The organism is Limisalsivibrio acetivorans (assembly GCF_000421105.1).
Taxonomy (GTDB): Bacteria; Chrysiogenota; Deferribacteres; order Deferribacterales; family Geovibrionaceae; genus Limisalsivibrio; species Limisalsivibrio acetivorans.
This window is the reverse complement of the sequence record NZ_ATWF01000002.1, coordinates 403,700-461,370: the sequence shown is the minus strand read 5'-3', so window position 1 is coordinate 461,370 and position 57,671 is coordinate 403,700. Positions and strand designations below refer to the sequence as shown.

Sequence of the window (57,671 nt, the reverse complement as noted above, 5' to 3'; positions counted from 1 at the left end):
CAGCGTAAAGGTAAGCGGTAATGTAACCGGCGATGTATCTGGTATGAGCACCCTTGCTTACTACGAGCAGCCCGGTTCATCCTTCCTCGTGAACGCCACAAACGTATCCGCTTCCGGCGGTGCGAGCGGCTATCTTGAGGTTGAATTTGCCGAGAACTTCTCCGCAAGCAGCTCCAAGAACGGAAGCGTAAACGTACGCTTCGTAGACGCAAAAACCGGCTCCATAAGCGACTGGGTAACTGTTAGTGCGGCGGCGAATGCGGGTAACTCCACGTTCCTTGTCGATACCACCACAGCAGGGCTTACAAACACAGCCGGAAACTCCATCGCCATCGACTTCACCGTAACCCTTTCCTCAAACGGTGCGGTTCAGGCGGGCGACAAGGTTCTCTTCTCCCTTACAGGCGGCGTCGCAACGGGCAACTTCTCCTCCTCCGGAGGCGGTAGTGTGCAGATAACCGGCGGGCCCGAAGGGCAGGATGGCCCCACAATCTACTTCACAGGCGCAAGCTCCCTTACCACTGCGGATAACGGCGACACAGTTGTGGACTACAACGAAGTCAAGCTCTACTACGCCCAGCTCAACGACAGCACAGGTAACCTTGACATCGGTAATATGACCCTCAACTTCAAGGAGCAGAGTAACGACTCCAGCCCCGCAGCAGGAAGAACATCTTCAGATGCCTTTGACCTCGAAATCAGAGGGTCCGGAGATGCCGCAACATCCACAACAAAGATGAAGGATATCGCCAGATTCGTGGATGCGGATGGAAACAACGTCTTCGACAACAAGCAGGAGCTTACCATTTGGGGTAACGGAAAGAGCGCTACGATCTTCCTTGAGGGTGATGACACCATCGCCGATGTTGAGAAGAAGATCGAAGAGGCTATAGTGGATGGCCTTGATATGGGCTCAGAGAGCAGTAACGTAAACAGCCACCTTGTGGACTACGTTTCTGTTCCCGATTCCGATGGCGAAAGAAGCGTTAAGGGTACCTTTATAATCCAGACTGCTCTCACAGGCGAGCAGGGAGAACTTGCATTCAGCGGTGATCAGAGGCTCATCGACGGATTCTCCCTTGCTGAGATTCAGGAACCCACAAACAATACTACCCACGTAACTGTTAAAGATGCCCACACAGGCGAACTCATCGGTACTGATGAAACAGGAAACGACAGAGTTTACGGCATTGTGGACGGTATCGAGATTATCATCGATTCCAGAGCAGGCGTAAACGAGTCCTGGGATACTATCAATCAGGAGATATCATTCTCCGAGAATACGGATGAATCCTCCAAGGAGCTTTTCCTCCACGTTGTGGACAACTCCACGGATCTCCAGATAGGGCCCAACGAAGGACAGCAGCTCTCCGTTTCCATACCTCAGCTCGATGTTGAAGGTCTGGGTATAGAGAATACAACCCTGGTATCGCAGGATCTCGCTCAAAGAGCGATCCCCGATATTGATGCAGCCCTTGATAAGGTTGTTACCATCAGAGCAACTATCGGTTCTCAGATTAACAGGCTCGAGTACACCATCAACAACCTCGAAACTGCCAGAGAGAACATGACAGCTAGTGAGTCAAGGATCCGTGATCTTGATGTTGCTTCTGAGATGGCAACCTTTACCAGGTATCAGATTCTTAATCAGTCCGGCATAGCGATGCTTAGCCAGGCGAATCAGATACCGCAGATGGCTCTCCAGCTCATTCAGGGCTAACGGGTCATTCGGACAGGGACGTTACAGAATGATACAGGGAGGTAAACAATGGCTGCAATGAGTGTACGTAATAATAAACCGGAAAATTCCCAGCTTGATCAGCTTCAGGAGATTCTGCGGGAAATGTTTCAAAGCAATTTCTACGGCTCCGTAGAGGTTAAATTTGAAAACGGCAAGGTTACTATAGTCAGAAAGACTCAGTCACTTAAAATCTAAATACCATTCAAAGGGGGCCTTTAAAGGCCCCCTTCTTTTTTCCTCCAAAATCCTTTAATAAGAGTTCAATAGAGTGTAAAATACGAAGTATGCATATCAGAAGGGAGGCGTTATCTTATGTCCGGCAGAGAGAAGATACCCTACGGCAGGCAGTGGATAGATAAGGACGATATTGATTCGGTTATTCAATCTCTGAAGGGGGATATGATAACAGGAGGCCCCTTTGTGGAGCTTTTCGAGAAGGAGCTGGCGTCAAGGTTCGATGCGGACTACGCCGTGGTCTTCAATAGCGGAACCTCCGCACTGCACGCCGCATACCACGCCGCATGGCTCGATGCGGGACACACTTTCATCACAAGCGCAATGACCTTCGCCGCCACAGTCAATGCCGGCCTGTATCTAGGCGCATCCCCCCGATTTGCAGATATAGAGCCGGATACGGGGAATATTAACCCAGATAATATCGAAGCACTCATAGATGAGACCACAACCCTGATCGTTCCCGTGCACTATGCTGGCCAGCCTGCTGATATGGAGCGTATCGCCGGGATAGCCTCCGATAAGGGGCTTAAGGTTATCGAGGATGCATCCCACGCCCCGGGTGCTGTATACAAGGATACAAAGACAGGCTCCTGTGCCTATTCGGATATGACAGTTTTCAGCTTCCATCCGGTAAAGCATTTCACCACAGGGGAGGGGGGAGCTGTGCTCACCAACGATACGGACACCGCCGAACGCCTCTGCCGATTCCGCAATCATGGCATTACCAGAACGGATTTCGAGAAGGAGTCCCATGGCGGCTGGTATATGGAGATGCAGGAGCTCGGGTTCAACTACCGCATGTGCGATATACAGGCAGCTCTCGGCGTAAGCCAGCTTAAGAAGCTCGACATGTTCATCGAGAAACGCCGGGATATCTCCATAAAGTACGACGAAGCGTTCATGGAGAACCAGCTTATCGAAACCCCGCCGTACAGACCTCGAACCATGCACAGCTACCATCTTTACCCCGTCAGGGTGAGTGTCGACAGGAAGGAGTTCTACGAAAGGCTCCATGCGGAGGGTATCCTCGCCCAGGTGCACTATGTTCCTGTTTACCAGCATCCCTTTTACAGGGAGAACGGCTTTGAGGATTTCAGCCTTCCGGAGACCGAGGAGTTCTACAAGAAGGTGATAAGCCTGCCGATGTTTCCTCTGATGAGCGAGAAGGAGACGGATAGAGTTATAGATGTTGTAAACAAAACACTGGAGGAGCTTGGATGAGAACCGGAATTGTCATACAGGCGAGAACGGGTTCCTCAAGGCTCCCTGCCAAGATCCTGAAACCGCTCCCCTACGGCGGCGACACCACCGTACTCGGGCAGGTTGTTAAAAGATGCAGAGCATCCTCTGCGAACGATGTTGTCGTTGCAACTACAACAAACAGTGTGGACGATGCGGTTATACCTGTTGCAGAGAGATCCGGTGCGGAGCTTTTCAGGGGGAGCGAGGATGATGTTCTTGCCAGATACTACGGAGCGGCCGCCGCTTCCAGCCTTGATATAATCGTCCGCATCACGGCGGACTGCCCATGCATCGACCCCGTTGTTATCGATATGATGCTGGAGGAGTTCAGAAGAAGCGGGCGTGACTATATGTCAAATACCGCCGAGAGGACCTTCCCCCACGGCATGGATACGGAGATTTTCACCTTCGAAGCTCTGGATAGGGCTTACAAAGAGACCGAAAGGGATGACTACCGTGAGCATGTCACCCCTTATATATATAAGAGCGGAGCGTTCACAACCGCCTCCTACCGTTGTCCGGACCACAGCCTTATCGCACCGGACATCCGCATAACTCTGGATACTCCCGAGGATTACAACCTCATATGCACCGTGTACGACTATCTGGGTGAGGATTTCGGGCTTAAGGATATCGTGGAGCTATTCAATGATAAGCCGTGGTTGAGGGATATAAACGCCTCCGTTATGCAGAAGCGTGTTTTTTCCGATGAAAAAGAGGAGCTGGAGGAAGCGGTCAAGCTCCTTGAGAGGCAGGATATGAAGTACTCGGCATCCTTACTCAAACGTGAGCTTGGATGAGGATCGGTATCTTCACCGCTGCGGGTGGTAAAACAGGTTTCGGTCACCTCGGCAGATGTCTGGCTCTCAGGGATGCCCTGCGTGAGCGTGGTGAGGATCCTGTGGTTTATGTGGACGGAACATACGGTGCGGGATGCGGCATAAAAGCGGAGCAGTGGCAGGAGGATACGCCTCCGTCCGGCTTTGATATATGTGTAATAGACTCCTATGAACCGGATGCCTTATACCTTAAGGGTCTTGATAACGGTCTGGATGTTTTTTTGGATGACTATATGCGTTTGGAGTACCCTCCGGGCGTTGTTATAAACGGTGCACTTTATGCCGAAGAGCTCCCCTATAACCGGGATGATACCCTCCTCGGCGTTGAATACGCTCTGCTCAGGAAACCCTTCTGGGATCTCACCCCCATGGAGGGGGAGCAGGGGATCTTTGTGAGTGCTGGGGGGAGTACGCCGGGGAATGTGTTGGAAAAGATCTGCCGGGTGCTCCTTGAGCAGACGGATGAGACGCTGAACGTCCTTTCGGTGAAGCCTCCGGTGAGCTCGGTGAGGGTGAATACCTTCTTTGATCTGGACGCAGAGGAGATGCTTAAGCTTATGCAGATCTCATCCTGCGCCTTCTCCGCCGCCGGCCAGACAACATATGAGCTGGCCAGAGCGGGGCTTACGGGATGCATCTTCTCCGTTGCGGAGAATCAGGAGAACAACCTTAGGGCATGGGAGCGCAGCGGGGTTTTCAAAAGTGCCGGAAGGGCTTATGATGAAGGATTCGAAGGGCTTCTAAGGAAGCATGCGGCGGTCCTGGGCAGGGGTGTGAATACCTCCGCAAGGGAGCTGGTCGATGGCCAGGGTGCCAGAAGGGCCGCTGAATTTATTCTGGAGAGAGTGCGATGAATATACTGCTGCTGACAGACAGCACACAGGCAAACCCTCTTGCCGAATGGCTTGAGGAGCGGGAACGAAAGGTTACCGTCCACACAGGGGGTATAACCCTTGCCGAGGCTTTGGAATCTGACCCCGGATTTATAATATCCGTATTCTATGAGCATTCCATCCCCGGTAATCTTCTGGATGAATTCAGGAACAGGATAATAAACCTCCAGCCCTCCTACCTCCCGTGGAACAGGGGTTACGATCCCATGCTGTGGAGCTGTATAGAGGGTACGCCAAAGGGTGTGAGCATGCACAGGGTAGTGGACAGTGAATTGCGCAACGGCGATATACTTGTGCAGGAACGCATTGAGCCCGATGAGGATAGGGAGACCCTCGCCACTCTCAAGGAGATGCTGGTTGAACGTCTGCTGGATATGTTCCATTTCAACTGGAGCTACATACGTGAACGGAGGCTGAAGGCTATCCCCAGAGAGGATGAGGGGAGCTACCATGCGCCTGACGAACTGGTAGAGTTAAAGAAAAGGGTAAAAGAGACGGGTGAGGATATAACCATAACAGAGCTGAGGAAGCTATGGAAAGAGATAAGCGGGAAGTAAGAATAGGCGGAAGGATTCTGGACGATGAATCCCCCGCACTGATCATTGCGGAGCTCTCCTGCAACCACGGCGGGGATTACACTGTGGCGGAATCCACCATCCGTGCCATGGCTGAGGCGGGGGCGGATGCCGTTAAGCTTCAAACCTATACCCCGGATACTATCACCATAGACTGCGACAATGACCTTTTCACCATAAACCATGGAACCCTTTGGGACTCAAGAACTTTATACGACCTGTACAAAGAGGCCTACACACCTTGGGAGTGGCAGCCGAAACTGAAAAAACTGGCCGGTGAACTGGGTATGCTCTGTTTCTCGAGCCCGTTTGATTTCACAGCGGTGGACTTTTTAGAGGGTATGGATGTACCCGCATACAAGATAGCCAGCTTCGAGATAAATGATATACCGCTCATAGAGTACACAGCCTCCAAGGGTAAGCCTGTAATAATCTCCACCGGCATTGCAGAGCTTGAGGATATCGAGCTAGCGGTGGAGACGGTGCGCAGTACGGGTAATGACCAGATAATCCTACTCAAATGCACCAGCGCATACCCCGCACCAGTGGAGGATGCGAAGTTGAGCACCATGGCGGATATGCGTAAGCGTTTCGGAGTGCTTACCGGTGTCTCTGATCATACAGAGGGGCACACGGTCCCCGTTGCTGCCGCTGCACTCGGGGCAAAGGTTATCGAGAAGCATTTCATAATAGATCGAAGCATGGGCGGACCCGATGCCCCTTTCTCCATGGAGCCTGCGAAGTTTGCGGAGATGGTGCGTCAGGTACGAATGGCGGAGGCGAGCATTGGTAAGCCCGACTATCAGCTCACCGAAAAGGCCAAAGGTAGCAGAGCCTTCTCCCGATCACTCTTCATCGTTGAAGACGTTAAGAAGGGTGAGCTTATCACAGAGAAGAACCTGCGCTCCATACGGCCGGCTGGTGGTCTGCATACAAAGCATTACAGGGAGCTGCTTGGGAAAACAGCGGCTCAGGATATAGACAGAGGAACTCCTGCTTCCTTTGAACTCTTTGAAGATGAAGGGGAATGATATGATAGAAAGAAGGGATTTAGGTTTCTGCGAGCTGATTAATTTTGTTGTGTTGAAGAAGGAAGAATCCGAGCTGGTTCGAAGATGGAGAAACGATCCTGAGATACGCCACTGGATGTATACGGATCATGAGATAGGTGAGGATGAGCATTACTGCTTCGTGGGGAGCCTTGAGGGACAGTCCTGCGAACAGCACTTCCTCGTTAAGAGGCATGATGAGCCCATTGGTGTCGTAAATATCGGGTGTATTAGTGAAAAGCACAGAAGCGCAAAGCTCGGTATATACTCCGCCCCCGATGCCAGAGGTGCAGGGGAGACACTGATAAATGCGCTCTTCTTCCTTGCGTTCAAGGAGTTTGGTTTGCATACCCTTAAGCTTGAGGTCATAGAGGGGAACGATAAGGCTGTGGAGTTCTATGAGAAGCACGGTTTCAGGCATGAGGGTAAACTTCGAGAATATATACATAAAAACGGCGAATGGCTCGATGTCCTCCTTATGGGGATAACAGAGCAGGAGGCCGAAGGGCGGGGTTAGAGCCTCTGCACGGCATGGAATATGCTAAAACTTAAACGGGAAAGTTTTTCACCCTTCGGGGCATTGTCTTTATAATACATTGCTCCACATGAAGTTTTTGCATAAAAGAGCAGAGGTGACACAGCGATGTTCAGCGATAAAACCATTCTGGTAACTGGGGGCACAGGCTCCTTCGGCAAAGTTTTCACCCGTTATATCCTTGAAAACTGCAATCCTAAGAAGGTAATTATTTACTCCCGTGATGAGTACAAGCAGTATGTGATGCAGGAGGAGTTCAGCTCCTTCAGCGGGCGTATGCGATTCTTCATCGGGGATGTGCGTGACAGGGAGCGGATGTACAGGGCGCTGGACGGCGTTGATGTGGTGGTTCACGCCGCTGCGTTGAAGCAGGTTCCCGCCGCTGAATATAACCCCCTCGAAGCGATAAAGACCAACATCTACGGAGCGCAGAACATCATAGATGCCGCCATAGACCGCAATGTGGACAAGGTTATCGCACTCTCCACAGATAAGGCGGTTCATCCTGTTAACCTCTATGGTGCCACCAAGCTTGTTTCCGATAAGCTGTTCACCTCCGCAAACGCCTATTCCGGCTCAAAGAGGACCACATTCAGTGTTGTGCGCTACGGCAATGTGGCCGGAAGCAGGGGTTCTGTGATCCCATTCTTCCGCAGGCTAGTGGATAGCGGCGCAAGGGAGCTCCCCATCACCGATTTCCGTATGACACGCTTCTGGATCACCCTTGAGCAGGGGGTTCAGATGGTTATCCGTGCTATAAACGAATCGAAGGGGGGGGAGATATACGTTGCCAAGATACCCTCCTTCCGTGTCACCGACCTCGCAGAGGCGATGCTTCCGGAGGCAGAGCAGAAGGAGATTGGAATAAGGGAGGGGGAGAAGCTCCATGAGGAGATGATAACCATGGAGGATTCCCGCACAACCTATGAGTACGACAACTATTTTATCATATATCCCAACTTCAACTGGTGGGACAACGCCAAACACTTCACCCCGGGCGGAGCGCTGGTTGACCCCGAATTCCACTATAAATCAGACACCAATGAGCACTTCCTCACCATAGAGGAGCTTCGAAGCTGGTCCGGTAGGGTATAGGGGGTTGTTTTGGGCTATATACTTGTAAGAAATGAAAGAATCGAATTCGATAACGAAACCCCGCAGGACCTTCATATACCCGAGTTCAACATAATAGTGAAGAACTGCATCCTCGGTGAGGGTGTAAACCTGTGGGCGAACGTGAATATTTACGGGTGCAGGATCGGTGCGGAGTGTAAGATAGGCAACTTTGTGGAGATCCGCCCCGGCGTTACCCTCGGAGAGCGGTGCAAGCTCGAGCCCTTTGTTTTCATACCCGAAGGGGTCAGCCTCGGCAAGGGGGTTTTCATAGGCCCCAACGTAACCTTCACAAACGATCTGTACCCCCGTTCATGCACCAACAGCGGGGAGCTGATACAGGAATATGAAATAACCGAAACCGTTGTAAAGGACTATGCAAGCATCGGCGCAGGGAGTGTTGTTCTCTGCGGTGTAACCATCGGCGAGAGAGCGATGGCTGGAGCCGGAAGCCTTGTTGCAAAGGATATGGCGGATGATGAGCTTGTGTATGGCCAGAGGGCGGTTTCAAGGGGAGCAGTGAAATGAAAACGGCATTGATAGGATACGGCTACTGGGGGCGCAACGTTGCCAGAACGCTCGACTCTGTGGGTTCATCCCCCGAGTATATCATCGACACAACGCCTGAAAGGGCAAAGGCTGGACAGGAGGATTACGGAACCGATCCGGATAAGACGCTGGACGATGTTCTTAAATCCGACTGCGAGGCGGTTTTCATAGCCACTCCCCCCCAGACACACCACAGGATTGCCATGGAGTGCCTTGAGCACGGCAAACATATCTTCGTGGAAAAACCCTTCACCACAGATATACGCCACGCCTACGAGATAATCGTTAAGGCGCAGGACAGAGGACTGATCTCATTTGTGGATCATGTATTCCTCTATTCCGACCCCGTCAAGAAGCTTAAGAACCTCCTCGATGAGGGTAAGTTCGGGGATGTGGTATACGTGAACAGCAGGCGGATCAACCTCGGGTTATTTCAGCACAGTGTTGACGTTGTATGGGATCTTGCGGTGCATGATCTCTCGATCATCGACTACCTCTTCGGCCTCGATATCCGTAACGTAACAGTGACAAGGCGCAAATACAGGGATTTCCCCAACGATGCCCTTGCAAATATAAACTTCGACATTCAGGACGGCCCCATCATTAACATAGCCGTATCCTGGCTCAGCCCAGTAAAGGTGCGAGAGATGATCATCGGCGGCGAGGACATGATGGCGGTCTATGATGATACAGCCCCCGACAAGCTCAAGGTATACGACCGTGGTGTTATCATGGAGGAGGATCTGGACGCAAACGCCCTGCATAAGCACCTTGTTCAGTACCGCTACGGTGAGGAACGGGTTATCGATATCCCTGTATCCCAGCCCCTTGAGAACGCCATAAACTCCTTCATCAGATGTGTTGAAACCGGTGAGGAGCCGGAGCATGGCAAGGGCTCGATTATCAACGTTATGAACGCTCTGGAGGTTATATCAAGATGCGGCAAGTAAAGTTTTTGGACCTTCCGGGGCAGTACCGGAAGATGAAGCACGAGATGGATCAGAAGCTCCATGAAATAATAGATAAGGGGGCCTTTGTGGGGGGAGCATACCCTGCGGAGTTTGAGGCCGCCTTTGCCGAATATACAATGACGAAGGCCTGTGTGGGAACCGGAAACGGAACCGACGCCCTTGAGGCCGCCCTTTGGGGCATGAACCTCCCCGAGGGGAGTGAGGTTGTTATCCCTGCGAATACTTTCATTGCAACGGCCGAGGCTGTGGTCCGCAACGGGCTCAAGGTTGTGTTCTGCGACTGTCTGGAGGACTACACCATCTCCCCGGAAAGCCTGGAATCGGTTATAACCCCGAACACATCCTGCGTCATCCCCGTCCACCTCTACGGCCAGCCCGCATGGATGGACAAGATCATGGAGATCGCCTGCAAGCATGGCCTTAAGGTTCTGGAGGATTCCGCCCAGAGCCATGGTGCGGAGTATAACGGAGAAAGAACCGGCTCTATGGGTGATGCGGGAGCGTTCAGCTTCTATCCGGGGAAAAATCTCGGAGCCTACGGAGACGGTGGAGCTGTGGTGACTAAGGATGAGGATATGGCCTCAAGGATACGGCAATACATAGATCACGGCCGCACCAGCAAGTTTTATCATGACTTTCAGGGGCGCAACAGCCGCCTGGACGGTCTGCAAGCGGGGGTGCTCTCCGTTAAGCTGAAGTATCTGGATGAATGGATCGGTGCGAGAAACCGTATTGCAGGGATATATCTGGACAAGCTCAAAGGAACGGATGCTGTCCTCCCCGTTGTGCGTGAAGGTGTTCGCCATGTGTGGCACCTGTTTGTTATCCGCCACGAAAGGCGTGATGTACTTCGTGAATACCTCACAGAGAAGGGGATCCAGACCGGCATACACTACCCCGTGGCTCTGCCTAAACAGCCCGCCTTTAAGGCGGACGGGTGTGAAGATTTCTTCGCATGCAGAACGGATAAGGAGCTCCTTTCACTCCCCATGGGTGAGCACCTTACAGCGGAAGAGGCGGAATACGTAGCTGATTGTATAAAGAGTTTTGGAGGGTAGGATGTCATTACTCAGATTTGCAGTAGTTGGGTGCGGCAGGATAGCCCAGCGGTACGCATCTCTTTTGACCGGAGATGTAAAAGGGGCACAGCTCTGCGCAGTGTGCGATACTGTCGAAGAACGCAGGAATGAAGTTGCAGAACGCTACGGTCTGCCCGCCTATGCGGATATGCATGAGATGGCGGAGAAGGAGGAGCCGGATGTCTTCTGCATACTCACCCCGTCCGGCCTCCATGCAGAACACTTTATGGAGCTCACCGGTTATGGAAAAGATATTATAGTAGAAAAACCTATGGCCCTCACAGTGGAGGATGCCGAGGTTATGATAGATGCGGCGGAGAGAAATGGTCACCGCCTTTTTGTGGTTAAGCAGAACCGCTACAACCTCCCCGTAATGAAGCTTCGGGAGGCTGTGGAGGCTGGACGCTTCGGGCGGAAGGTGCTCGGCACCGTGCGTGTGCGCTGGTGCAGAACCCAGGAGTATTACGACATGGCTGAATGGCGTGGTACATGGGCGCTGGACGGCGGAGTTCTTGCCAACCAGTCCAGTCATCATCTGGATCTGCTCGAGTGGATGATGGGCGATGTGGTTAAGGTTTCCGCCAGGGGGAAGGCCTTTCTGGTGGACACCGAGACCGAGGACACAGCCGTTGCCACGGTGGAGTTCGAGGACGGCTCCTTCGGCGTGGTGGAGGTTACCACGGCGGCAAGGCCCAAGGATCAGGAGGGGAGTATCTCCATCCTTGGCGAAACAGGCCTTGTGGAGATAGGTGGTTTCGCAGTTAACAGTATGCGCCTATGGCAGTTTACCGAGCCCTCCGAAGGGGACGCAGAGGTGCTTATGAACTATAGTGAGAATCCCCCCAACGTATACGGCTTTGGCCATAAGCGATACCTTGAGGATGTCGTTAGATGTATAAATGAGGGGAAGGAGCCGGTAATTGACGGCCATGAAGGACTTAAGTCTTTACGCTTTATAAACGCTTTGTATGAATCGATGGAAACAGGTGAGGAGGTTGTTCTGAACGGCAACCACTTCACCCATTCGAGACTGGGAAGGAAATGAGCAAATTCATCTGGATCGATGCCGCAACGCCGAAATACGCACTCTTTTTCAGCTACCTTATGCCCCATCTGCACGATGCGGGGCTTGATACTCTGGTAACCACCAGATACTCGGAGAACTATACCGAGGCAAAGTCGGTGCTCGATATGCGGGGTTTGGATTATCATCTCACAGGAAACTACGGCGGTGAAACGGTGGCGGGTAAGTTCCGGGCTAGGACCAGCCGTCAGCTCGAATTCCTCGAACTCTTCGATAAAACAGGCATGCCCGATGCGGTTTTGTGCGGAAGCGTCGTGGACAGCATCCAGACGGGGTTCGGGCTTGGAATGGAGGTCATCAATTTCTGCGATACCCCCATACGTGGGAGCGAGTTCCGCTACGAGGACATAACCATCGTGACAAAGCTCACCGTCATGCTCTCCTCCCTGCTGTTCCACCCCTTTGTTATCCCCCGTGATGTTTTCTCAAGGATGGGTGTGGATCCGGCCAGGGTTATAACCCACGACTTCATAGATGTGTGCCTTTGGATGAATTCCCTGGAAAAGAATGAGGAGAACGACTTCCGCAGGCGCTACGGACTGGACATCTCAAAGCCCACCATAATGATACGGGAGGAGGAGTTCAAGGCGCATTATGTACATGAAAAACTGAGCGTTCTGTATGAGCTTATCCCCCGCATAGCGGATGAGGTGGATGCAAACATCGTCATCCTGCCGAGATATGAAATAGAGCCCCTCAAGGAGCGTTTTGGGGAATACGCCGTTGTGCTTGAGGAGAAGCTCCCCATCGAAAGCTTTTATCCGTTTATCGACTTCCTTGTCGGCGGAGGTGGAACTATGAACCTTGAGGCGGCGTGCTACGGTATTCCCGTGCTCAGTCTCCGTTCACTCCTCCTCTTCCACGATGTTTATCTCATAGAGAACGGAATGATGAGCTGGACAAATGATGCCGATGAGGCTCTTGATATAGTTAAGCGGAACCTCGGTGTTAAGCGTGACAACAGGGATTATTTCAGCAGAGGGGAATGCTCTGCGGCGAAGCTTGCGGAGAAGATTGGCCGATATATGGAAGGCGGACTTCAGGCTCTTTCGTAGAAACGCCGCAACTCATCAAGGAGAGCAAGACGGAATTCGGCCAGTTCTGTAACTGCACCGAAACCTATCCTTTTCATCCATAGGCTCTGGGGAGCCTCAAATCCCTTCTTATCCGTTCTGGAGGTTATCTCCTCCGGCAGGAACCTTGCCGCATACTTTCTCAGGAAAAGCTTGCTGAGTCCGTTACCGAAGCGAAGATGTTCGGGGATGGAATGGACAAACTCTACTATCCGGTAATCGGTGAACGGGGTTCTGTTCTCCACGGAGCTTGCCATGGCGTTTCTGTCCTCGTATCGAAGAAGGGCAGGAAGGTTCAGGCTGTCCGTTTCCCTGCGTAGGGCACGGAGGATGTCGCTATCGAATTTTTCAAGCAGGAGGTTCCATTCCGGCTCGAAGCTGAGGTGTCTTTGAACCTTGTTCAGCCGCTGTTCATTGTCCTTGCGGAACACCTCAAGCTTAAGATCATCGGGGAGCAGAAATTTTCTGCCAAGCTCCATCTCCTTCTCCGCATAGGTGGCTCCGTAGAGCTTTTTCCGGTTTTCAAACTCCTCCGGCCTTCGGGCGAGGAATCTGGCACAGTGGTGGTAGTACCCTCCGAAAAGCTCATCCGCCCCCTGCCCGCCGAGGACAACGGTTACCTCCTCGGAGGCTCTGCGGATGGTTTCATACTGGGCGAAGATGGAAAAGCTTCGGAAGAGATCCCCCTGAATCTCCGCTATACGCCGGAAATCCTGTCTGCCGGAAACATCGGGGTGTATAAAGGTGATATTAAGCCCGAGACTCTCCCCCAGCTTTGTCACATATCTTTTTTCGTCTATCTCGGGATGATTGTCGTACACCGAGCTGAAGCATTTTATGTTCCCGCCGAGGTTTGCTATGTGCATGGCGATTACGGAGCTGTCAAGCCCGCCGGAAACCAGGCACCCCACAGGAACATCCGCGATTAGCCTAAGCCTTACGGCATCCTCCAGCAGCTCGTGGAACTCATCAAGCAGGTCGGTTTCATCCTCATTCCGTATCTCCTCTTCCAGCTCCCAGTAGCTCATACTGCTTAACGCGCCGGATTCGATGCTGTACTCCATGAAATGACCTGGGGGTAGGTTGTAAACACCTTTGAGTAATGTTCTTTCATCGTTGTCGTTTATGGAGAAGACAATTATGTTCCCTGCCTTCTGTTCGTCTATTATGGTGGGGACAACGCCTCTGAACGCCTGAAGCTCCGAGGCGAAGAAGAATTCACCATTCTGGGTTTTGGTGTAGTAGAGGGGCTTGTTGCCAAGGCGGTCTCTGGCGAGGAACAGCTTTCTTCTCTCCCTGTCCAGGATGCAGAAGGCGAAATCCCCGTTCAGCAGGTTCAGGGATGCGCTCCCCCATTTGCGGTATGCCTCTAAGATAACCTCGGTGTCGGAGAGGGTTTCGAATACTGCTCCATACCCCTCAAGCTTTCTGCGAAGTTCCTGAAAGTTGAAGATCTCGCCGTTGAATATGATGCTGTAGTTGTCCTTGGTCATAGGCTGGTTCGCCTTTTCTGATAGATCTATAACGGAGAGACGGCGGTGGGCAAGGGTTACATCGGAAAACTGGATATAGCCGGAGGCATCGGGTCCTCTATGGCGAAGTCTGGAAGACCCGGAAAGGATTTTTTCAGGTGGGACATTGCCTCCGATTATTCCGCACATATATCACTTCTTCAGCTGCTTAAGGTGTGTGTAGGTCTCTGAGATACCGTATTCTTTATAGTATTCCACTGCCCTGCGTACACCCTCTTCTAGGGGGGTATTTATTATGTATGCGAAATCATTCTGCATCCTTGAAGGGTCCAGAAGGATTGTGAATGCATCGTCTGCGTGTCTGGGGCGAACCTCCACATCCTCCTCAAGTTTAATGTCGAGAGCTTTTACAACCTCGTCAAAGAGCTGCTTGATGGAGTAGTCCGAACCGGAGGATATATGATATGCCCCCGTCCCCCCCTCTCCGTTTACGGATTTCATAACAACATCGGCGAGGTCTTCGATGAAGATGAAGTCCCTGCGGGTATCCATAACGAAGCAGGGTTTGCCCGTTGATAGCCTGTGGAAGAATGTAGGCAGGGGGCCGCTCATGTTGCGGGGGCCGTATGCGTTTGCGAGGCGGAATATCACATGGTTAAGCCCGGAGAGTGCAACATACTGCTCCCCTGCGGTTTTGCTGATGGCGTAGCTGCTGTTTCCGCTTTCTATATGGTGGTCTAGGGTTATTGGCTGTTCCTCGGGGTTAAGGCCGTAGCAGAGGGCTGTCTGGAAGTAGATTATCTTTTTCACCTGCGCCGCCTGGGAGGCCTGCACGATGTTTGCGGTTCCGGCTACATTGGTGAGGGAATCCTCCAGCCAGTTTTCCGGGTCCTTGTAGGATGCGGCGGCGTGGATTACGACATCGGGGGTGAAATCGTCGAAGGCTTTGAAAACCTTGTCACGTTCCGCTATGCTGAACTCCCTCAGCTCGAGGCTGTTGTGCTCCTTAAGGTTGTCACGCCGCCCTGTGAGGAAGTTGTCTATTACGAGAACCTCATCACCCTGAGCCAGAATCCTTTCCGCCAGATGAGAGCCGATGAAGCCCGCTCCTCCGGTTATGAGTACCTTCATTGAAATACCTCCGTGTATTCGCAATCTAGAAGCCGAACTGTCTGCACCATTCCTCGAAGCAGATGAACGACCAGATAAGCAGACGGTGGTTCTCACCCCCTGCATGTTCTTCTATTATACGATTTATATACCCTCTTTCTATGTACCTGTCTATATGCGCATTACTGCTGAGGAGCGTTTCCCTTACGTATTCGAAGTTCTCACCCCTGTACCAGCTCTCGTCAGGGGCGGAGAAGCCCTGTTTGTTCCTGTTTACTATCTTTTCGGGTAGGAAGCTTTTCATGGCGGCACGAAGAACGTTCTTGCCGTCGTTGTATTTTCGCATGTACTTCATATTTCGTCTGGTCTCGTTTTCGTCAATGCGGTGGACGTTTGCTAGATCCTTTAGCTTGTAGCGTACGGGTATCTTCATGGCGAAATCCACCAGCTCGTTGTCGAGGAATGGGAAGCGTTCCTCCAGAGAGTTTGCCATGCTCAGTTTGTCGCCAAGAATTAGGAGGCCGTGGAGGAAGGTTTTCACCTCGAAGTAGAGGGAGTTTGCCACGTGATCCTCTGGCGTGATGTACTCTGCGTTCCCGTTTTTGCCGAAGACCTCTCTGAACAGAGGGTAGCAGTCCGTTCTATCGATCCTTGAATACAGTTCCGGGCGGAAGAAGTCCTTCTTCTCGTTGTCGGGTACGAGCCTCTGCCAGAAGTTGTAGTAGTTTTTGAAGAACTCCTCCTTGTTTACAGAGTTGCACACCCTGTAGTAGCGCCACGGGTACCCGCCGAAGAGTTCATCCCCCCCTGCGCCGGAGAGGCAGACCTTTACGAACTTGGATGCAAGGCGGCTTATGTAGTAGTTCGGATAGCTCATGCCGAGGCGGATATCCTCAAGGTGGCGCACAAGGCGGGGCATGACCCAGGGCATATCCCCTGCGTTTATGACCTGCTCGTAATGTTCTGTAAGAAAGGTGTTTGCGATAACCTCCGCATCCCTCCTCTCATCAAATGTGGCCTCTACCCCGGTTACTCTGGATAGTTCAAACCCTGCGGTGAAGGTGGTTATACGGTCAATATGGCGGCTTGCCAGAGCTGTTATGGAACCGCTGTCCATTCCACCGCTGAGATAGCTCCCTACGGGAACATCGGCGACGATCTGTCTTTGAACAGCCTTCTCCATAAGCTCGCGTGTTTTGTCCCTCGCCTCTTCAAAGCTCATGGAGTCATCCGGCTCGCTGAAGGAATAGTCCCAGTATTTTGTGCTTTTGCGGACACCATCACGGTTAATGGTTATGTATGTTCCAGGCTCCATTAGGGTTATGCCTGAGAAGATGGAGCGGCCGTCCAGGTTGTTTTGAAAGGTGAAATACTCATTCAGACCGGCGGGATCGATCTCTGCTTTGCATTCCGGATGTTCAAGGAGCGCCTTGATCTCGCTGGCGAAGAGGAAGGTGGAGCCCGTATCTGTGTAGTACAGGGGTTTTATACCGTACCGGTCTCTTGCTATGAAGAGGGAGCCCTCGGAGCTGTCGTATACAACGAAGGCAAACATGCCGTTGAGCTTGTTGAGAACCTCTGCACCCCACCGGATATACCCTTTCAGGACAACCTCGGTATCCGATGTGCTGAAGAAGCTCTCACCCATGGCCTCAAGCTCGTTCCTCAATTCACGGTAGTTGTATGTCTCACCGTTGTAGGCTATCCAGTATCTTCCGTTCCCCTCATTCATCGGTTGGTGAGCGTTGGGGGAGAGATCGATAATCCTAAGCCTGCGGTGACCGATGGCAAGATTCCACGGCTTTGTCTCCTCGGGGAGGAGGTCCGCATCAATACGCATATCACGTAGATTCGGATCGAGGTAATGCTTTAATCCCTCTGAACCTGCCACGAGGTAGCCCGCATCGTCAGGCCCCCTGTGGGCGATGCTGTCTGTCATCCTTTTTATTATTCCGCTGCCTTTGCTCCCCCGGGGGGTGAAGATTCCGGCTATGCCGCACATTATCCGCAAAGCTCCTTTACGCTGTTTATTACGTACTCGATCGCCCTGTCCGTCATTCCCGCATACAGTGGAAGGGCGATACTGAGCTTCTCCGCCATATCCGCACCGGGGAAATGCTCCCTTTTGAACCTGTAATGCTCTTTGTAGAAGTTGAGGTTATGAACTGCATGGCTCCCCTGCCTTGTGGAGATACCCTTCTCCTGCAATGATCGCATGAGAAGGTTGCGCCTTCCGTTCAGCCTGTCCACATCCTCCAGCTCGAGGGAGTATGGCTCCTCCCCTTCGGTGTATAGAAATACGCAGGACTGCCAGCCGTGGGTGTAACCGTCTGGAATAGAGGCGGAGCTGAGCGCAGTACCCTTAAGCTCTGCTCTGTATATATCAGCAATCCTCGTCCGTTCCCCCAGAATGTATTGAGCCTTTTTCATCTGACAGATTCCGATGGAGGCCTGAATATCGGTCATACGGTAGTTGAACCCTTTCTCCGAGAATTCTGGCAGGGTGCTTATACCCTCCATGTGTCTTTGGAGGTCCGAGCCGGCGGTTCCGTGGTTGCGCATGGAGGCAGCCTTGGCGGCAATATCGGGATCTTCCGTGACCAGCATCCCCCCTTCGCCGGTGGTTATCGCTTTGCGTGGGTGGAAGGAGAAGCAGCCAGCATCGCCGAAGGTGCCTGAATGCTTATCACCTATGAATGCGCCGAAGCCGCAGGCGGAATCCTCCACAACCTTTATGCGCTCCTTTGCGCAGATCTCGGCAATCTCCGGCAGTGGAGCGCAGAGGCCGAACATATTCACCGGCATAACAGCTGCGGGCTTCATATAAAGCTGTAGAGCCTTCTTAAGTGACGCCACAGTCATATTGAATGAATACACATCTATATCGCAGAATACAGGCTCTGCACCGCACTGTAGTACGGCGTTGGCGGAGGCGGCATAGGTAAATGCGGGGACTAGTACACGGTCCCCCGGACCGACACCCATCGCCTCGAGGGAGAGGTGCAGAGCGGTAGTACAGCTTGTTGTGGCTACAGCATATTTTGAGCCTGTGAATTCACGGAAGAGGTTTTCGAACTCCTCCACCTTCGGACCCTGTACAAGCCAGCCAGACTCAATAGGTTCCAGAACTCCCTTCTTCTCACAGTTGTCGAAATACGGCTTTGTTATCGGTATCTTCATTATTCGAACCCGCGTCCGTCTCTTTCAAGTCGCCACTGGACAACCCTTCTGAGCCCCTCTTCCAGATCTATATCAGCGGTGAAGTTCAGCTCCTTTTCCGCCTTTCGGGTGGAGCCTACTCTGCTGGTCACAAAGACCCTGTCCGCAGGCTGGTACTCTATCTCGTGCTTTGAGTCGGTTATCTTTAATATGGTTTCGGCCAGTTCCTTTATGGTTGTTTTGACCCCTCTGCCCACGTTGTAGAAATCGTCCGTGGCGTCGGAGATTGCGGCGCAGACGTTTGCCTTTGCCACATCGGAGACGTATATGAAATCATAGGACTGCTTACCGTCCCCGTGGACAACGGGGGGCATACCCTCCTGCAGACGGTCGAGTATCTTCATGATAACGGCGATGTATGCACCCTTGTAGTCCTGCCTTGCGCCGTACACGTTCATATAGCGGAGCCCGACATAGTCGAGGCCGTAGCGGTGATGGAACGCCCTGCAGAACTGCTCGCAGGCTATCTTTGTTGCGCCGTAGAAGTTGTTGTTGTTAAAGGGGTGGTCCTCCTTCATGGGGGATTTGATGGCATCGCCGTAAACCGATGCGGAGGAGGAATATATAAGCTTCTCAACGTTGTGCTTAACGCAGAGCTCAAGTACATTGAAGGTCCCCTCCACGTTCACATGGAAGGCGCTTCGGGGGTAGTCGTAGCAGTGCAGAAGCCAGAGGGCGGCCAGGTGGAAAACGAGATCCGCATCCTTGATCGCCTCCTCAAGTATATCCGAGTGTAATATATCACCACCCAGATGGAAAACCCTCACACGGGGGTCGTTCAGGGCTGTGGCTATGTTGTCCTCTGAGCCCCTTGTAAAGTTGTCGTATATAATGACTTCGGCTACATCATGCTTTAGAAGCTCCTCCACAACATGGGAACCTATAAAACCTGCCCCGCCGATAACCAGTGCCTTCTTTCCTCTGATATCCATCGATGACTCCTTAAATAAAGATTCGTCTATAATAGTATCGGAAGTGATCGCCGTTACAATGACTTTTTTTATATTTTTCTTTATATAATTTTTGCAGGGGCTAATCTTAGGCTAATCAAGCGGGGGGATTGAACGATTTAATGGATATGGAAAAAAACTACCACATTGAAGATTTTACCGAAGTTCACTATAAGGAGCTCCTGTATAAAGCAAAGCACAGGTTCCGTTTCGCCTTCTACCGTGAGGAGCCCTCGGACAACAAGGCGTTCTGGCGTCATGACGTGGACTATTCACCCGAACGTGCCCTCAGAATTGCTGAGATAGAGAGGGATGCGGGTGTGCGTTCTACATTCTTCTTCCAGACAGGCTCATTGTTCTACAGCATCCTTGAGGATCCCACTGCGGAGCTTATCAGGAGCATAGCAGGTATGGGGCATGATATAGGGCTTCATTTTGATCCCGCCGCCGGAAGGGGGCTTGCGCTGGAAAAAGGGATTCTGGAAGTGATTGCCGGTAGAAAGGTTGAGGCGTTCTCACTCCACAACCCCGATAAAACAAGCATCGATAACCATACGGAGCATGTTATCGAAGGTATGGTGAATGCCTACTCCGAAATATTTCGTAAATCGTGTGCGTATTGCTCCGACAGCAACGGTTATTGGCGGCACAGGAGGCTTGCCGATTTCCTGTATGAGGAGTCCGGAAGCATACAGGTGCTTACACACCCCGTCTGGTGGCAGGATAAGCCGATGATGCCGAGGGAGCGGATAGTGAGATGTGCCGAGCTACGGAGGATAAAGTGTATGGAGTGGTACGACTCATTCCTGTATGAGTGCGGGAGGGAGAATGTCCGCTGAGGTTTGCGCCGTTCATCAGCCGAACTTCTTTCCGTGGCTTGGATATTTCGAGAAGATAAGCCGGGCGGACAGGTTCGTTATCTTCGATGATGCCCAGTTTCCCAGAACCTCCAGAGGGTGCTGGTCTAATCGGGTTTATTTACGGCTGAATAATGACAAAAACTGGCTCACGGCGCCCGTTGAGCGTGACGGAGTCAAAGATATAAACGAGACATATTTTAAGGATACCAGCTGGCGTGAAAGCCTCAGGGGGAAGATAAGCTCCGCCTACGCAAAGGCTTCGTACTACAAGGAGCACAGGGATTTCGTATTCGCACTCCTCGATTATCCGGAAAATAATCTTGCTCTGTATAATACTTATGTCATTAAAGAGATCTGCACATTTCTCGGTATAGATACCTCCGGTATCCTCATATCATCAAAGCTCGATGTGTCGGGGGAATCCAATGAAAAGCTTGCCCGGCTTACCCTAGCCTCCGGATGCTCGGTTTACATGAGCGGTGACGGTGCGGAGGAGTATCTCGATAGCGATATTTACGAAAAGCTCGGCGTGGAGCTGATACGGCAGAATTTCGTTCATCCCGTTTACGAGCAAAGGGGGGAAGGCTTCCTTAAGGGATTGAGCATCATAGACTGGATATTCAATATGGGCGCAAAGAACCCCTTCGGTAACGACGATGAAGTATAATGTACTGATAGTTTACGCCTATACTCGCTATCTGGAGCGCACGGCCGTTTATCGTCATCTTTATGCTTTCAGGGAGTATTCAGAGCACAACGCCTTCTACCTAAATATTGAGGATATGCCTGCACCGGAATATCTGAGGGATGCGGGAATCGATCTTATCCTTTTCCACAACACCCTCCTCGCAACACGCTGGAACAGCGACCGTTTCCACAGGCTAATGGAGCGGTGCTCGGTGTTCAGGGATTACGATGCGGTTAAGGGGATCATGCCTCAGGATGAGTATTTCAGGGCAAAACAGCTCTGCCGCTTCATGAAGAATACAGGCACTACTAAAGTGTTTACCCTCGCTAAGCCGGAAACGGCCATGGGGATATACAGGGATATGCATCTACCCATAGAAGCTTACCATCAGGTGCTTACCGGGTACGTGGATCCCGAGCTAAAGGATAAGGCACATAAAAAGGACATCAAAAGGGACATCGATATCGGATACCGTGCATGGAAGCCGGAGTATTGGCTGGGGAGTCATGCACAGCTCAAGTATCAGGCAGGAGAGGTTTTCCGCAGCTATTCCGATTCCCTCAAGCTTGATATATCCTCCCGTCCGGAGGATGTGCTTAAGGGGTTGAGCTGGCATGAATTCCTGAAAAGGTGCAGGTACATGCCCGGTGTGGAGGGTGGGGCGTCCATCCTTGATTACGACGGCTCGTTGATGAAGGAGTGCACAAAATACATGGAGAGGCACCCGGAGGCATCCTTCGCCGAGGCTGAAGGGCTTCTTTTCCCCGGCCGGGACGGTGAGATAGAGTATTTTGCCCTGTCGCCGAGACAGTTTGAGTGTATCCAGGCGGGAGCTTGTCAGGTCCTTATTGAGGGTGATTACAACGGTGTGCTGGAGAAGGGGAAGCACTATATCGAGCTCAGGAAGGATTTCAGCAATATCGATGACGTTGTGCGGATTCTTCATGATGAGGAGATGCGCAAATCGGTGGCTCTGAAGGCCTATGAGGATGTGATCGCATCGGATAAATATACATATGCCGCCCTTACCGAAGCTGTTGTTAACTCTGCTCTAGGTGGTAAGAAGCCCTTCGGCTGTTCAAAAACGAAGAAGTACCTTGAGAAGAACCGAACGAGGGACAGTCTTTACTGGATTAAGCAGTTCTTTGTGGCAAGATCACCACTCCTGCGCAGGATTCTATACGGATGAAGTATTTTCCCCTTCGTTGGTCTGCTGATTGCTAAATAATCCACAGAATAATTATAAAACGGGTAGGTTATGACAGATATCGACAATACTGTTCAGTTCTGCATGCAGAAGATAGATGAGATAAAGAGCCATGAGGTGGGGGCTATAATCCAGAAGCTCGATGAGGCTGTGCTTGGATCATCCGATGAGGATGTTTTAGCCAGACAAAAAGAGATCGAGGCACTGCTAATCAGAATAAGGGACGATTTTCTCATACCCAACCTTGAGCATGAGCAGTTTTTCTTCGATTATCTGAGCCTTGGGCGGATAATGCACAAGGCTGGGTTAAAAAAACTCTCGACCCCTGCTGTTAAAGGGATAGAGGATAAGATGAAGAAGCTTCTCAAGGGTGAGAAGAACGATTGGCGAAAGCTTCTTATCCATTCCATGATGTTCACTGCCCAGTGCTTCACAAAGCCCTTCAAGGCAGCAAGAAAAAGCTATATATCATCCCTTTTCTTCCTTGATCTCCATGTGATCATGTCATCAGAACAGAATGTAAATGCTGTTCTGCACTCCATGAAGCTTCTCTTTGAGGATTCCGCAGAGATGGTGGATGAAGTGCTTAATAATGTTTATAAAAACTCCTTCTGGCAGAAGAGCACATATGAGCAGAAATCATCCCTCCTGTGGGTGGTCTCTGTGATGTGGAATGTGTATCTCCACGAGTTCTCCTTCATGAAGTTCTACGACAAATGGAAGGAGTTCTTCTATAAAGCTATGGAGAAGAAGGAGGATGAGCTTGTCTTTTTCCTCCATTTCCCTCTGTCTCACATATACCTTAATATCGCCCAGACCGACGAGCAGTTTGCCAGGTTCAATGAAGAGGTGGAGCTCCCGTTTGCGGAGTACGTTAAGGACTACTGTGCAAGGAACGGGATAGAACCGGTTAAGAAACCCTTTAAACGCAAGGATAAGATGAAGGTGGGGATCCTTGTGGACAGGGTTGTGCTGAGCTCCCCCATAAAGATTACGCTCTCCTTCCTTCATTCTCTTATGGAGAATGCGCCTGAATTCGAGATGAATATTTACGACCTTGAGTATGTAGAGAAGAGCAAATCCAAGAAAGAGATTGTGGGCGATCTCGGGTTATTGAAGGCGAACTATGTGAGTAACCACGAGCTTATTGATGACAGAAACAAGGGGCACTACTACAGCCATGTTAACAAATGCCTCCGGCTCAGGGAGAGGATTATTGAGGATGATATAGATATCCTTGTCCTTGCAGGGAACAACAGGGAGCAGTTCAACTTCCTGTTTACCTCCAGAACTGCCCCCAGACAGATCTTCTGGTCCCACGGAAACTACACCTACGACATCCCCGGCATCGACGAAAGGATGACCCATGTGACGGTTCTGCAGGAGGATCAGGATTATATAGAGTTAAAGGGATACAACTTCAAGCCCCTTCAGCATTACATGATGGAGCCTTTCTATAACCCTGAGGTTGACGAATTCGAGCTACAGACCCACATGCGTAAGTATCCTTCGGAAACTGTGAAGCTCGGGTATATCGGTCGCTTGATGAAGGTTGAGTCTGAGGAGTATTTACAGGCAGTTGTGGAGATTATGAAGAATAACCCGGATACGATATATATAGCTTGCGGAGTCGGTACCAGCCAGATGCTTCAAAGGATTTTCGGTGAAAACGATCTGCTCGAAAGGCTTTATCTCCCTGGTGTTGTTAACCCTCATATATACGGAAGGATTATTGACCTTGTGCTTAACCCCTTTCCCTTTGCCATGGGAGAGGCCCTAGGAGAATACAGATCAAAGGGTAAGATTGAGATAAGCCTGAACAGTACCTATAATGTAAGCGAAGATGATATAAGAAGCACCATGAACAACTTTGTGGAAATTGTCCGCAGAGATAACGAGGAAAACGCAGAGAGAATGGCGGAGGCTGTAAGGCTTTTCCCTGTAAGCTCCACAGTGGAAGAGTATATAGAGAATGCCGGCAGGTTCATACAAGATAAGGAGCTGAGGGAAAAGGTTGGTAGGGACTACAGCAAGCTCCATATGTATCACTTTCATATAAACCCGTCAAAAATGGTCAGTTCGTTCAGGAAAATAATTGAGGGTATCTCCCGATGATATCAAAGAACAGAGATGAAGACAGAAGAGAGTTTTTGCGTCCAGATTTTCCCCAGGCCGTAGGTATATCTCTGGGGGAATGGCAGTGCAACAGGCTTTGCCGGATGTGCCCTATGTTCAGCCAAAGGGTTGAAAGGGAACGCTACATAACCGATGAGGTCTTTGAAAAAGCGTGCAGAGACATGGCAGGCAGGAAGATAAGCCTTGAGTTAAGTGCATACGGTGAAACGTTCCAACACCCCAAGGCGGATGAGTATCTCTTTACCTCCCGCAGGCTTTGCCCGGATGCTCATATAGTTGTGGCTACGAACGGAACTCTCATTGATAAAGAACGTGCGGAGAAAATTGTGGACAGCGGTATAGACAACCTCTCATTTTCTCTTGATGCAGGTTCTGCAGAAACCTATAAATGGCTTACGGGAGCAGTTGATTACGAAAACGTTTGCAGAAACCTCGAAACCCTTGTGGAAACGAGAAATAAAAGGGGTGCCGACCACCTTTTTATCCAGACCCATATCATTGGAATCAGCGAGCTTGAGCATGAGTTCAAGGATTTTCTCGAAAGATGGGAAGGGGTTACTGATAAGGTGTATGTGCGGGGTTTTGGCAATTGGGCCGGGCTTGTGAATGAGAATGAGGTTACCGGGATAGATGTTGACCGTTACGGTAACAGGATCGAAGCGGAAGTTGATTGCCCCGGGGTCAGGTACCCTTGCGCATGGCTGTGGTACGCTACAAAAATAGAACCGAACGGAGATGTTTCAAAGTGTTTTATCCACGTAACAGGGGAGAAGAACCCCCTGGGGAATATTATGGAGGAGGACTTCGAGGGTATATGGAAAGGGGAAAAGCTTGCAGAATACAGAAGGCTTCATCTGCAGAACAGACCTGAGGAACTTGAGTTCTGTGAAAGGTGTAGCGTATGGAGCCTTTTTCCGAACTTTTGGCATAAAACAGACAACGACAGCTGGGAATAGCTGTAATAGACAGAGGTGGACTGTGAACGATATAGAGAGATACTGGGAAGAGCATACTGTGAACTCTACTCCATTTACATCAAAGGAAGAATCGGAAAGGTATCTGCTCTGGAGGAGCGATATCTATCCCAAGATGAAAGAGCTTATGGATCTTTATGGTGACAGAGGGGGGCAGACTGTACTTGACTATGGCTGCGGACCCGGTGATGACACCATCGGATACCTGATGGAAGGTGGTGCCAGTAAAGTATTTTCACTGGATATATCCTCGAAGGCTCTGGGGCTCCTTGAAGACAGGCTGAAGCTTTACGGTATTGACAGTAAAAGGGTAGAGCTTATAAAAATTCAGGAAGGGGAGAGTATTCCAATTGATGTAGGGAGTATTGACCATGTCCATTCCTCCGGTGTTATCCATCACAGCAGCTCCCCCGCAGATGTTTTAAAGGAGCTTTACAGAGTTCTCAGGCCGAGCGGTACAGGTGTTGTTATGGTGTACAACAGGGAGAGCGTCTGGTTTCATCTTTTCACAGTTTATGAGAGGATGATCAAAAAAGGTCATTTTGAAGGGCTCAGTCCCGAGGAAGCCTTTTCCAGAACGACGGACGGCGAGAACTGTCCCGTCTCAAAACCCTTTGTACCCAAAGAGTTTATATCCCTATGCCGGAATGTAGGTTTCGATGCTGAGTTTGCCGGCGGCTACATAAGCGAAAGGGAGATGGAGATGCTCCGCTATAAGTATATGGACGCCCTCAAGGATGAGAGACTTCCGGAGGAATCAAGGGAGTTCCTCGATTCACTCCAGTTCAGTGGTAGAGGTTTTCCTATGAAAGATAAGCTCTTTGCAGGAATAGGCGGAGTATACAGGCTTAGAAAGTGAAATTCGGGTACAGTTTTTTGTCATCTGCCTTTGTGTAGATATATCCGAAGTCGTCGTGGATGATAAAGCGGTTTCCTTCCATCCTCTTATCCAGAAGGTAGGGTACCGCTATGAAACCGTCGCATATGTTGCATAGAGGTATCTCGCTGTATCTCTTTTCAAGGGCAAGTTCCCTTCTCCTGCGGAACTCTTCGCCGGCCCATACACCATAGAGCGAGTTCTCTTCGAATACATTTCCTATGATATGCTCCGGTTTTTCGTTATACAGGTTTGTACAGGGACCCACGTTCCCTTGTGCGGTAACAAGTGCCGTATGGAAAAGGTGCAGGCAAGGCATCCGCTCCTTTATATTCAGGTTCTCTGCATTGGTATCACGTATGATGCTGAACTCGCCGTCACTGTTGTGTTTCTTCATTATTTGAAAAACCAGATAGTTCACCTTGTCCAGCCACATATCGGCCATGCGCTCCCGCCCCCCTGCATTAGCTTCGGATAGGACGTATTTCATTGCAGTGAAGGTGTTTGAGGAACTCTTCTCCGCTGTATCTATGTATGCATGGATATTCTTTATAACCTTTTCATAGTTAGAACCTCTTCTGATGCTTTCGTAGGTTTCCCTGTCCGCACCGTCCATACTGAACCACATGTTTGTAAGGCCCGCATCCAGAAGTGACTTTGATTTGTCCGCATCAAGCTCAAGGGCGTTGGTTACAAGGGAGATCTTAATTCCTTTCCTGCTGCCGTATTCCACCATCTCCACAAGTCTTTTATGCAGAAGGGGCTCCCCTCTGTGAACCAGCTCCACGGTGGGATTTCTGCCAAAGGATGCTATCTCGTCGATTAATCCTGTATATTTGTCAAAATCCATATACGGAGCACCTGCATTCTCCATCCAGTTTCTGTCGTATTTTTCTGAATGGTAGCAGCACATGTCGCAACGAAGGTTGCAGAGGTAGGTAGATTCAAGGGATATGGACACGGGATACTTGAAATACCTGTCGAAGTTGTCCTTCAGGTAATGACTGTAGTCCTCCACGTCGAAGTGATAAACATGAAACTTAAGCTCGCCGAACAGCCCTAGGGAGTCATCGGGGAAGAATGGTCTTCTCTCTCCAAGTCTGGAAATGGGAGAGCTTTCTACGATCTCAAAGGTCCCCTTGAAGTAGATATCGTGCAGATCGGCATAGGTATATTCGGCACCGTTTTCTTTGTGTTCCCTGTACATTTTATCGATTAAAGTGCCGGGAACCGTATTAATGAAAGGGGCAAAACGGAGTAATGTAACCTCCGGGGAGCGCTCTGCGAATGTGTAGAATTCATCCGGGGCGGTTGTTGCATACTCAGCCAGCCAGGGGTTTTCCTTCAGTGCGTTGCCCGGTATATGGATGCTTTCAACGGCACTGCTGTTCAAAAGAACATTAAGGTTTTGCTGTATGGTTTCCTTATCTGCTTTTTTGGAAAGTTCCCAGTAACATCTCATATGACACTAGTCTCCGGTGTTTTTATTGTGGTATTTGTTTAACGGCTTGTATGTGGTGAACCCGTAAAACTTCTTAACGAGCATTCCATCCTCTTCTTCGGCAGTGTTGTCGTTGAAGTGACCAAAACAAAGGCATTTTCTGCACAAACCAGAGAGTTCTCCATCAATATGCTCCCTTCGAAGCTCCATGAACTTATCCCCCCGCCATATGTTACAGGTATTCTCTTCCAAAACATTTGGAAGGGAGCTTCCTCTCTCCTCAAAGTCCATTCCGCATCTCCAGACACTCCCGCGATAGTCTATGAACATGGCGTTCCAGAGTATATGGCATGGTGTTGATACATAGTTTGCGGCCGAAGGCTCTATTACAAATGCACCATCCTCAATATAGAATCGGTCGGTCTTTGTTATCATGGAGACCTTATCCTTCCATTTATTCAGAAAGGCCTCGAACTCATCTGCATTATTATCATCATATACATAGCTCAGTTCAACCGGTATCCCTGCATTGTCAGCCTTATCTATGAAGTATTCTATGCTTCTTTCCGTTTCGTCCAGGTTGCCGGGGGGCTGCACCCTGAGATATGTGTTTTGTTTTACAGCATCCAGACTGAATGTAGCGGTTGCTATGTCCGCACCGGAGGAGAGAATCCTGTCTGTTTTCTCACGAGTAAGAAGCTCTGCATTGGATGTTAGATTAACCCTGAGCCCGTAACGGGCTGTTTCGGCAAGGAAATGTTCAAATCTGCTGTATAGGAGAGGTTCGCACCCGTGGGATGTGCTGATAACAGGTTTGGGAGACATTGAGGCGGCATCGGAGAGAATTTTCTGTAATACTCTCTCTTCCATCTCACCACCGTTGAAATTCTGTGAGAAGGGGCTCTCCTCGGAGTGAAAGAGGCACTTCGGGCACTTCTTATTGCATGCGTTAACAAGCTGTATGTTTATGGATTTCGGTATGCTGTGCAGCTCGTCAAAGCGTTCTATAAAGTAGAACTCCCTGTCTGCATCCTCTGGATTGAAAAGCGTGTAGTCTGTCATGCCGAAGGAGAGGAACTCTCTGTCCTTCCGGTAGCCAGTGAGATCTATCGATACAAACTCTCCTTTAAGGCGGAATAGGGGGTTCAGTGAGGCTATCATCATTCCTCTTCCAGAGTATTTTGAGTATGCTCGCTTTATGAAGTCCCTTCGGCAGTCGGCATGGTGGAGATAAAGGAACAGTGCAGGACAGGAGTTTTCTTTCTGGTGCTTCTCAAGGATCTCACCCGGATATAACGATTTACCTCCCGCTGTGAACTTGCCGTCCGAACTGCTGTATAGATATAAAACTGCTCCCTCTATGGTGGAAGCTATCTCCTCTGCAAGGTTTCTGTCTGATTCTGTCAGGCATCTTGCGTGTATGATAAGGCTCATGTCCGGACCTCCGGCAGAAGATTTATAATATTACCGGCGGCAAACCCTTTAACAATTTCCTCGATCATTTTCCGCTTGCCCGTGGGCAGGACTACTACAGCGGTATTCTCCGGCAGTGCGGAGTAGGCAGTTTTATTCTGTCTCGTAACAACTGCCTTGTTTAGGTATTTGTAGCCGTGCAGGAAACTGTTGCTGTCCATGACGCTGACAATATTAAGACCCTCCAGGCTGTATATACTGTTCATGTTTTCTAAAGCCTTTTCGTGGATGAAAGGTGTGAGGGCAACCGGGGTTTTTTCTGCGGCGAGTTTCTCAAGAATAGGGTTCAGCGATTCGGCAGATTCCAGATAAGCCGCTTCGATGTGTGGTATCCACATGGGGAGTATATCGACCCTCTGGCGGCAGTGCTTGCACATTACGACAAACTTCTCAATAGGCGAGTAGTTCGTATTCGTCAATGCAAATGCCCGAAAGCCTTTATAGACAGATTCCTCTGAACAGGCGGGGCATTTTGACTTAACTGTGTATATGAAGTCTTCTCCGTCATTCCCCTCATAGTTGAAGGAGAATGATTCTTTTGAAGTGTTTATCCTCTGCCAGAGGTTCCGCCCCTCTATGAAGATATCCCTGTATTCTTTGTCGTCCATTCTGCTGAAGTTTACAGGGGGGCACTCTTTTTCGATATGCTCTATCTCGTCGGTGATAAAGCCTTTTTCTACTGCGTATAGATAATCCTCGGAGGCGGGATAGGCGAGTATCGGTGTTACAGCTATGTTGTATTGAGGGTTTGAACGTACCCATTCTATGGATTCCTGCGCCATGGAGAACGTTTCTGCGGGATCGCCGAAGATGATGAGTCCGCTGTGGAATATCCTGTTTTTGATTGTAAGATCCAGAGCTTTCTCAATCCGCTCCTTTGAGCTCTTTTTCTTCATGCTCTTCAGAACATCCGGATTAATGCTTTCTACGCCGTAGCCCACTGTTATGCAGCCGGAATCATACATGGCTGTGAGAAGCTCCCCGGATGCGGCCTGAATACGCATCTGGGCATACCAGTTTATTCCGTACTCCCTGATTCTTCTGCAGAACTCAAGGACTCTCTCCCTGTTGGCGGAGAACATGTCATCGCTGAGATAAAGGAAGTTTATCCCGAAGTTTTTTACAAGGTAATCGATCTCTTCGAAAACGTTGTCCATGCTTCTCTTACGGTATGTTCCTCTCCCCATGGGGTGATAGCAGAAGGTGCAAAGGTAGGGGCAGGATCTTGATGTTATGATCGATGCCGTTCTTGGATTGTCCACGGCGGAGAAATACATGAAATTTGATCTCGGGCGTGTTGAGAGGTATCGCCCGTAGTCTATTAGGTCGTGGGCAGGGAATGGGATGCTGTCCAGATCCTGAATAAGCTCCCTCGAAGGGGTCTTGAACATGCTTCCGTCCTTGCGGTATATTATTCCCCGGACATCTTCAAAATCGTCATTGCCTTTTATGCACTTGAAAAGCTTTGATGCCGTAATCTCCCCTTCGCCGATTATACCGATATCCGCATCGGTATTTTCCATTATCAGCTCCGGCCTGCTAGAGAGCAGGGCTCCTCCGAGCACTCTTAGCGCATCAGGTGAATGCGCCCTGCATGTCTTTAGGATTTCCCTTATAATCGTGAATTCGGTCACTATTGCCGAAACACAAATGGCCTCGGGTGCATGTTTTTCCAGGGCTGTTAAGGTATCATAGCGTGCATTGGAGCTGGATATGAGCTCCAGACGTACATCATTCCCATCATCCCTTAGTACGGAGCATATATAAAGGGCTCCCAGCGGGAAGCCCAGAGTGGAATCCATATATATATCCGGAAGGAGCATAAGGATACGCATCAGGTCTTCCTGCAGTCGTATGTGAAGGGGGTGAGAGTTACTGTCCGTCCATTTTCGGATATAGGTATGGCAAGGGCTGTGGACCATATATGACAGTTGTGGCTGTTGCTGAGCTGTGATTCACGCCATTTTTTGTATCGCTCATTACGCCAAACATTGAGAATACCTTCCTCAAGCACATTCCCCAGCATTACAGGGTGCTTATCGCAGGGGATGGAGCTACCGTCTGCATAGATGTACATTGTGTCCCATGCAGTTTTACAGGGGAGTGTTTCTCCTTTATCGAAGAAGGGGGGGAGTGAGGCGAGTTTGCCGTCTTTTGTATATTCAAGGGAAAGGATCCCGGAAACCCCGTCCACAACGGGAATCCATCTTTCAACCAAATGACTGAACTCCTCCCTGTTTCTTTCAGATATTACGCAGTTTACGTATATTAAAGCCGTTGAGTTGAGCCTTTTCTTAGCATCGGCGGCATAGAGGATCTTTTTCTCAATATCCTTCAATCTCCCCGGCGGCTGCATCTGGGAATAGGTCTCCTCGCTCAGGGCATCCACACTGAAAACGAGGGCGTGGAGGTTCTTTCTGCCGAGCATAAAGTCTATGTTCTGTTCATTCAGGAGTGTTCCGTTTGTGGTTATGTGTATGGGTATGCCATAGCCTTCGGCACTGGAAATGAAGCGTTCAATATCCCTGTACATATAAGGCTCGCTCTCGCAAGAAGGTGAAACAACGGGGCGTGTGCTCCATCCGGATATCTCTTTCAGCAGTGCTTCGGCGGTTTCAATGGGCATATCCGCCTCCGGAGTGGGTGATTTCTTGTTACCCATGAGTTCCGGCGAGTGGTAGAGGCATTTAGGGCACCTTTTGTTGCATTTAGGGGTGAGCTGCAGAGAGATGGACTGGGGGTATGCGAAGTATCTTTCGAAGTTGTCCTTGTAGTATGAGCTGAAGTCCTCTTTATCCGGCCATATGGCGTGGGAGAAGTTAGCATCGGGTGTGTCATAAAGGTATTCCGATTCCCTTTGGGATGCTGTAGCAAGCAGTTCTTTGTTTATGAATTCAAACCTTGCCTTGGTGAACATATTGTAGCTGAAAAGGGAGTAGGGCTTTTTTGATGCTCTATGCTTTTCCAGTGCTCTTCCGAGGATACCGGCATCGGCATCCACCGATGAAAGATGCATAATTACTGTATCGGAACCGGTAGGGCTGAGAAGCTGCGGAGCTCTTCTGTATGTGGAATGAGGCAGTTTTATGTCACCTTCGGCGCAGTATGTATCGTAGTCGGGCGTGCCAGAATTCCGCTCCATGATTATCAGGGAGCTTCCTTCGGGGAGCTGCTCGAAGGCTTTGCGGGCAAATACTACATCCTGCTCTTTCTGGCATCTGGCTATGACAAACATGGTCACCTACGCAATATGGTATGCGTAACAAGTCGGGTTCGCAATGCCCTTTTTGCCGTTGAAGAATCTGAACTGGCAGTTATTTGCGTTCCTTATGAAGCATTTTTTGCAGTGCGCATCAAAGAAGTCGCTTTCAAGCTCGCCCTTCATGTAGCTTCTGAGATCCTCCATGGCAGTGGCCCAGAAATCCTTGAGACTCAGCTCCATTACACTGGGGGTCTTTGAGGGCATGTGGTGGCAGGAGAAGTACCTTCCGCTTCCGTCCACCCAGAGGGCAAGGAACGGAACCTGGCACGGGTAGTCAAATCTCGGGAAATCGGTGTAGGGGGGGAGGGTGAGCTTGGTTTCATCGTCGTAGTAGTAGATTATAGGGTTTGTTATATTATCCACCTTATCCTTCCATTTCTCGAAGTAGTCGTGGAATATATGGCTGTTTACCTTGTTCAGGCAGCAGTTAAGCCCCACGTAGGGAAATTTTTTGCCAAGCTCCTTTTTTCGGGCAAGTATGTATTCAAGGTTTTCGACCACCTTCTCATACCTGTCGATACCGTGCATCTTTTCGTAAATCTCGGGACTCATTGCATCGAGGCTCACGGATATGGCATGCATGTTTTCCCTTTCGAGGAAGAAGTCGGCAAGGTCTTTGTCCATAGAGATGCCGTTGGTGGTGAGGATAATCTTCAGCCCCTTCTTCTCGGCATAGAGCACAGCCTCCCTGAACTTGTAGTAAAGAACGTTTTCTCCACCCGAATGCAGGTTGATCAGGGGTTTTTTCTCAAACTCCGCAGCTTGATCCATCAGGTACTTAAGCATCTCGAAATCCATGTCCGAGTTTCGTTCAGGTGATGTGCAGAAGGATTGGATATCACCGTGGTACTGGCACTTAGGGCACCTCAGGTCGCACTTTGTGGTTATCTCAATATTCAGGTACATGGGTGATGAGTACCGCTCATCCTTCTTGTAGTAGTAAACAACATCCTCCCACGGTGTCCAGAAGACATCCTCAGCGGGGCTCAGCCTCGCCTCGAAGATGGTGGCAAAAGAGCCTGTATCAATACTTTGTGCATCGATTGCCCCTTTCCTGGTGAGTATCTCTGCTCTGCATTTCGTATGGTAGATGATATCGGTATATCCGTAGTCTTTTCGTGTTCTCTGGAACTCCTGAAAGATTGATTGAAGGAGCCCTTTCCTCACATCGGCCCTTATGAGCTCAAGGAGGATGTAGTGTTCGGATTCTTTATCCATAACTGCGAGAATCCTGGGTAAGGTTTCTGCTTCTTTGGGCTCGATTGTGCCCCGTAGAAAGCTCAGGCCGTTATCTTCTATTTTGAAAAGAGCATATTTAGCGCTGAAGTTGTTGTATTTTATGATATTCTCTGCCAGTTCCGCATCCTTTTCGTTTGCGCATGCGGCCAGAACGGTTATATCCATGAGTATCCTCCGGGAACTGTGTACTATGATCTATCGTCCCTTAATATATGATCATTACCCTTTTAGGTAAGTCTTTTTCTGATTCCTCTGATTACACTGGAGGGGTGCTTTTTTTCACCATTGTGCTTTATTTCTGTGATTAGGAGTTTATCTTTTCCTGTGATAACAACAACACCCCTTTCGTCAACAAGGCTTATTTGACCGGGCATGGCGCAGTAGTTTTCCTTATCGTCATAAAGCTTTGCCCTTGTTATAATTATCTCTTCATCATTATAGTGACAGAACGCACCGTAAAAGGGCTCTCCAGAGGCTCTTATTAGACGTAGTATTTCAGTGGAGCTGTGCGTCCAGTTTATTCGTCCATCCTCTATGTTTCTCGGGTAGCACCTCATTGCATCCTTGGATTGAGGATCGGCGTAGCGTATGTGGAATTTGCTGTTTTCTGAAAGCAACTTCACTGTCTCAAGGAACGCTTCGGGGATAGCTTCCTCCCCCCATTCGTATATATCCTTTATATAAAGGGAATCGTCGTTTTTAATCTTCCTTTCGGCCAGTACATAGCCGCAGTCCAGCTCGCCAGCCATCATCCTATGGATAGACAGGTTAATATAGTCTTCATCATTGATAATCGCCCAGTTCGGGCATGCGTTCCCGCGATATTTAGGGAGATCCCCGAAGTGTGCATTCAATATGCCGAGGGGTACAGAACTTATCAGTTCATCACCGATTATCCTCGGCCAGTTAACACTTAGTATAATGTCTGCAGATAATCTGGATATTTCCCCGGAGCCTATCTCCTTTCCGTAGAAGGGCACACCCAGTCTGCCAGCAGTTTCCTGAAAATCTTGTTCATTTACAATGTATTCCTGGGCGGCGGGTGCCGTTGCAATAAAAGCGATGGGAAACCCTGATTCATGAATAAGCTGTATCGTATTCATCATGAAAGAGGTTCTGCCCATGAAACCGACCCTCAGCATGCCGTCACCTCCCTAAGCGAAACGCTGCGGCATTGGCTCAGAATATCACGAAGGAAGTCTTCCGTTCCGTAGACACTGTTATTCCTGTATTTCCTGAGGGTTTTAAGATCTACAGATGAAAGACTGTGCTCTGAAACCATTCTTTTGTAGGCGGACATATCAGCTGAATTCAGTGCAATGTGCACCGGATGAAAATCTGTGGTAATGAAGGTAGTTTCGGGGGTAAAGGCTCCCCATTTGAGGAACCTGTCACTCTCCGGCATATACATGTTCAGGTCGTCTTCCCATATGTAGGGGAGCCTGCAGATTGAACCGTTGTCCAGATGAAGGTTAAAGGGTTTCGGGTTTGGATTGAAGGGGGTGTAGCAGGACAGATCTGTTTTAATCTGCGGGTAGTGCTCAATAACTTCTGAGAAAAAAGGAGTGGACTGGAAAAGGGAGTGAGTGCGCATGGATTCAGCATCGGGGGCGAGATTAAGTAGATAGTCGAATACCTCTTTCACGCTCCTCCCCTGGGTGGATCCTTCCATCATATTCGGGTGTATTCCGATGGAAAAAAGGGGGGCATCGTTTATGCCTGCTTCACGAAAACCATTGTCGGTTATAAACCAATGGGCGGAGGTTCGGAATTCTTTGAGCAGGTCGGATACATAACCTAGGATCTCCGGCGATGCCCAGTCAGTGTCAAGTGTTATGAGGAACTCTTTGTCTGAGTCAAGATTAACCATTTCTGCGGAACTCCTTGTTCTTGATGAGGGATGTGTAAATCCTTTCGAATATCTCACCCGCACTCTTCTTCGAGTGCCACCTTTCGGCGAAGGCTCTGCTCCTTCTGCCGATATCTTTACGTTTTTCTGCATCGACAACGAGTTCCTTGAGTCTGTCGTAGAAGGTGTCTACTGTAGCGCTCACAATAGGGAGATCCCGGGCGTACTCCGGTATGCTTTCTCCGATACTATCCCGCCATTCGGGGTTTATGTAGCAGATGCACGGTTTGCCAAGCATCATCGCCTCACGTATGTTTGCCCCGAACCATCCATAGGTGAGCATATCGGCAACTATATCCGCCTGCATCTGGTAGTATTTAACATGCTTGTTGGGCACGTCGTTTACGAAAATCAGTTCAACGTTGTGCCCTTCCTTCTTGAGTTTTTCGATGGATGGTATGATTATGTGGCTGGTTTTGGCGTTCACATTGCCTTTGGTACGCTGATTATACAGCCCGACAGCATGGTATATCTTCACTGTATCCTCGGATATGCTCAACCGGTAGTTTGACGGTATAAGTAGATCCGGATTCCAAACTTCGCTGTCGAGGCAGTAGAACTCCGGTACGTCATGTGTTGAAGGATGCAGGTTGTAGTCCGCCTTGTGTCCTCCGTTGTGTACATGAAAATCCACCACAGAGTTTCTGTACTCCCCCCAGTGCTTCATTTTTTCATCTGAGCAAACCTTTGGTACATCCTTCCACCGGCAGATGGAGCATGTGTTGAAGTATCCCTGCTGTGCAAAGGTGCTTTGGAGTAGGCCATCGTGGCAGCTGTTGTTGGAGTAAACTATCTTTTTGCCAAGTTTCTTGAGCAGCTTTATATCCCAGTACTCGGGGAGGAACGGTATCCTGTTTCCCAGCCTGTACCAGTCTTGGAGCATCTTTATTCCACCCATGTTGGAGAAATGGAAGATGTCGTAGTCTTTGAGTGATTTAATATAGAATGCCAGGTGTTTAAGGTTGTCTGTTATACCGTTGTAGGTGAACTTGAAGTCCTCTCCGTGGTAGAAGATGTTGTTGTCTGCGCAGTCGTCGAAGTTAAGGGTGTCTGCTCGCCAACCCCTTTTGCGCATCTCATCGGCAATGTTGTTTGTATGATAGTAGCTTAGGCCAAAAAAAAGGACCTTGCCCTGTTTAGGCATAAACCAAATCCTCCGGATGTATTTGGCAGTATAGATATCGGCAATATAGCCGAATATATAAGATGATAATACCTTTTTATTCTCAAGGTATATACAGGAGAAGAAATGCTTTCAGAAATATTCTATAGAGAATTAGCAGACTGTGGAGGTTACAGCTCAGCAGTGGATTCTGTGGACTGCGTCATCCAGCAGCAGACAGGGGAATCATTTGGTGAGAAGTGGACTGTATACTCCAAAGAGAATGAAGCCGCCCAAAAGAGATACTATGAGATGCAAAAACGCTGGTATCTTGAGCTTTACGGTTTTGACAGCGAGGCATCGCTAGGTGAATATCTGCGCAGCTGCTCGGTTGTTCTTGACGCCGGATGCGGGCTGGGGCATAAAAGCGCCTGGTTTGCAGAAATGGCACCGGATACTACCATAATCGGGATGGATATATCCTCCTCCATCGAGGTGGCATCGGAGAGATATGGCGGTTATGAAAACCTGCACTTTGTTAAAGGTGATATAGCAGACACGGGGATACACAGTGGTGCTGTGGATTATGTGAGCTGTGATCAGGTTCTGCATCATACCACTGACCCTGGTATAACCTTTGATGAACTCGCCTCTCTCCTCAGCCCTGATGGTGAGTTTGCATGTTATGTATACCGTAAAAAAGCGATACCCAGAGAGCTCCTTGATACGTATTTCAGGGAGGAATGCATGAACCTCACCAAGGAAGAGCTATGGGAGTTTTCTAAACAAATGACTGAACTCGGCAGGGTTTTAAGCGGGCTTGATGCAAAGATAAACGTGCCGGACATACCGGCTCTCGGAATCGAAGGTGGTGAGTATGATCTGCAGAGGTTTTTGTACTGGAACTTCTTTAAATGTTACTGGAATGAGGAGCTTGGTGAGGAATCTTCTGTGATGATCAATTTCGACTGGTATTCACCCGCCAAGGCGGACAGATACAGCAGGGAAGAGTTTATGGAGATGGCGGAGAGGAATTTCCTGAAAGCACTTTATTTTCATACTGAACCTGCATGCTATAGCGGAAGATTCGGTAAGATATGACAAAAGTTCTTCTTGTGGGTGACAGTTTCGGCGTATCCCAGCTTATGGAGCTTATTCCGGTGGAGAGTATCTGCGGAATCGTCGGTGCCTCGGTGCGCCCCCGGTATATCAATGAGCTCGAGGAGCTATCCGCACAGTCGAATGCTCAGCTAATCATTCAGCCGAAGTACAATACGCCTGATTATACCGAGTTCTCCCGCAGGGTTCAGGAATGCGGAGCGGATGTGCTCATATGCAACTCTTACTCCATGCTCATAAGGGGTGATATCTTGGAGCTCTTCGGCGGCAGGGCATACAATGTCCATTATGCGCTACTCCCGCTCAACAGAGGACCAAACCCTGTCCAGTGGGCAATTATACGTGATGAGAGCGTTACAGGGGTTACAATACACCGGATGAGCGAAGGCTTTGACGAAGGCGAGATTATTTCATCTGCAAGGGAAGAGATCAGGGAAACGGATACATGGGTTAGCTTGAATGAGCGCTTGAAGCAGAGAGCCTTCGACCTTTTGAGCAGGACTGTTCCGGCTTTATTGAGAGAGAAGCCCGAAGGAACAAAGCAGGACGATAGCCGGGCCACCAAGAACCCCAGACTCACACCCGATTACCCCTGCATAGATTTTGATTCAATGACGGACAGGGGGATCTTCAATCTCATAAGGGCTCAGGTTAAACCTTTAAGGGGTGCATACTATGAAAAGGAGGGGGAAAGGGTGTATGTCGACTGCTACCTTTCCATGGAAGAGGTCGGCCGCTTGAGAAAGGATAGGGAAAGGGGCTAGTCAGTCCTCTATGGGAAAAGCTTTGGCAGGATTTCCATAGGCCTTGTGTCCGGCAGGAATACTTGATGCAACGAAGCTGTTTGCACCTATTATGCACCCGTCTCCTATCGTCACTCCCCTTTGAATAATCACATTTGGTGCTATGTAGCAGTTGCTGCCGATACTCGTTTCGGCGTACTCATAATCATCCTGGCCCCCGCTAAGCGCCCATTTAATAGAATCGTGGGAGTATATCTGCACACCAGCGGAGATAGAACAGTTATCCCCGATACTAAGGCCTCCCGAACCGTCCAGGACTGTGAAGGGGCCTATCCATGTGTTCTTCCCAACACGGACATCCCCGATCACAACCGAGCTGTCGTAAATAGAGGTTCCCTCACCGAAGCCTGCAAGACGTGCCTTCTCCCAGCGGTCCATAAGATAGTCGCCGGATGGGAGTATGCGGTTGTAATCCCTCTTCTTAGAGGCGATACGCTCCCTTAGACCGTGAAGGAAATCCTCTATTATGCTCATACCTATCCCTTAACGATGTCCATGAAATCTTTGGCGGATTCTTCAGGGTGGAACATTATCTTATCACCAAGAACCGTGCCGAATTCACCCGCAGCCTTTCTGGCGTCGTCATCGTTGATGAGGATGCCAGCGTATTCCACATACTCCTTCGGGTTCTGGGGGAAGCAGAGTCTGCTGGGGTTCTTTTCGGGATCCTCATCGAACCCTTCCGCCGCAACGGCACGCTCATCCTTGCCCGTGGGGTCGTAGTACCTTGAGCCCTCCATGCGGATAACGGGGAGACCCTTTACCCTCGCCATGATAACCATATCAAATGCGCTCATCGGGTAGGGGTCCAGCATGACATCAACAACTTCCATGTAGTCCTGGGGCTGTATATCCTCGAAGGCGATGCGCTCGGCGAAGCCCAGTTTGCCGAATTCACGTTTAATAGCATCTGAATGAGCGGGACCAGCGAAGAGTATGAAGGCGTCGGGGTTGTTTTTAAGTATCTCTGCAAGTGCGGAAAGATACTCCGAGCTCCCCTGTTGCAGTGTGAAGGCGAGTCCGCCCAGTATGATCTTTTTATCTGAGTATTTCTTCTTTATCTCCCCCGCCTGAGTTGAGGGGTATTTTTGGAAAAGCTCCTTTGCGAGTCTGGGGATTATCGCCCTGTCGCCGGTCTCCTCCTTGAGGACTCTTTCCTGGGTGAACACCGCTGTAACATCCGTATTTTCCGGACGGAATCCCTTGGGTCCTATATAGATCTGTTTCGGCGCAGCACGGAGTGAGAATACGAACTCAAGGGCGGTTGAACCCCCCATTCCCACAACGACATCGGGTTTTTTATCGGACAACTCTGTCCAGAGCTTGAGTGCCTTGCGGTATCTGGAATGCTCACGCCCCTTTTCACCGGAGGATGTTGCCCTGTGCAGGTTAAGCGGGGGGAATCCGCCTGTTGAAAAGAGTCTCTCGGCGGGTTCATGGGTGGCGTTACCCGTTCCGCTGTCCACGTTTATTACGGAGAATTCAGCCTCAGAACCGTAATTCTCCTTGATCCCCTTGAGCAGGGAGAATATCAGGCGGCTGTCCGGCTCAAGGCCGATTCCGTCTGATATGAATACGATCCTTAATGCCTCATCCTCAGCCATCGCTTCCTTGGCGGGTTTGAGTGCCTGCTTCTCCCTTATATCCTCATAGAGAGGCTTTATTATTTCATTGGGTGATTCCTCGGTTTCAAAGCCGGGGTTGCGGTGCATCCGGTTCATTATCTCCTGCAGGAAGAAGGCGAGATCAAGGTGCTCATTCTGGACTGCGCTCTTCAGCATCTCTGCAAAGACCGGATACAGATCCAGGTATTCTTTCTTAAGCCCGAAGGACTCTATAAAGAGGGCGTGGAACCATCCGAGAAGGTTAACCTTCTCCCTTTCGCTGAAATCCTTTGCTTCATCTGAGGTAAGGATATCCTTAAATATCCCGAGGGTTACGTTCGGCGAAGTAAAGGCGTGGAGTATGTATTGGGTAAAAACGGGTGAGTTATTCTTATCTCCGGCTTTAAGGGCATGGGTGGGGCAGTCCCTAAGCTCTTTTATAAATTCATTCTTTGCCCCTTCTGTTCCTTCCACAGCCCGCAGAAGATAGAGGATCGATGCGAAGATTATCCTGTTCATAGGCTCCGGTTTTTTGCCCAGCTCCTCAACAAGCCTATCCTTGATAATCTTTGAGTTCTCCGATTCCTCGGGATAGATACCCAGCATGTCCGCCATGCGGGCTATGAGTCCGAGCTCAGGCTTAAACTTGTTCGCAGCCACCATAGGTATAAGAATGTTTTCACGCATGGCGTGGATAAGTTTGGTATTCATCTCGGCATAGTTAGGATCAACCATCTTGAATTCGCCGAGGGTCTGCATGGTGGAGATGAGGTAGCCGTTAAGCATCTCCTCTTTAAGTCCTGCGGATATGTTCACCGCCATTTCGTAGAATTTTGAGTAGTTCCCTTTCTTGATCTCCGCCACTGCATCGGCGGGGTAGTTAATTCTCTGTTGTTGTTCGCTCATCAGTATCATTATCCTTTTCAGTATTTTTTCCGCTGGTGATCTCAAGTATCTGTTTGAGGATATGCAGAAGCTGGAGCATCTTCTTGATCAGCTCAACCATAACCCCGAAGAGATCCCGGAGAATGGACATCACCTTGTTATTCTTTATGTGCTGTTCCTCATGCCCTGCACGTACACCCTGAATGTCAATGACAGACTTGATATAGTAGGACTGCACATAGTGCATCAGTATGTTGAAGAACTTCTGCTCGTTGAAGATCTGCATCGTCTTCTCAAGCTCCTTCAACATGCTCATGCCGAGCTCCATGTTGTAGGGCTCCCCATCTTCATAGGGTTTGAGGACCTTCTCAACGTATTCATCGCCGATCTTATAGCCCTCGTAGAAGCGGTGCATAACGTCTTCGCAGTATTCTATACTCTCATCAACCCGCTCCATGGTGATATCCCTGTGCTCCTCACGGAGCTCATCGGTTATCTCCTCAAGATCACCTTTTATCATCTGATAGACATCCATGGAAGGCTGGTCTTTTATATGTTTGTCGATGGCATCGGCGAATGTCATCAGCTTGGTTCCGTGGATCTTTGCTCCCCCTTCGGTGGCGTTGATCACGGTTCCGCTGTAGTTTGCCACATCCTTGGTGTAGTACTTAAGGAAGGCGTTCCAGACCACTGATGTTTTGATCTCGGGAACGAAGTTACCCTCCACGGTGAGCGTTCTGTCCGGCTTGGAGTACTGCTCCTCCTTTTCGCCGTAGGTACTTCCTTCGGCGTGGGTTGTTTCATCGGGGCCAAAGGCGAGGTCCTGCCCGATGAGTATAATAGGATCACAGCCGAGGAATTCCAGCACCTTAAAGGCCATGTTCGCAGATGAGGGGCCTATGTCCAGAATACCCTTCTTGATATCGAGCCAGTGGAAGGTTGCGAAGTTTCTATAGACAACGATCCTTTCGCCGGGATAGTTCTCATAGGTTTTGGGGTGTACAACGGGGACTGCGGCGAGAAAAACCTTCTCCGCATCCTCTTCGGTAATCTCCTCGAAGAGCCTGCTGGTCGCTTCCACACGCTCGAGGGATGTCACCATATGGGGCTTAAGCCCGTGATTCTTCAGTACACGCATCGATGCGTCCACAGAGCAGATAACGGCCTTATCCTCCAAACCTTTGAGGAGATGGACATTCTTATTAAGGGAGGGACCGGTTGCCACTACGATGCCCGGCTTCCCCTTGAAGCGCCCTTCGAGGTCTTTAATCCCTGGATTGTCTATTATCTCATTGATGTTGATGAAGGTGTGCTCGATACCAATAAGAGAGTCGAGGGGATCGTTACCATAGAAGAGAACAACCTCGCGAACGGCATCCCGAATGGTGCGCATTACTCCGGAATAGTATTCCCTGTGGGCGGTGAAGGCGGCGGGCTCCTCTATGATGTTGAGCGCCTTGGCGTAGAACTTGTTTGCCCCCTTGAATAGAATGCCGTTGATAACGGGGTACAGTTCGCTTACATCCTTGCCTACGATGAGGTGAACACGCTGGTCACGGATGATCTGCTCGATATCGATGAACTCCAGAATATGGTGGAACAGCTCTGCATCCTTTTCAATGACTATGTATGTGCAGTCGTGGAAGTTATACATATCAAGATAGTTGAAAATGTTGTAGAGGAGTCCCATGCCTAGGAAATAGGAGACCTGGGGCACGTTTATCTTCTTGTCCATTATGGACTTTCTGGAGGCCCCCACGGGGTCGTTATTCTCATAGAACATGGTGTTCGTACGCAGGTTTATGAGGTTAGGGTACTTCTTGGGGTGGGCGGAGTTGATCATCTTGTAGCGGTCGCTCCGCTTAGTCTTGAGCATGAGCTGGTAAAGTTCGGGTCTGCACTCCTTGAGCGCACGGTAGTTCTTCTTCTCTATCATCATAAACCCCCGTATTTTATGGAGAAATGAAGGGAAAGCCGAAGCTCGCAAAACCTTCACAAGATACAGAGCTATACCACTGCATCCCATTAAGATCTTAGACTATTCATGGTTAACAGTCAACGCCGCTGAACGCTTTTTCCGAAGTATCCGAAGATCTTGAAAGGGGAGAGAATGATGGGATAGCAAATAAAAATGATAATAAATACCAATAAAGATGAGTCCAGATCATAAATATCTGATCATAATCTGTTTCTGGATCCGCATATGAACCATCGATCATCGGCTTCTTGTTTTCATGCTTTGATCATCAGAAAAATAGCTATTGCTTAAATGATTGATGGACCTTTCTAAAATATTTCAAAAGTGATCTTTATGATATTTTTTTCAAGATATTCCATTTTTTATTAAAGAACGGGCAGTGATCGACCGATAGAGATAACAGGTAAAAATATCCGGAGGCCGGTAAAGGAGTTTACTGGGAATTAAAGCCGCCGGGTTTGAAAAGAGAATAACTAAGGTACTGAAACAATCAGACCGGATGCTTCTAGATGTATAGGGGCGATCCGGTCTTTTTTGTTTAAGGGGGTGTATTTAGAGAAGGATTTTAATTCTTTTTTGTGGAGTTCTGCATAGAAGCTTTCGACGCAAGAGGCTACTAAGCAGGGTTATCCCGGATTCGACGCCCGGGAATAACAAGTAGATATGCTTAAAGACGCTCAGCCAAGGACGACTGAGCAAAGCCACACAAGGAGGACAGTATGGCTATGTATATTAACAACAATCTCCCTTCGCTCACTGCGCAGAGATATCTCGGTCAGACAAACAGCAAGTTATCTGACTCCATCGAGAAACTCTCCAGCGGTCTGCGGATCAATAGTGCTTCCGACGACGCATCGGGCCTTGCGATCTCAGAGAAACTGAGAGGGCAGATTAGCGGCCTTAAAAGGGCCTCACTGAACGCCCAGGACGGTATTTCACTTCTTCAGACTGCTGAAGGCGGTCTGCAGAACATTCAGAACATGGTTCAGAGGATGAGGGAGCTCGCTGTTCAGGCTGGTAACGGTGTTTATACTACCAACGACCGCCGCGAGATCCAGAAAGAGGTAGAGCAGCTTAAGTCTGAGATAGACAGGATCGCCTCCTCCACTGAATTCAACACAAAAAAGCTCCTTAACGGTGACGCAACGGCCCTTTGGTCGTCCGATAAGGGGAACATCGACGTAACTGTTAAGGAAAGGGTGGCCGAGGGCAACTACAACCTTAACGTAACTGTTGATCCCGGTAAAAACTACGTTTACAAGACCGACGTTATGACCCTCAACGAAGACGCCATCGGTGCGCAGATCGTTACAGGGGGCGGTGCTAGTGCCAACGAAACCAACATTACCTTCGTTGACCAGCCCGTAGGTCTTCCCAAAACCGGAACATCCTATTTCACAGTAACCGTAAGCTCCGGTGAAACCGCAGCTACCGTTGCATCCGGTATGAGTACGCTCAGCTACTTCCAGCAGTCCGGTTCCGAGTTCCTTGTTTCAGATGTAACACTCTCCACTTCCGGCTCTGCATCGGGCTATGTAGAAGTTGAAGCACTTGATAAGTTCTCCAGCGGCACTAGTGCGGGGGGCGATTTCCGTCTCCGTTTCGTAGACGCCAAGACTGGTGAGGTTAGCGAGTGGCAGACAGTGAGCTCATACTCCTCAACAGCTGGTGCTGTAACTATCAGAACCGATACAGCAGCTGGAGGCGATGCTGTTGACTCATTCAAGAACAACGACGGAACATCCATCGAGTTCTCAATTACCCTCGACGCCTCAGACACTGGAACAATCCAGAGTGGTGACAAGGTTCTCTTCAGCCTCTCAAGGGGTGTTGAAACTGCAGATTTCTCATCCTCCGGCGGCGGTACAATATCGATCTCCGACGGACCTAAGAATGCAGACGGACCTACACTCATATTCACCGGTGCAAGCTCGCTTACAACCCACGACAACGGCGATTCTACCATCGACTACAACAACGTGAGCGTTTACTACGCAGAGCTTAACGGCGATTCAGGCAACCTTGATGTGGGTAACCTTACCCTTAACTTCAAAGAGCAGGACAGCGACCACAGCAGCGATGCCGGCAAGACAACCACTGGCGACTTCAACATCGAAGTTAAAGGTGGCGGCGATGCGGCAACGTCCACAACAATGCTCAAGGATATCTCAAGGTTCACCACCGATGACGGACGCAACATCTTCGACAACACTCAGGAGCTTACCATTTACGGTAATGGAACCTCAGCAACAATCTATCTTGAAGGTTCCGATACGGTTTCCGACCTTGAAACTAAGCTCACCGATGCCATCGTAAAGGGTCTCGGTATGGGTGCTGTTACGGATACCAGCGATGAGTCCACCGAGGTTAACAACAACCTTGTGAACTACGTAACAGACGCTGATACCGTAGACAACAGCAACGAAGCTGTTGGCGGTACGTTCGTTATCCAGACCGCACAGCTCGGTGAGGACAGCAGGCTCTCCTTTATCGGGGATCAGGCACTCATCGACGGCCTCAGTGTTGCAACAATTCAGGAAGGTGAAAGCAGCGAGCTTACCGTTGAGGTAACCGATGCGCACACCGGTAAAACAGTTGGAACAGACACCGTAAACGATTTCACTCTCAGGGATGTTATCCAGGGTGTTGATGTTGAGATAGACAGCGATGTCGGCATCGATATCAACTGGGACAACACCAACAGAGAGGTAACCTTCAGCGCAAGCGGCGCCTCCGAGGATATCAAGCTTCACCTTGTGGACAACGCCATGGAGATGCAGATCGGTGCGAACGAAGGGCAGACAATCCTTGCGAATATTCCTCAGATCAACACTAAGTCACTGAACATCGATGACGTTCTGATGATCGACCAGGAACTCGCTCAGGAGTCTATAACAAAGCTTGATAAAGCTCTTGAAACTGTTTCGGGTGTAAGGGCGACAATCGGTGCTCAGATCAACAGACTGGAGTACACAATGGTCGGTCTTGAAACCGCCAGAGAAAACCTCACAGCTGCAGAATCCCGTATCAGGGATCTGGATATTGCCTCCGAGATGGCTGATTTCACTAAGAATCAGATCCTCTCACAGGCAAACGTGGCTATGCTTTCTCAGGCGAATGCACTTCCGCAGCTTGCGCTCCAGCTGATAGGGTAATAACCATTCCGTCCGGACAGGGGAGGGCTGACCCCTCCCGCCGGGTCGGTTAATTACAAGGTAGGTGTAGCATGGTTGAGATAGGAACTTACTATAACCAGACAAATGCACCTGACAGCGGCAGCGGAGCAAGAGGACAGCAGAACCAGAGTGTTTCGCAAGCTCAGAAGCTCAAGTACCAAAGCACTTCCGGCGACGCTGCCGGGAAGGTGTCTAAAAAAGAGGAGAAGTCTCAGATGAAGGATATTGAATCCGCCGTCGAGACTCTCAACGAAAGCCTCAGCTCCATAAACGTTAAACGCGAGTTTAAGGTGGAGGAGCAGCTGAACGAGGTTATCGTAAAGCTCATCGATAAGGATGAGGATAAGATCATCAAGCAGATCCCCTCCGAGGAGGCGATAAGGCTCTCCAAGAACATCAAGGAGATGGTTGGTCTGATTTATGATGAAACTTTTTAAAATATTTTTTCAGGGGTCCGGGCTCATCCGGCCCCTTTCTTCAATTTTTCCAATCAGATAAAACGATCATACAGCAGTAGTTTAGATCTCTAAAGTTTTTCAAAACCTGAACGATAATACTTGTGACAAAAGAATAGAAGCAGGTACTGAAATAATCAGGCCGATGTCTTTGGACTTACCAGTCCGGCATCGGCCTTTTTTTTGTCCAAAATTCAGCCTCAGCTTCTGATCAGGAGGTGTTCTTAGCGGGATACAGTAAGATTTTATACAGACTTAGAACAGTTGTTGAACAAGCTTAAGTAACTAACAAAAAAGAAAATTTCAAAAACGGCAAGGACGCCGGACATGAAAACACGGAGGTATAATCATGGCAATGTATATCAACAACAACATCCCTTCACTTACGGCTCAGAGATACCTGGGTCAAACAAACAATGCTGTAGCAGATTCACTTGAGAAGCTGTCCAGCGGATTGAGGATCAACAGCGCTTCCGACGACGCATCAGGTCTTGCAATTTCTGAAAAACTCAGGGGCCAGATTAGCGGTCTTAAGAGAGCTTCACTCAACGCCCAGGACGGTATATCACTTCTTCAAACTGCTGAAGGCGGACTGCAGAACATCCAGAACATGGTTCAAAGGATGAGAGAGCTTGCAGTTCAGGCGGGTAACGGTGTTTACACCACAAACGACCGCCGCGAAATCCAGAAAGAGGTGGAACAGCTCAAGACAGAGATCGATCGTATTGCTACATCCACTGAATTCAACACTAAGAAGCTCCTTAACGGTGACGCAACAGCTCTTTGGTCATCCGACAAGGACAACATCGACGTAACTGTTAAGAATAAAGTTGCAGAAGGTAACTACAATCTTAACGTTACAGTTGATCCCGGTAAAAACTTTGTTTACAAGTCAGACGTTATGACCCTTAACGAAGACGCCATCGGTGCTCAGATAGTTACAGGCGGCGGCGCTAGTGCAAACGAAACTAACGTAACCTTCGTCAGCGAGCCCACTACTATGCCCAAAACCGGTACAGCTTATTTCTCAGTAACAGTAAGCTCCGGTGAGACTGCGGCAACTGTGGCATCAGGTATGAGCACACTCGGTTACTATGAGCAGTCCGGTTCAGAGTTCCTCGTAACAGATGTAACTCTTTCCACTTCCGGTTCTGCTTCCGGTTATATCGAAGTTGAGTCACTCTCCAAGTTCTCCGGCGGCACAAGTGCGGGCGGCGACTTCCGCTTACGTTTCGTAGATGCCAAGACCGGTGAAGTGAGCGACTGGCAGACAGTAAGTTCCTATTCAACCTCAGGCGGAGCAGTTACCATCAGAACTGATACAGCAGCAGGCGGTGACGCGGCTGACTCATTCAAAAACAATGATGATGCTTCAATTGAGTTTTCCGTTACCCTCAACGTATCCAACACAGGTACTATCCAGAGTGGTGACAAGGTACTCTTCAGCCTCTCAAGGGGTGTGGAAACTGCGAACTTCTCATCCTCAGGTGGTGGTACAGTTCAGGTTTCCGGCGGACCTCAGAACCAGACAGGTCCCTCACTTATATTCACCGGCGCAAGCTCACTGACAACTCACGATAACGGCGATTCCACAATCGACTACAACAACGTGAGCGTACACTACGCAGAGCTTAACGGCGAAACAGGCAACCTTGATGTGGGTAGCATGGTTCTTAACTTCAAAGAGCAGGACAGCGACCACAGCAGTGATGCAGGCAAGACTTCCACAGGCGACTTCAACGTTGAGGTTGTTGGCGGCGGAGAAGCAGCTACTTCCACAACAATGCTTAAGGATATCGCCAGATTCACCACCGATGACGGACGTAACCTCTTCGATAACACTCAGGAGCTTACAGTTTTCGGTAACGGCAAGGAAGCTACCATCTACCTTGAAGGCTACGACACAGTTGCAGACTTCGAGCAGAAGCTTACAGATGCTATCTCAAATCAGCTCGGTATGGGCGCAGGCGTAGACACCAGCTCAGAAGCTACAGATGTTAACAACAACCTTGTAAACTATGTGGCGAGCGGTGATACCATTGCGAACTCCAACGAAGCTGTGACAGGTACATTCGTAATCCAGACTGCTAAGCTTGGTGAGGACAGCGGACTCTCCTTCATCGGAGACCAGGCACTCATCGATGGACTCAGCCTTGCAACTATCCAGGAAGGCGAGAACAGTGAGCTTAACGTTAAGGTTACCGATGCACACACTGGTAAAACAGTAGGCTCCGATACGGTTAACGACTTCACACTCAGAGATGTAATCCAGGGTGTTGATGTTAAGGTAGACAGCAGCGTCGGCCTCGATATCAGCTGGGACCAGGGTGACAGAACGATGAACTTCAGCGCCACAGGCGAAACCGAAGACATCAAGCTTCACCTTGTGGACAACGCCATGGAAATGCAGATCGGTGCTAACGAAGGTCAGACAGTTCTTGCAAACATCCCCGAGATTAACACTAAGGCACTCGGTATAGACGATGTTTACATGGTAGACCAGGAGCTTGCTCAGGAGTCCATCACTAAGCTTGATAAGGCACTTGAGAGAGTTTCCGGAGTTAGAGCGACCATCGGTTCTCAGATCAACAGACTTGAGTACACCATGGTAGGACTCGACACTGCCAGAGAGAACCTGACTGCAGCCGAATCAAGGATTCGTGACCTTGATGTTGCCGATGAGATGGCGAAGTTCACTAAGAACCAGATCCTGTCTCAGGCAAACGTGGCTATGCTTTCTCAGGCGAACCAGCTTCCCCAGCTTGCACTGCAGCTTCTCGGATAAGGTTCAAAAGGGACAAGTCAGTAAACTTAATACATATAAAAAGGGCGGCCTTTCGGGGCCGCCTTTTTATTTATCTGGGAAATTCATCATCCTGAGAATTTCCCTGGCTAATTTGATTTATGGAATTTCCCGTCCATGGAAATTCCATTGCTGTTCGGGCAAGGAGACCTTGCCCTCTCGCACTTCCGGCTTCGTGAATTGGGCAGAGCTCAATTCAGCTTCGCCTTCAGGGCTTCCATCCCTGGAAGCCTGTTGAGTAGCAACCTTATTTGCATGATTAGCATAAGCTTTCATGGACGGAAAAATATTCAGATAGATAAAGGAGTTTTTGAGGGGTTGTTAAGGGGTGGTTTGTTCCTAAAAAGCACCCCTTAAGTCTTTTCCATACATAATCATATTAGAAATAAGTCACTAACATATTTGTCTTGCGCTTATGCGCCACATACTCTTTCGCATTAACTGCGGTAATCGGCATTTATGGCGATATACTCCCTTGTGAGGTCGCAGGTGTACACCTTGCGGGCGTCGGAGCCTGCATTGAGGTCAATGGTTATCGTAAGTTCGTCCTGCTTCATAATCTCTGCCGCTTTTGATTCGAGTTCAGGGTTGATAAGCAGTCCACCTTCGACGTATTTGAGGTCCTCGAAGTAAATATCCACTTCACCCTGCTCGCAGTTAACACGGCTTGCGCCGATGGTGGCCATGATTCTTCCCCAGTTCGGGTCTTCACCGTGGAGCATTGTTTTGAAGAGGGGTGAATTGGCAAGGGCGAAGGACAGTATCTCTGCATCCTCCGGGCTTTTTGCTCCCTTAACATTAACCTCGCAGAGCTTTGTTGCACCTTCGCCGTCACGTACGATCATCTTTGCCAGTTCGAGACAAACCCTTAGCACGGCGGCTTTGAACTCGTCCCTATTAGGGATGATTCCGCTCATGCCGTTGGAGAAGAGGTAGACAGAATCGTTCGTGCTCATATCGCCGTCAACGGTGATGGAGTTGAAGGAATCCTCGGCCGCTTCCTTGATAGACTCATCCAGGAGATCCTGATTAACCATGGCATCGGTGGTTATGAATGCCAGCATTGTTGCCATGCCGGGTGCGATCATGCCTGCGCCCTTGGCGGCTCCGGCTACGACGTATGCTCCGTTATCCGTTTCCACCAGGACAGAGTATTCCTTGCTTACGGAATCTGTGGTCATGATAGCTTCGGCGAACAGGTCGGACTGGGAAGAATCCAGTTCATCCACAAGCTCGCCGGTCTTTTCGACCATCCTGTCGACGGGGAGCGGAACGCCGATAACACCCGTGGAGTTGAGGAGAATGCTTCCGTAGGGAACGCCTATTTCAGCCTCAAGGGCGGCGGCTATGGTCCTGCAGTCCTCAAGACCCGCTTCACCTGTACATGCGTTTGCGTTGCCGCTGTTAACCGCAATGCCGTAGTATTCCTTCCCCTTGCCCATAACTTCCTGGCAGTAGAGGAGGGGAGCGGCCTTGAACCTGTTTTTTGTGAATATGGCGGATGCTCTGAACGGAACCTCGGAGTACAGCAGGGTGAAGTCGTTCCTGTTTTTACCGTTTCCTTTGATATCAGCGGATACCGCTGAGGCTGTGAAGCCGAGGGGCGTACATACGCCTGCGCCTTTTATATGTTCCATGATAATCTCCTATATCAGTCCGGCGGTTTCTTCCAGACCCGCCGCTATATTAAGGTTCTGTACAGCCATGCCGCTCGCACCTTTAATAAGGTTATCGAGACAGCTGACAATAATGACCATGTCACCCTTCTTGAAGAGGGCGATATCTATGAAGTTCGTATCCTTTATGCCGGCAAGGGAGGGTGCGGAACCGTCCTCAATGAAGCGGACGAAGGCTCTGCCGCTGTAGTATTCCTTTATGCACTCCCTGAGCCGCTCCTCATTTACCTCGGACTTGAGGTAGATGGTGGTTTCGATACCTCTAATTACTGGTAAAAGATGGGGGGTGAAGGTTACCTCGGTATCTTCCGAAGCCCTTGAGAGGATATGGTTTATCTCAGGATTGTGCCTGTGGGAGAAGACACCGTAGGGCTTAAAATCCTCATCTACCTCACAGAAATGGGTCTTTGAGGAAGGCTTCTTACCCGCACCGGAAACGCCGGACTTACTGTCCGCAATGATGAAATCCTTCTGAACCAGCCCTTTCTTGAGGAGGGGGAAGAGGGGTGTTATCACCGATGTGGGGTAGCATCCGGGGTTTGCTATCATATCGGCTGATTTCAGCTCTTCGGTGTAGATCTCCGGTATGCCGTAAACGGCCTTTTCGAGTAGCTCAGGGTATTTGTGCTCAACACCGTAGGTTGTTTCGTAGGTCTCTTTGTCCCTGACACGGAAGTCCGCACTGAGATCCACAACCTTCTTACCGCTGGAGTGGAAGAAGTTTGCGGCCTCCTGTGAGGCGGCATGGGGGAGGCAGAGGAATACTGCATCGCATCGGTTTGCCACAGCGGAGAAATCGTTAGGGACCAGTTTATTATCCACAACGCCCCTCAGGGATGGGTAGATTGAGGAGTATGTCTCCCCTGCACTGCTGTCGCTTGTGAGATCGGCGATCTCGAAACCGGGGTGACGGCGAAGGATCTTAACCAGTTCGAATCCTGTGTAGCCTGTCGCTCCGATAACCGATACTTTCATATATATCCTCCTGAACAGGGCTCCAAGCCCTTCTTTGGTGTGAATCGTACAACTTTTTGCGGGTCTTGTAAACGGAACTGTTTTGTTCTAAGCTCCTCTGGATGAGAATCTCAATCTATGTCCAGCCCGGTTCAAAAAAGAATGGATACGTCGGAGAGTTCGACGGAGTACCGAAGATTAAGATAGCTGCTCCCCCTGTGGAGGGTGCTGCGAATAAGGCCGTTATTAAATATGTATCCAAAACCCTTGGTTTGTCGAAATCCTCGGTGAGTATCGTTTCCGGTGCGATGTCCAGATATAAAACCATTGAAATAGAAGCAGATATGAAGCCCGAAGAGGTGCTTTCAATCCTCAGAGGCCGAGAAGGTTAAGCCAGAAAACGAAGGTGAATATGCTGAATGTCGTTGTTGCGACGATGGTACTGCTGGCGGCTGAGGGGCTTCCGTCCATGGTGGCGGCGAGTACATAGTTCACGGTGGCTGAGGGTGCGGCGAGCATTATGACCATAGTCTTTGTGCCCACATCCAGATCGATCCCCCATATTTTAAGGATGATAAAAGCGATAAGTGGCAGGCCGATCAGCTTCATAACAAGCGATGCCCCCGTTGGTGCTATATCACCTTTTAGAGCGGCGAAACTTATGCTTGCTCCCACACAGAAGAGGGCAAGGGGGAGGGTTACTCCGCTTATTATATCGAGTGTTCGGTTTATGAAATCGGGTATCCCGATGTTGAGAGCCGCCACTACTAAACCTGCCACACAGGCTATGGCGAGGGGGTTGAGCAGTGTGTTCTTTATGAAAGGGACGAAGCTCCTTTTTTCACCGCCGGGTGAGCTAATGCTCAGGGCGATTACAGACATAAAGTTAACATAGGGTACGATGATTGCCATGAGAACGCTGGCATACATAAGTCCCTGATCGCCGTAGGCATAGAAGCTGACCGGCAGGCCCATATATGCGTAGTTTGCCCGGAAGTTGTTCATTGCGAAGGTTCCAAGAACTTTTTTGTCAAACCCCAGTGCCTTGCCGGATATGAAGCTGAGGATGAACATCAGCAGGATCGACACAACGATAATGCTTATTGTCCGCCAGTCCAGAACGCTGCCGATATCCGCCTGGGATATCTTGTAGAAGAGGAGCACCGGGAGGCAGACATTGAAAATAAGGCGGTTCGAAGTTTTGATGAACTGTTCATCTATGAGCCCCCCCCTTCTCAGGAAGCTCCCCACCAGCAGTACGATAAATATCGGCAGGACAATGAGTATTATCTTAATCATAGATTTTTTATACAGCATATCGCTACGAAAGGGAACAGGATGTTAGAATGATGGGCGCAGGCTTGCATTTTTTATACCGTTGACGTATAAATACAGACTAAAACTGGCGGTGGATTTATGCCCGAATTTAGCCGTTTTTTTACCGGCTCAAGCCTTAAATACTGGTACATTGCCTTCGTTATAAGCCTTGCATGGCTTATCGGCTCCATGGTGAATGCAAGGGCAGTAACCCAGTATGAGGTAACTCTTTACGATAGAGACGGACAGGTCAAGGATGTGAGGATTGTGGACAAATACCGTCTTCAGGCGCCTGAAAGTCTTCAGGTTCCGAAGTCATACAGGCCTATCAAGCCTGTAAGCTTCCTTTAGTTTTGCCTTAATCTTTGTAAAGAAAAGAACTTAGTATAGGAGCGTTTCTTGAAAACCGATAAGGTCGAAACTTACCGAAGTATTAAATTTAGATGGAGATATGAAAGTATCGTCAATCCTGCATTTGAGGGTATTTCAGAATTATTTTCCATCCCTGCAAGCCTTGCGGAGGTCTTCTCCAAAAAGAAGCTCTCCGAAGAGGAACAGGTAAACTGTTTTCTCGACACCCCCCTTCGTGATCTGCTTAACCCCTTTCAAATGAAGGATATGGATAAGGCTGTAAAGCGTATTGGTGTAGCCCTGGAGAAAAACGAACGTATCTGCATCTACGGCGATTACGACGTGGACGGAGTTACCTCCGTTTCTCTCCTTTATCTCTTCCTGCGTGAAGTCGGCGCAGCCGTGGACTATTACATCCCGAACCGTCTGGAGGAGGGATACGGCCTCAACCTTGAGGCGATCGATGAGATCCGCTCCCGTGGAACATCGCTTATCATCACTGTGGACTGCGGCATAAACGCCGTGGAGCAGGTGGAAAAAGCCACCGAGATGGGGATAGACGTAATCGTCACAGACCATCACCAGCCGGCGGAGGTTCTGCCGGATAAGGCTGTGGCGGTGGTTAACCCGATGCAGGAAGACTGCCCGTATCCCTTTAAGGAGCTTGCCGGGGTCGGTGTAGCCTTCAAGCTTGTTATGGGGCTTCGCTACCATCTGCGTGAGAACGCTTCCTACAAAGGGGATCTCCCCAATATCAAGCAGTATCTGGATCTTGTGACCCTTGGAACCGTTGCCGATGTTGTCCCAATACTGGGTGAGAACAGGATCTTTGTGCGCCACGGTCTCAAGATTCTCTCGGAGAAGGATACGAGACCGGGTATATATGAGCTCAAGCGTGTAACAGGGCTCGAGGGCTCCCGCATCGGAACCGTTCAGGTGGGCTTCGCCCTTGCTCCGCGAATAAATGCTGTGGGGAGAATGGGTAGCTCGGATAAGGGGCTTAAACTTCTCATAACCGAAAACAGGGATGAGGCGAGGTATCTTGCCAGAGAGCTGGATCAGGAGAACCGCTTCCGCCAGACCATAGAGAAAGAGATAATCACCGAATCCTATGACCGGATCGAAAAGGATAAGCTCCATGAGAAGTATAAGGGGCTTGTGCTCTATTCCGATGAATGGCATCAGGGCGTTATCGGTATCGTGGCCTCCCGCATAGTTGAGAAGTTCCATAAACCCACCATAATAATCACTGCGGAGAATGGTGTAGGCAAGGGCTCTGCAAGGAGCATCCCCGCCTTCCATCTTTACGAAGGGCTTAAAATGCTGGAGGATCTTCTCATAACCTTCGGCGGACACAAATACGCCGCCGGACTTAAGGTGGATATGGACAATATCTCCGCCCTTCAAGAGCGTTTTAACGAGGCTGTGGAATCAACCCTTACCGATGAGGACTTTATCCCCGAATTAACCATAGACACCTTCCTTCGTCCGGACGATATTAACAGGGAGCTCATGGAGTGGCTGGAGAGGATGCAGCCCTTCGGGGCGGGTAATAAGGAGCCCGTTTTCTGCATGGTAGGCATGCGGAAAACCCAGAACTTCTCCTATGTCGGGAAGGAAAAGAACCATCTTAAGGGTTATCTTGAAAGGGAAGGGCGCACATTTGATGTTATAGGTTATAATATGAAGGAATACGAGGAGCTGGTGGAAACCGGCGAGTATTTCGATATTGTCTTCTCCCCCGTTCTGAACGGTTATTACGGAGGACGCTATATACAGCTGAACCTGAAGGATATGCGGCTGTCGGATAGAGAATGAGTAATACAAAAATAATACGGTTAATGGATATCCAGGACCGCCTCGTCAAGAATGGCGTCACGGAGGGACTGGAGAAAGTACATAAAGCTTACGTATACGCCGCCCAGAAACACCGGGGTCAGCTCCGTCAGAGCGGCGAACCTTACCTTTCACACCCTCTCAATGTGGCCTATATCCTCGCAGAGATGAATATGGATCTGGACACCGTTATCGGCGGTCTTCTCCACGATACCCTCGAGGATACCGATGCCAGCTATGATGAGCTTGAGGAGCTTTTCGGTGATGATGTCGCCTTTATGGTGAACGGCGTCACAAAGATAGGCCAGATAGAGTTTAAATCCAAGGAAGAGAAGCAGGCGGAGAACTTCCGCAAGATGCTTATCTCCATGTCCAAGGATGTGCGGGTTATCCTCATAAAGCTTGCTGACAGGCTCCACAACATGCGTACCCTCGATCATCTCCGGGAGGAGAAGAAGGTCCGCATAGCCCAGGAGACTATGGATATATACGCACCTATGGCGCACCGCCTCGGTATTGCATGGATAAAGTGGGAGCTTGAGGACAGGTGTTTCCGTGCCATAAACCCCAAGATGTACTACGAGATCTACGAGAAGGTCAAGTTTAAGCGGGGTGAGCGGGAGCAGTATCTGCTCGAGGTTATGCAGAAGATTATCGATGAGCTTAAGAACAGCGGCATTGAGGCAGAGGTCACTGGCAGGCCGAAACATTTCTACAGTATCTACAATAAAATGGTAAAGAAGAAGGCGAGCTTTGAGGAGATATACGACCTCCTCGCCCTTCGGATTATTGTTGAATCGATACCCCACTGCTACGGCGCCATGGGAATAATCCATAACCTCTGGAAGCCTATACAGTCCAGGTTCAAGGACTATATCGCTATGCAGAAATCGAACCTTTACCAATCGCTCCATACAACGGTTGTTGGCCCTAAGGGTATGGCCGTTGAGTTCCAGATAAGAACCAGAGAAATGCACAAGGTGGCGGAGGAGGGGATCGCTGCCCACTGGAAGTATAAGGAGGGGAAAGTCTTTGACCCGCAGGAAGATAAAACCTTCCGCTGGCTCAGAAGCCTCCTCGAACAGCATGACCTTAAGCGTCCCATAGACCTTGTGGAGGCGCTGAAAGAGGATGTTCTTCCCACCCAGATATACGTCTTCACCCCTCAGGGTGATGTTATGGAGCTCCCCGTAGGTTCCACACCAGTGGATTTCGCCTACTCCATCCATACGGACATCGGAAATATGTGCAGCGGCGCCAAGGTGGACGGCCGGATGGTTCCCCTCAAGTACCGCCTGCGAAACGGCGACAGGGTAACCATACAGACCAGCGCAAACCATAAGCCCAGCCGTGACTGGCTGAACTTCGTTAAGACAAACAGGGCGAAGACAAGAATTCGCAACTATATACGTAAAGAGGAGCGTGACAGAGCCATCGAGCAGGGCACAGATCTCCTTGAGCGAGAGTTTAAGCATAACGGACTGGATTATCGTGAGGTGTTTAACAAGGATGCCAACGTTAAGAAGGTTATGGAGAAGTTCGGTCTGAAAGAGGCTGAGGATATATATGTCGGCGTCGGCTTCGGCCGTGTTTCCCCTAAGCAGATAGTCCATGTTTTTGTGGATGAGGAGAAGGAGAGGCACACCGATGAGGATGCAGAAAGCCTCGTTCGGGAGCCGAAGAAACGCACCGAAGAGCCCTTCATAATAGACGGTATAGACGATGTGCTGGTTAAGGTGGCCAAATGCTGTAACCCTCTGCCCGGGGATGATATCGTCGGCTATATAACACGGGGGAGGGGTATCGTTGTGCACA

48 protein-coding genes (2 of these 48 running past the window's edge) are annotated in these 57,671 nt (G+C 49.7%); 29 read left to right on the top strand and 19 right to left on the bottom strand.

Features of this window, described 5'->3' with window-relative positions; all coding sequences use genetic code 11:
• From K300_RS17100 to K300_RS0113285, 14 genes are all read left to right on the top strand, one after another.
• Nucleotides 1–1,720, top strand: partial view of a flagellin N-terminal helical domain-containing protein gene (locus K300_RS17100; RefSeq protein WP_022852180.1) — the 3' portion only. The gene continues 677 nt to the left of window position 1, outside the view; 1,720 of the gene's 2,397 nt are visible here — the last part of the coding sequence; its start codon lies off the left edge, out of view; its stop codon occupies nt 1,718–1,720.
• Between the two features lie 48 nt (nt 1,721–1,768).
• On the top strand, nt 1,769–1,936 hold the full coding sequence (locus K300_RS16905; protein ID WP_022852179.1) for a hypothetical protein: 168 nt from the start codon (nt 1,769–1,771) through the stop codon (nt 1,934–1,936).
• 117 nt (nt 1,937–2,053) lie between these two features.
• Nucleotides 2,054–3,199 (top strand): UDP-4-amino-4,6-dideoxy-N-acetyl-beta-L-altrosamine transaminase, encoded by a 1,146-nt coding sequence (gene pseC, locus K300_RS0113340; RefSeq protein ID WP_022852178.1) that lies wholly within the window; start codon nt 2,054–2,056, stop codon nt 3,197–3,199.
• Entirely contained in the window at nt 3,196–4,020 is an 825-nt protein-coding gene (locus tag K300_RS0113335; RefSeq protein ID WP_022852177.1) for a cytidylyltransferase domain-containing protein, read from the top strand. Before pseC ends, K300_RS0113335 begins: the two co-directional genes overlap by 4 nt.
• Nucleotides 4,017–4,913, top strand: coding sequence for a hypothetical protein (locus K300_RS0113330; protein ID WP_022852176.1), 897 nt, complete (start codon nt 4,017–4,019; stop codon nt 4,911–4,913). The genes K300_RS0113335 and K300_RS0113330 overlap by 4 nt, the downstream gene beginning before the upstream one ends.
• Nucleotides 4,910–5,509, top strand: coding sequence for a formyltransferase family protein (locus K300_RS0113325; protein WP_022852175.1), 600 nt, complete (start codon nt 4,910–4,912; stop codon nt 5,507–5,509). Before K300_RS0113330 ends, K300_RS0113325 begins: the two co-directional genes overlap by 4 nt.
• The gene (pseI, locus tag K300_RS0113320; protein WP_022852174.1) at nt 5,485–6,558 is read left to right on the top strand and encodes a pseudaminic acid synthase; all 1,074 of its coding nucleotides are present in this window, start codon (nt 5,485–5,487) and stop codon (nt 6,556–6,558) included. The genes K300_RS0113325 and pseI overlap by 25 nt, the downstream gene beginning before the upstream one ends.
• Nucleotide 6,559: 1 nt before the next feature.
• Nucleotides 6,560–7,093 (top strand): UDP-4-amino-4,6-dideoxy-N-acetyl-beta-L-altrosamine N-acetyltransferase, encoded by a 534-nt coding sequence (pseH, locus tag K300_RS0113315; protein ID WP_026836467.1) that lies wholly within the window; start codon nt 6,560–6,562, stop codon nt 7,091–7,093.
• Nucleotides 7,094–7,219: 126 nt separating this feature from the next.
• Nucleotides 7,220–8,206 carry a UDP-N-acetylglucosamine 4,6-dehydratase (inverting) gene (gene pseB / locus K300_RS0113310; RefSeq protein WP_022852172.1) on the top strand — a complete coding sequence of 329 codons (987 nt, stop codon included), beginning with the start codon at nt 7,220–7,222 and terminating at the stop codon, nt 8,204–8,206.
• 9 nt (nt 8,207–8,215) lie between these two features.
• Nucleotides 8,216–8,752, top strand: coding sequence for an acyltransferase (locus K300_RS0113305; RefSeq protein WP_022852171.1), 537 nt, complete (start codon nt 8,216–8,218; stop codon nt 8,750–8,752).
• Nucleotides 8,749–9,723: a Gfo/Idh/MocA family protein gene (locus K300_RS15760; protein WP_022852170.1), complete on the top strand. Its 975-nt coding sequence runs from the start codon at nt 8,749–8,751 to the stop codon at nt 9,721–9,723. The genes K300_RS0113305 and K300_RS15760 overlap by 4 nt, the downstream gene beginning before the upstream one ends.
• Entirely contained in the window at nt 9,711–10,802 is a 1,092-nt protein-coding gene (locus tag K300_RS0113295; protein WP_022852169.1) for a DegT/DnrJ/EryC1/StrS family aminotransferase, read from the top strand. The genes K300_RS15760 and K300_RS0113295 overlap by 13 nt, the downstream gene beginning before the upstream one ends.
• Before the next feature lies 1 nt (nt 10,803).
• Nucleotides 10,804–11,868 (top strand): Gfo/Idh/MocA family protein, encoded by a 1,065-nt coding sequence (locus tag K300_RS0113290; protein ID WP_022852168.1) that lies wholly within the window; start codon nt 10,804–10,806, stop codon nt 11,866–11,868.
• Nucleotides 11,865–12,962, top strand: a complete 1,098-nt coding sequence (locus tag K300_RS0113285; RefSeq protein ID WP_022852167.1) for a DUF354 domain-containing protein — start codon at nt 11,865–11,867, stop codon at nt 12,960–12,962. The genes K300_RS0113290 and K300_RS0113285 overlap by 4 nt, the downstream gene beginning before the upstream one ends.
• Here the strand turns inward: K300_RS0113285 and asnB (K300_RS0113280) are convergent.
• The 5 genes from asnB (K300_RS0113280) to K300_RS0113260 are packed head-to-tail and all read right to left on the bottom strand — an operon-like array spanning nt 12,947 to nt 19,713.
• Entirely contained in the window at nt 12,947–14,641 is a 1,695-nt protein-coding gene (asnB, locus tag K300_RS0113280; protein WP_022852166.1) for an asparagine synthase (glutamine-hydrolyzing), read from the bottom strand. The genes K300_RS0113285 and asnB (K300_RS0113280) overlap by 16 nt on opposite strands.
• Nucleotides 14,642–14,644: 3 nt before the next feature.
• A complete protein-coding gene (locus K300_RS0113275) occupies nt 14,645–15,583 on the bottom strand; it encodes an NAD-dependent epimerase/dehydratase family protein (protein WP_022852165.1) in 939 nt (312 codons plus the stop codon).
• Between the two features lie 25 nt (nt 15,584–15,608).
• A complete protein-coding gene (gene asnB / locus K300_RS0113270; RefSeq protein WP_022852164.1) occupies nt 15,609–17,564 on the bottom strand; it encodes an asparagine synthase (glutamine-hydrolyzing) in 1,956 nt (651 codons plus the stop codon).
• Nucleotides 17,564–18,742, bottom strand: a complete 1,179-nt coding sequence (locus K300_RS0113265; protein ID WP_022852163.1) for a DegT/DnrJ/EryC1/StrS family aminotransferase — start codon at nt 18,740–18,742, stop codon at nt 17,564–17,566. Before K300_RS0113265 ends, asnB (K300_RS0113270) begins: the two co-directional genes overlap by 1 nt.
• Nucleotides 18,742–19,713, bottom strand: coding sequence for an NAD-dependent epimerase/dehydratase family protein (locus K300_RS0113260; RefSeq protein WP_022852162.1), 972 nt, complete (start codon nt 19,711–19,713; stop codon nt 18,742–18,744). Before K300_RS0113260 ends, K300_RS0113265 begins: the two co-directional genes overlap by 1 nt.
• 146 nt (nt 19,714–19,859) lie before the next feature.
• On the opposite strand from K300_RS0113260, the gene K300_RS0113255 reads away from it, so the two are divergent.
• The 6 genes from K300_RS0113255 (at nt 19,860) to K300_RS16450 (ending at nt 26,455) form a co-directional block, all read left to right on the top strand.
• Entirely contained in the window at nt 19,860–20,570 is a 711-nt protein-coding gene (locus tag K300_RS0113255) for a polysaccharide deacetylase family protein (RefSeq protein ID WP_162139905.1), read from the top strand.
• The gene (locus K300_RS15755) at nt 20,560–21,258 is read left to right on the top strand and encodes a WbqC family protein (RefSeq protein WP_022852160.1); all 699 of its coding nucleotides are present in this window, start codon (nt 20,560–20,562) and stop codon (nt 21,256–21,258) included. The genes K300_RS0113255 and K300_RS15755 overlap by 11 nt, the downstream gene beginning before the upstream one ends.
• A complete protein-coding gene (locus tag K300_RS0113245) occupies nt 21,248–22,468 on the top strand; it encodes a hypothetical protein (RefSeq protein WP_022852159.1) in 1,221 nt (406 codons plus the stop codon). The genes K300_RS15755 and K300_RS0113245 overlap by 11 nt, the downstream gene beginning before the upstream one ends.
• 69 nt (nt 22,469–22,537) lie before the next feature.
• Nucleotides 22,538–24,601 carry a hypothetical protein gene (locus K300_RS0113240; RefSeq protein WP_022852158.1) on the top strand — a complete coding sequence of 688 codons (2,064 nt, stop codon included), beginning with the start codon at nt 22,538–22,540 and terminating at the stop codon, nt 24,599–24,601.
• Nucleotides 24,598–25,578 carry a radical SAM/SPASM domain-containing protein gene (locus K300_RS0113235; RefSeq protein ID WP_022852157.1) on the top strand — a complete coding sequence of 327 codons (981 nt, stop codon included), beginning with the start codon at nt 24,598–24,600 and terminating at the stop codon, nt 25,576–25,578. The genes K300_RS0113240 and K300_RS0113235 overlap by 4 nt, the downstream gene beginning before the upstream one ends.
• Before the next feature lie 22 nt (nt 25,579–25,600).
• Nucleotides 25,601–26,455, top strand: coding sequence for a class I SAM-dependent methyltransferase (locus K300_RS16450; protein ID WP_022852156.1), 855 nt, complete (start codon nt 25,601–25,603; stop codon nt 26,453–26,455).
• Here the strand turns inward: K300_RS16450 and K300_RS0113225 are convergent.
• The 8 genes from K300_RS0113225 to K300_RS15745 all read right to left on the bottom strand — a co-directional run bounded on the left by K300_RS0113225 (nt 26,445) and on the right by K300_RS15745 (nt 36,941).
• Nucleotides 26,445–27,935 (bottom strand): radical SAM protein, encoded by a 1,491-nt coding sequence (locus K300_RS0113225; protein ID WP_022852155.1) that lies wholly within the window; start codon nt 27,933–27,935, stop codon nt 26,445–26,447. The genes K300_RS16450 and K300_RS0113225 overlap by 11 nt on opposite strands.
• A gap of 6 nt (nt 27,936–27,941) precedes the next feature.
• Nucleotides 27,942–29,348: a radical SAM/SPASM domain-containing protein gene (locus K300_RS0113220; RefSeq protein ID WP_022852154.1), complete on the bottom strand. Its 1,407-nt coding sequence runs from the start codon at nt 29,346–29,348 to the stop codon at nt 27,942–27,944.
• Nucleotides 29,345–31,222, bottom strand: coding sequence for a B12-binding domain-containing radical SAM protein (locus tag K300_RS0113215; RefSeq protein WP_022852153.1), 1,878 nt, complete (start codon nt 31,220–31,222; stop codon nt 29,345–29,347). Before K300_RS0113215 ends, K300_RS0113220 begins: the two co-directional genes overlap by 4 nt.
• Nucleotides 31,222–32,622, bottom strand: coding sequence for a radical SAM/SPASM domain-containing protein (locus tag K300_RS0113210; protein WP_022852152.1), 1,401 nt, complete (start codon nt 32,620–32,622; stop codon nt 31,222–31,224). The genes K300_RS0113215 and K300_RS0113210 overlap by 1 nt, the downstream gene beginning before the upstream one ends.
• A gap of 6 nt (nt 32,623–32,628) precedes the next feature.
• Entirely contained in the window at nt 32,629–34,053 is a 1,425-nt protein-coding gene (locus K300_RS0113205) for a radical SAM protein (RefSeq protein ID WP_022852151.1), read from the bottom strand.
• A gap of 62 nt (nt 34,054–34,115) precedes the next feature.
• Nucleotides 34,116–35,030 (bottom strand): methionyl-tRNA formyltransferase, encoded by a 915-nt coding sequence (locus K300_RS0113200; RefSeq protein ID WP_022852150.1) that lies wholly within the window; start codon nt 35,028–35,030, stop codon nt 34,116–34,118.
• The gene (locus K300_RS0113195; protein WP_022852149.1) at nt 35,024–35,758 is read right to left on the bottom strand and encodes a polysaccharide deacetylase WbmS family protein; all 735 of its coding nucleotides are present in this window, start codon (nt 35,756–35,758) and stop codon (nt 35,024–35,026) included. The genes K300_RS0113200 and K300_RS0113195 overlap by 7 nt, the downstream gene beginning before the upstream one ends.
• Complete coding sequence (locus K300_RS15745; RefSeq protein ID WP_022852148.1) at nt 35,751–36,941, bottom strand: glycosyltransferase; 1,191 nt, start codon at nt 36,939–36,941, stop codon at nt 35,751–35,753. Before K300_RS15745 ends, K300_RS0113195 begins: the two co-directional genes overlap by 8 nt.
• A 105-nt stretch (nt 36,942–37,046) precedes the next feature.
• Here K300_RS15745 and K300_RS0113185 point away from each other — a divergent pair, with 105 nt between their 5' ends.
• Entirely contained in the window at nt 37,047–38,000 is a 954-nt protein-coding gene (locus K300_RS0113185) for a class I SAM-dependent methyltransferase (protein ID WP_022852147.1), read from the top strand.
• Nucleotides 37,997–38,782, top strand: a complete 786-nt coding sequence (locus K300_RS0113180; RefSeq protein ID WP_022852146.1) for a methionyl-tRNA formyltransferase — start codon at nt 37,997–37,999, stop codon at nt 38,780–38,782. Before K300_RS0113185 ends, K300_RS0113180 begins: the two co-directional genes overlap by 4 nt.
• Here the strand turns inward: K300_RS0113180 and K300_RS0113175 are convergent, their stop codons facing one another.
• From K300_RS0113175 to K300_RS0113165, 3 genes are read right to left on the bottom strand one after another with little or no spacing between them, the layout of a single operon-like run.
• Complete coding sequence (locus tag K300_RS0113175) at nt 38,783–39,295, bottom strand: acyltransferase (protein WP_022852145.1); 513 nt, start codon at nt 39,293–39,295, stop codon at nt 38,783–38,785.
• 2 nt (nt 39,296–39,297) lie between these two features.
• The gene (locus K300_RS0113170) at nt 39,298–41,331 is read right to left on the bottom strand and encodes a hypothetical protein (RefSeq protein WP_022852144.1); all 2,034 of its coding nucleotides are present in this window, start codon (nt 41,329–41,331) and stop codon (nt 39,298–39,300) included.
• On the bottom strand, nt 41,306–43,246 hold the full coding sequence (locus K300_RS0113165; protein WP_022852143.1) for a motility associated factor glycosyltransferase family protein: 1,941 nt from the start codon (nt 43,244–43,246) through the stop codon (nt 41,306–41,308). Before K300_RS0113165 ends, K300_RS0113170 begins: the two co-directional genes overlap by 26 nt.
• A gap of 761 nt (nt 43,247–44,007) precedes the next feature.
• On the opposite strand from K300_RS0113165, the gene K300_RS0113160 reads away from it, so the two are divergent.
• The 3 genes from K300_RS0113160 (at nt 44,008) to K300_RS0113150 (ending at nt 49,704) form a co-directional block, all read left to right on the top strand.
• Complete coding sequence (locus K300_RS0113160) at nt 44,008–46,443, top strand: flagellin N-terminal helical domain-containing protein (protein ID WP_022852142.1); 2,436 nt, start codon at nt 44,008–44,010, stop codon at nt 46,441–46,443.
• A gap of 71 nt (nt 46,444–46,514) precedes the next feature.
• A complete protein-coding gene (locus K300_RS16445; RefSeq protein WP_022852141.1) occupies nt 46,515–46,901 on the top strand; it encodes a flagellar protein FlaG in 387 nt (128 codons plus the stop codon).
• 367 nt (nt 46,902–47,268) lie between these two features.
• Complete coding sequence (locus tag K300_RS0113150) at nt 47,269–49,704, top strand: flagellin N-terminal helical domain-containing protein (protein ID WP_022852140.1); 2,436 nt, start codon at nt 47,269–47,271, stop codon at nt 49,702–49,704.
• A gap of 455 nt (nt 49,705–50,159) precedes the next feature.
• Here K300_RS0113150 and argJ read toward each other — a convergent pair whose 3' ends face one another.
• Together argJ and argC are read right to left on the bottom strand one after the other, a co-directional pair.
• A complete protein-coding gene (gene argJ, locus K300_RS0113145) occupies nt 50,160–51,359 on the bottom strand; it encodes a bifunctional glutamate N-acetyltransferase/amino-acid acetyltransferase ArgJ (protein ID WP_022852139.1) in 1,200 nt (399 codons plus the stop codon).
• A gap of 9 nt (nt 51,360–51,368) precedes the next feature.
• Nucleotides 51,369–52,373: an N-acetyl-gamma-glutamyl-phosphate reductase gene (gene argC / locus K300_RS0113140; protein ID WP_022852138.1), complete on the bottom strand. Its 1,005-nt coding sequence runs from the start codon at nt 52,371–52,373 to the stop codon at nt 51,369–51,371.
• 101 nt (nt 52,374–52,474) lie between these two features.
• Here argC and K300_RS0113135 point away from each other — a divergent pair, with 101 nt between their 5' ends.
• Nucleotides 52,475–52,744 carry a DUF167 domain-containing protein gene (locus K300_RS0113135; protein WP_022852137.1) on the top strand — a complete coding sequence of 90 codons (270 nt, stop codon included), beginning with the start codon at nt 52,475–52,477 and terminating at the stop codon, nt 52,742–52,744.
• Here K300_RS0113135 and K300_RS0113130 read toward each other — a convergent pair.
• Nucleotides 52,725–53,651 carry an AEC family transporter gene (locus K300_RS0113130; protein WP_022852136.1) on the bottom strand — a complete coding sequence of 309 codons (927 nt, stop codon included), beginning with the start codon at nt 53,649–53,651 and terminating at the stop codon, nt 52,725–52,727. The genes K300_RS0113135 and K300_RS0113130 overlap by 20 nt on opposite strands.
• Before the next feature lie 117 nt (nt 53,652–53,768).
• Between K300_RS0113130 and K300_RS0113125 the strand changes: the two genes are divergently transcribed.
• The 3 genes in view from K300_RS0113125 to K300_RS0113115 are tightly spaced (at most 48 nt apart) and all read left to right on the top strand, a layout consistent with a single transcriptional unit that may run on beyond the window.
• Nucleotides 53,769–54,020, top strand: a complete 252-nt coding sequence (locus tag K300_RS0113125) for a hypothetical protein (RefSeq protein WP_022852135.1) — start codon at nt 53,769–53,771, stop codon at nt 54,018–54,020.
• A gap of 48 nt (nt 54,021–54,068) precedes the next feature.
• Nucleotides 54,069–55,838: a single-stranded-DNA-specific exonuclease RecJ gene (gene recJ, locus K300_RS0113120; RefSeq protein WP_022852134.1), complete on the top strand. Its 1,770-nt coding sequence runs from the start codon at nt 54,069–54,071 to the stop codon at nt 55,836–55,838.
• 23 nt (nt 55,839–55,861) lie between these two features.
• Nucleotides 55,862–57,671: the 5' portion of a RelA/SpoT family protein gene (locus K300_RS0113115; protein ID WP_022852133.1), read on the top strand. It continues 344 nt past the right edge of the window; only the first 1,810 of its 2,154 coding nucleotides appear in the window; it begins with the start codon at nt 55,862–55,864; its stop codon lies off the right edge, out of view.

Coding starts and splice junctions, on each gene's coding strand:
- K300_RS16905 (WP_022852179.1), top strand. CDS start 1,769: ATGGCTGCAATGAGTGTACGTAATAATAAACCGGAAAATTCCCAGCTT.
- pseC (WP_022852178.1), top strand. CDS start 2,054: ATGTCCGGCAGAGAGAAGATACCCTACGGCAGGCAGTGGATAGATAAG.
- K300_RS0113335 (WP_022852177.1), top strand. CDS start 3,196: ATGAGAACCGGAATTGTCATACAGGCGAGAACGGGTTCCTCAAGGCTC.
- K300_RS0113330 (WP_022852176.1), top strand. CDS start 4,017: ATGAGGATCGGTATCTTCACCGCTGCGGGTGGTAAAACAGGTTTCGGT.
- K300_RS0113325 (WP_022852175.1), top strand. CDS start 4,910: ATGAATATACTGCTGCTGACAGACAGCACACAGGCAAACCCTCTTGCC.
- pseI (WP_022852174.1), top strand. CDS start 5,485: ATGGAAAGAGATAAGCGGGAAGTAAGAATAGGCGGAAGGATTCTGGAC.
- pseH (WP_026836467.1), top strand. CDS start 6,560: ATGATAGAAAGAAGGGATTTAGGTTTCTGCGAGCTGATTAATTTTGTT.
- pseB (WP_022852172.1), top strand. CDS start 7,220: ATGTTCAGCGATAAAACCATTCTGGTAACTGGGGGCACAGGCTCCTTC.
- K300_RS15760 (WP_022852170.1), top strand. CDS start 8,749: ATGAAAACGGCATTGATAGGATACGGCTACTGGGGGCGCAACGTTGCC.
- K300_RS0113295 (WP_022852169.1), top strand. CDS start 9,711: ATGCGGCAAGTAAAGTTTTTGGACCTTCCGGGGCAGTACCGGAAGATG.
- K300_RS0113290 (WP_022852168.1), top strand. CDS start 10,804: ATGTCATTACTCAGATTTGCAGTAGTTGGGTGCGGCAGGATAGCCCAG.
- K300_RS0113285 (WP_022852167.1), top strand. CDS start 11,865: ATGAGCAAATTCATCTGGATCGATGCCGCAACGCCGAAATACGCACTC.
- asnB (WP_022852166.1), bottom strand. CDS start 14,641: ATGTGCGGAATAATCGGAGGCAATGTCCCACCTGAAAAAATCCTTTCC.
- K300_RS0113275 (WP_022852165.1), bottom strand. CDS start 15,583: ATGAAGGTACTCATAACCGGAGGAGCGGGCTTCATCGGCTCTCATCTG.
- asnB (WP_022852164.1), bottom strand. CDS start 17,564: ATGTGCGGCATAGCCGGAATCTTCACCCCCCGGGGGAGCAAAGGCAGC.
- K300_RS0113265 (WP_022852163.1), bottom strand. CDS start 18,742: ATGAAGATACCGATAACAAAGCCGTATTTCGACAACTGTGAGAAGAAG.
- K300_RS0113260 (WP_022852162.1), bottom strand. CDS start 19,713: ATGGATATCAGAGGAAAGAAGGCACTGGTTATCGGCGGGGCAGGTTTT.
- K300_RS0113255 (WP_162139905.1), top strand. CDS start 19,860: ATGGAAAAAAACTACCACATTGAAGATTTTACCGAAGTTCACTATAAG.
- K300_RS15755 (WP_022852160.1), top strand. CDS start 20,560: ATGTCCGCTGAGGTTTGCGCCGTTCATCAGCCGAACTTCTTTCCGTGG.
- K300_RS0113245 (WP_022852159.1), top strand. CDS start 21,248: ATGAAGTATAATGTACTGATAGTTTACGCCTATACTCGCTATCTGGAG.
- K300_RS0113240 (WP_022852158.1), top strand. CDS start 22,538: ATGACAGATATCGACAATACTGTTCAGTTCTGCATGCAGAAGATAGAT.
- K300_RS0113235 (WP_022852157.1), top strand. CDS start 24,598: ATGATATCAAAGAACAGAGATGAAGACAGAAGAGAGTTTTTGCGTCCA.
- K300_RS0113225 (WP_022852155.1), bottom strand. CDS start 27,935: ATGAGATGTTACTGGGAACTTTCCAAAAAAGCAGATAAGGAAACCATA.
- K300_RS0113220 (WP_022852154.1), bottom strand. CDS start 29,348: ATGAGCCTTATCATACACGCAAGATGCCTGACAGAATCAGACAGAAAC.
- K300_RS0113215 (WP_022852153.1), bottom strand. CDS start 31,222: ATGCGTATCCTTATGCTCCTTCCGGATATATATATGGATTCCACTCTG.
- K300_RS0113210 (WP_022852152.1), bottom strand. CDS start 32,622: ATGTTTGTCATAGCCAGATGCCAGAAAGAGCAGGATGTAGTATTTGCC.
- K300_RS0113205 (WP_022852151.1), bottom strand. CDS start 34,053: ATGGATATAACCGTTCTGGCCGCATGCGCAAACGAAAAGGATGCGGAA.
- K300_RS0113200 (WP_022852150.1), bottom strand. CDS start 35,030: ATGCTGAGGGTCGGTTTCATGGGCAGAACCTCTTTCATGATGAATACG.
- K300_RS0113195 (WP_022852149.1), bottom strand. CDS start 35,758: ATGGTTAATCTTGACTCAGACAAAGAGTTCCTCATAACACTTGACACT.
- K300_RS15745 (WP_022852148.1), bottom strand. CDS start 36,941: ATGCCTAAACAGGGCAAGGTCCTTTTTTTTGGCCTAAGCTACTATCAT.
- K300_RS0113185 (WP_022852147.1), top strand. CDS start 37,047: ATGCTTTCAGAAATATTCTATAGAGAATTAGCAGACTGTGGAGGTTAC.
- K300_RS0113180 (WP_022852146.1), top strand. CDS start 37,997: ATGACAAAAGTTCTTCTTGTGGGTGACAGTTTCGGCGTATCCCAGCTT.
- K300_RS0113175 (WP_022852145.1), bottom strand. CDS start 39,295: ATGAGCATAATAGAGGATTTCCTTCACGGTCTAAGGGAGCGTATCGCC.
- K300_RS0113170 (WP_022852144.1), bottom strand. CDS start 41,331: ATGAGCGAACAACAACAGAGAATTAACTACCCCGCCGATGCAGTGGCG.
- K300_RS0113165 (WP_022852143.1), bottom strand. CDS start 43,246: ATGATAGAGAAGAAGAACTACCGTGCGCTCAAGGAGTGCAGACCCGAA.
- K300_RS0113160 (WP_022852142.1), top strand. CDS start 44,008: ATGGCTATGTATATTAACAACAATCTCCCTTCGCTCACTGCGCAGAGA.
- K300_RS16445 (WP_022852141.1), top strand. CDS start 46,515: ATGGTTGAGATAGGAACTTACTATAACCAGACAAATGCACCTGACAGC.
- K300_RS0113150 (WP_022852140.1), top strand. CDS start 47,269: ATGGCAATGTATATCAACAACAACATCCCTTCACTTACGGCTCAGAGA.
- argJ (WP_022852139.1), bottom strand. CDS start 51,359: ATGGAACATATAAAAGGCGCAGGCGTATGTACGCCCCTCGGCTTCACA.
- argC (WP_022852138.1), bottom strand. CDS start 52,373: ATGAAAGTATCGGTTATCGGAGCGACAGGCTACACAGGATTCGAACTG.
- K300_RS0113135 (WP_022852137.1), top strand. CDS start 52,475: ATGAGAATCTCAATCTATGTCCAGCCCGGTTCAAAAAAGAATGGATAC.
- K300_RS0113130 (WP_022852136.1), bottom strand. CDS start 53,651: ATGATTAAGATAATACTCATTGTCCTGCCGATATTTATCGTACTGCTG.
- K300_RS0113125 (WP_022852135.1), top strand. CDS start 53,769: ATGCCCGAATTTAGCCGTTTTTTTACCGGCTCAAGCCTTAAATACTGG.